The 55,443-nt window shown below is 69.9% G+C and carries 55 protein-coding genes (2 of these 55 running past the window's edge); 13 read left to right on the forward strand and 42 right to left on the reverse strand.

Features of this window, described 5'->3' with window-relative positions:
• From BYZ73_RS11680 to BYZ73_RS11710, 7 genes are all read right to left on the reverse strand, one after another.
• A protein-coding gene (locus BYZ73_RS11680; RefSeq protein ID WP_181498033.1) for a hypothetical protein crosses the window boundary here: on the reverse strand, nt 1-632 show its beginning. It extends 5,263 nt beyond the left edge of the window; only the first 632 of its 5,895 coding nucleotides appear in the window; its start codon is at nt 630-632; its stop codon lies beyond the left edge, outside the window.
• A gap of 272 nt (nt 633-904) precedes the next feature.
• Nucleotides 905-2,092: a serine/threonine protein kinase gene (locus BYZ73_RS11685; RefSeq protein WP_112316089.1), complete on the reverse strand. Its 1,188-nt coding sequence runs from the start codon at nt 2,090-2,092 to the stop codon at nt 905-907.
• Complete coding sequence (locus BYZ73_RS11690; protein ID WP_112316090.1) at nt 2,089-2,514, reverse strand: ExbD/TolR family protein; 426 nt, start codon at nt 2,512-2,514, stop codon at nt 2,089-2,091. The genes BYZ73_RS11685 and BYZ73_RS11690 overlap by 4 nt, the downstream gene beginning before the upstream one ends.
• 4 nt (nt 2,515-2,518) lie before the next feature.
• Entirely contained in the window at nt 2,519-2,980 is a 462-nt protein-coding gene (locus BYZ73_RS11695; RefSeq protein ID WP_108027867.1) for an ExbD/TolR family protein, read from the reverse strand.
• A gap of 6 nt (nt 2,981-2,986) precedes the next feature.
• Entirely contained in the window at nt 2,987-3,631 is a 645-nt protein-coding gene (locus BYZ73_RS11700; RefSeq protein WP_181498034.1) for a MotA/TolQ/ExbB proton channel family protein, read from the reverse strand.
• Between the two features lie 44 nt (nt 3,632-3,675).
• Nucleotides 3,676-4,137 carry a hypothetical protein gene (locus BYZ73_RS11705; RefSeq protein ID WP_245943127.1) on the reverse strand — a complete coding sequence of 154 codons (462 nt, stop codon included), beginning with the start codon at nt 4,135-4,137 and terminating at the stop codon, nt 3,676-3,678.
• A 91-nt stretch (nt 4,138-4,228) separates the two neighbouring features.
• Entirely contained in the window at nt 4,229-4,717 is a 489-nt protein-coding gene (locus tag BYZ73_RS11710) for a hypothetical protein (protein ID WP_112316091.1), read from the reverse strand.
• A 158-nt stretch (nt 4,718-4,875) separates the two neighbouring features.
• Here BYZ73_RS11710 and BYZ73_RS11715 point away from each other — a divergent pair, with 158 nt between their 5' ends.
• From BYZ73_RS11715 to BYZ73_RS11725, 3 genes are all read left to right on the forward strand, one after another.
• Complete coding sequence (locus tag BYZ73_RS11715) at nt 4,876-5,301, forward strand: DUF1036 domain-containing protein (protein ID WP_108027869.1); 426 nt, start codon at nt 4,876-4,878, stop codon at nt 5,299-5,301.
• 92 nt (nt 5,302-5,393) lie between these two features.
• Nucleotides 5,394-6,125 carry a peptidoglycan-binding domain-containing protein gene (locus tag BYZ73_RS11720; RefSeq protein WP_112316092.1) on the forward strand — a complete coding sequence of 244 codons (732 nt, stop codon included), beginning with the start codon at nt 5,394-5,396 and terminating at the stop codon, nt 6,123-6,125.
• The gene (locus tag BYZ73_RS11725; protein WP_112316093.1) at nt 6,122-7,852 is read left to right on the forward strand and encodes a lysozyme family protein; all 1,731 of its coding nucleotides are present in this window, start codon (nt 6,122-6,124) and stop codon (nt 7,850-7,852) included. Before BYZ73_RS11720 ends, BYZ73_RS11725 begins: the two co-directional genes overlap by 4 nt.
• A gap of 12 nt (nt 7,853-7,864) precedes the next feature.
• On the opposite strand, the gene BYZ73_RS11730 is transcribed toward BYZ73_RS11725, so the two are convergent.
• From BYZ73_RS11730 to BYZ73_RS11815, 18 genes are all read right to left on the reverse strand, one after another.
• On the reverse strand, nt 7,865-8,905 hold the full coding sequence (locus tag BYZ73_RS11730) for a hypothetical protein (protein ID WP_112316094.1): 1,041 nt from the start codon (nt 8,903-8,905) through the stop codon (nt 7,865-7,867).
• A complete protein-coding gene (tssH, locus tag BYZ73_RS11735) occupies nt 8,902-11,625 on the reverse strand; it encodes a type VI secretion system ATPase TssH (protein ID WP_112316095.1) in 2,724 nt (907 codons plus the stop codon). Before tssH ends, BYZ73_RS11730 begins: the two co-directional genes overlap by 4 nt.
• Nucleotides 11,626-11,654: 29 nt before the next feature.
• Entirely contained in the window at nt 11,655-12,710 is a 1,056-nt protein-coding gene (gene tssG / locus BYZ73_RS11740) for a type VI secretion system baseplate subunit TssG (RefSeq protein WP_181498035.1), read from the reverse strand.
• Nucleotides 12,707-14,635, reverse strand: coding sequence for a type VI secretion system baseplate subunit TssF (gene tssF, locus BYZ73_RS11745; RefSeq protein ID WP_112316097.1), 1,929 nt, complete (start codon nt 14,633-14,635; stop codon nt 12,707-12,709). Before tssF ends, tssG begins: the two co-directional genes overlap by 4 nt.
• On the reverse strand, nt 14,632-15,225 hold the full coding sequence (gene tssE, locus BYZ73_RS11750; RefSeq protein ID WP_108027876.1) for a type VI secretion system baseplate subunit TssE: 594 nt from the start codon (nt 15,223-15,225) through the stop codon (nt 14,632-14,634). Before tssE ends, tssF begins: the two co-directional genes overlap by 4 nt.
• A gap of 104 nt (nt 15,226-15,329) precedes the next feature.
• Complete coding sequence (locus BYZ73_RS11755) at nt 15,330-15,827, reverse strand: Hcp family type VI secretion system effector (RefSeq protein ID WP_108027877.1); 498 nt, start codon at nt 15,825-15,827, stop codon at nt 15,330-15,332.
• Between the two features lie 72 nt (nt 15,828-15,899).
• Nucleotides 15,900-17,393, reverse strand: coding sequence for a type VI secretion system contractile sheath large subunit (tssC, locus tag BYZ73_RS11760; RefSeq protein ID WP_112316098.1), 1,494 nt, complete (start codon nt 17,391-17,393; stop codon nt 15,900-15,902).
• A gap of 22 nt (nt 17,394-17,415) precedes the next feature.
• Nucleotides 17,416-17,940 (reverse strand): type VI secretion system contractile sheath small subunit, encoded by a 525-nt coding sequence (tssB, locus tag BYZ73_RS11765; RefSeq protein WP_108027879.1) that lies wholly within the window; start codon nt 17,938-17,940, stop codon nt 17,416-17,418.
• Between the two features lie 143 nt (nt 17,941-18,083).
• A complete protein-coding gene (locus tag BYZ73_RS11770) occupies nt 18,084-19,430 on the reverse strand; it encodes a type VI secretion system protein TssA (protein WP_112316099.1) in 1,347 nt (448 codons plus the stop codon).
• Nucleotides 19,431-19,534: 104 nt separating this feature from the next.
• The gene (gene tagH / locus BYZ73_RS11775; RefSeq protein WP_112316100.1) at nt 19,535-20,812 is read right to left on the reverse strand and encodes a type VI secretion system-associated FHA domain protein TagH; all 1,278 of its coding nucleotides are present in this window, start codon (nt 20,810-20,812) and stop codon (nt 19,535-19,537) included.
• Nucleotides 20,813-20,888: 76 nt separating this feature from the next.
• Complete coding sequence (locus BYZ73_RS11780) at nt 20,889-21,143, reverse strand: PAAR domain-containing protein (RefSeq protein ID WP_108027882.1); 255 nt, start codon at nt 21,141-21,143, stop codon at nt 20,889-20,891.
• Nucleotides 21,144-21,156: 13 nt separating this feature from the next.
• A complete protein-coding gene (locus BYZ73_RS11785; RefSeq protein ID WP_112316101.1) occupies nt 21,157-23,100 on the reverse strand; it encodes a type VI secretion system Vgr family protein in 1,944 nt (647 codons plus the stop codon).
• Nucleotides 23,101-23,374: 274 nt separating this feature from the next.
• Nucleotides 23,375-23,776 carry a type II toxin-antitoxin system VapC family toxin gene (locus tag BYZ73_RS11790; RefSeq protein ID WP_112316102.1) on the reverse strand — a complete coding sequence of 134 codons (402 nt, stop codon included), beginning with the start codon at nt 23,774-23,776 and terminating at the stop codon, nt 23,375-23,377.
• Nucleotides 23,776-24,033 (reverse strand): type II toxin-antitoxin system Phd/YefM family antitoxin, encoded by a 258-nt coding sequence (locus BYZ73_RS11795; RefSeq protein WP_112316103.1) that lies wholly within the window; start codon nt 24,031-24,033, stop codon nt 23,776-23,778. Before BYZ73_RS11795 ends, BYZ73_RS11790 begins: the two co-directional genes overlap by 1 nt.
• A gap of 657 nt (nt 24,034-24,690) precedes the next feature.
• Nucleotides 24,691-25,764 (reverse strand): AbrB family transcriptional regulator, encoded by a 1,074-nt coding sequence (locus tag BYZ73_RS11800; protein WP_108027886.1) that lies wholly within the window; start codon nt 25,762-25,764, stop codon nt 24,691-24,693.
• Nucleotides 25,761-27,269: a tripartite tricarboxylate transporter permease gene (locus BYZ73_RS11805; protein ID WP_108027887.1), complete on the reverse strand. Its 1,509-nt coding sequence runs from the start codon at nt 27,267-27,269 to the stop codon at nt 25,761-25,763. The genes BYZ73_RS11800 and BYZ73_RS11805 overlap by 4 nt, the downstream gene beginning before the upstream one ends.
• Before the next feature lies 1 nt (nt 27,270).
• Nucleotides 27,271-27,711 (reverse strand): tripartite tricarboxylate transporter TctB family protein, encoded by a 441-nt coding sequence (locus BYZ73_RS11810; protein ID WP_075787741.1) that lies wholly within the window; start codon nt 27,709-27,711, stop codon nt 27,271-27,273.
• A gap of 90 nt (nt 27,712-27,801) precedes the next feature.
• Nucleotides 27,802-28,797 carry a tripartite tricarboxylate transporter substrate binding protein gene (locus BYZ73_RS11815; protein WP_108027888.1) on the reverse strand — a complete coding sequence of 332 codons (996 nt, stop codon included), beginning with the start codon at nt 28,795-28,797 and terminating at the stop codon, nt 27,802-27,804.
• A gap of 211 nt (nt 28,798-29,008) precedes the next feature.
• Between BYZ73_RS11815 and BYZ73_RS11820 the strand changes: the two genes are divergently transcribed.
• From BYZ73_RS11820 to BYZ73_RS11830, 3 genes are read left to right on the forward strand one after another with little or no spacing between them, the layout of a single operon-like run.
• The gene (locus tag BYZ73_RS11820) at nt 29,009-29,701 is read left to right on the forward strand and encodes a GntR family transcriptional regulator (RefSeq protein WP_112316104.1); all 693 of its coding nucleotides are present in this window, start codon (nt 29,009-29,011) and stop codon (nt 29,699-29,701) included.
• Nucleotides 29,698-30,852 (forward strand): 2-methylaconitate cis-trans isomerase PrpF family protein, encoded by a 1,155-nt coding sequence (locus BYZ73_RS11825; RefSeq protein WP_112316105.1) that lies wholly within the window; start codon nt 29,698-29,700, stop codon nt 30,850-30,852. The genes BYZ73_RS11820 and BYZ73_RS11825 overlap by 4 nt, the downstream gene beginning before the upstream one ends.
• Before the next feature lie 55 nt (nt 30,853-30,907).
• Nucleotides 30,908-31,780 carry an isocitrate lyase/PEP mutase family protein gene (locus BYZ73_RS11830; RefSeq protein ID WP_108027891.1) on the forward strand — a complete coding sequence of 291 codons (873 nt, stop codon included), beginning with the start codon at nt 30,908-30,910 and terminating at the stop codon, nt 31,778-31,780.
• Between the two features lie 61 nt (nt 31,781-31,841).
• On the opposite strand, the gene BYZ73_RS11835 is transcribed toward BYZ73_RS11830, so the two are convergent.
• The 3 genes from BYZ73_RS11835 to BYZ73_RS11845 form a co-directional block, all read right to left on the reverse strand.
• Nucleotides 31,842-32,042: a hypothetical protein gene (locus BYZ73_RS11835; protein ID WP_112316106.1), complete on the reverse strand. Its 201-nt coding sequence runs from the start codon at nt 32,040-32,042 to the stop codon at nt 31,842-31,844.
• A 29-nt stretch (nt 32,043-32,071) separates the two neighbouring features.
• Complete coding sequence (locus BYZ73_RS11840; protein WP_112316107.1) at nt 32,072-32,890, reverse strand: hypothetical protein; 819 nt, start codon at nt 32,888-32,890, stop codon at nt 32,072-32,074.
• A gap of 137 nt (nt 32,891-33,027) precedes the next feature.
• Complete coding sequence (locus BYZ73_RS11845) at nt 33,028-33,711, reverse strand: hypothetical protein (protein ID WP_112316108.1); 684 nt, start codon at nt 33,709-33,711, stop codon at nt 33,028-33,030.
• A gap of 474 nt (nt 33,712-34,185) precedes the next feature.
• Between BYZ73_RS11845 and BYZ73_RS11850 the strand changes: the two genes are divergently transcribed.
• From BYZ73_RS11850 to BYZ73_RS11865, 4 genes are all read left to right on the forward strand, one after another.
• Nucleotides 34,186-35,481 (forward strand): AAA family ATPase, encoded by a 1,296-nt coding sequence (locus BYZ73_RS11850; protein WP_075787733.1) that lies wholly within the window; start codon nt 34,186-34,188, stop codon nt 35,479-35,481.
• A gap of 10 nt (nt 35,482-35,491) precedes the next feature.
• Nucleotides 35,492-36,673 (forward strand): ParB/RepB/Spo0J family partition protein, encoded by a 1,182-nt coding sequence (locus tag BYZ73_RS11855; RefSeq protein ID WP_112316109.1) that lies wholly within the window; start codon nt 35,492-35,494, stop codon nt 36,671-36,673.
• Nucleotides 36,674-36,814: 141 nt separating this feature from the next.
• Nucleotides 36,815-37,036, forward strand: coding sequence for a type II toxin-antitoxin system CcdA family antitoxin (locus tag BYZ73_RS11860; protein ID WP_112316110.1), 222 nt, complete (start codon nt 36,815-36,817; stop codon nt 37,034-37,036).
• Between the two features lie 12 nt (nt 37,037-37,048).
• On the forward strand, nt 37,049-37,342 hold the full coding sequence (locus tag BYZ73_RS11865; protein WP_112316111.1) for a CcdB family protein: 294 nt from the start codon (nt 37,049-37,051) through the stop codon (nt 37,340-37,342).
• Nucleotides 37,343-37,370: 28 nt separating this feature from the next.
• Here BYZ73_RS11865 and BYZ73_RS11870 read toward each other — a convergent pair whose 3' ends face one another.
• The 4 genes from BYZ73_RS11870 to BYZ73_RS11885 are packed head-to-tail and all read right to left on the reverse strand — an operon-like array spanning nt 37,371 to nt 42,392.
• Entirely contained in the window at nt 37,371-38,603 is a 1,233-nt protein-coding gene (locus tag BYZ73_RS11870) for a dihydrolipoamide acetyltransferase family protein (protein ID WP_112316112.1), read from the reverse strand.
• 45 nt (nt 38,604-38,648) lie between these two features.
• Nucleotides 38,649-40,841 (reverse strand): alpha-ketoacid dehydrogenase subunit alpha/beta, encoded by a 2,193-nt coding sequence (locus BYZ73_RS11875; protein WP_112316113.1) that lies wholly within the window; start codon nt 40,839-40,841, stop codon nt 38,649-38,651.
• A 23-nt stretch (nt 40,842-40,864) separates the two neighbouring features.
• Entirely contained in the window at nt 40,865-41,605 is a 741-nt protein-coding gene (locus BYZ73_RS11880; RefSeq protein ID WP_112316114.1) for an SDR family NAD(P)-dependent oxidoreductase, read from the reverse strand.
• Between the two features lie 10 nt (nt 41,606-41,615).
• Nucleotides 41,616-42,392 carry an SDR family NAD(P)-dependent oxidoreductase gene (locus BYZ73_RS11885; protein WP_112316115.1) on the reverse strand — a complete coding sequence of 259 codons (777 nt, stop codon included), beginning with the start codon at nt 42,390-42,392 and terminating at the stop codon, nt 41,616-41,618.
• Between the two features lie 193 nt (nt 42,393-42,585).
• On the opposite strand from BYZ73_RS11885, the gene BYZ73_RS11890 reads away from it, so the two are divergent.
• Together BYZ73_RS11890 and BYZ73_RS11895 are read left to right on the forward strand one after the other, a co-directional pair.
• Nucleotides 42,586-43,290, forward strand: coding sequence for a FadR/GntR family transcriptional regulator (locus BYZ73_RS11890; protein WP_112316116.1), 705 nt, complete (start codon nt 42,586-42,588; stop codon nt 43,288-43,290).
• Complete coding sequence (locus tag BYZ73_RS11895; protein WP_112316117.1) at nt 43,287-43,697, forward strand: GFA family protein; 411 nt, start codon at nt 43,287-43,289, stop codon at nt 43,695-43,697. Before BYZ73_RS11890 ends, BYZ73_RS11895 begins: the two co-directional genes overlap by 4 nt.
• Nucleotides 43,698-43,836: 139 nt before the next feature.
• Here BYZ73_RS11895 and BYZ73_RS11900 read toward each other — a convergent pair whose 3' ends face one another.
• The 9 genes from BYZ73_RS11900 to BYZ73_RS11940 all read right to left on the reverse strand — a co-directional run bounded on the left by BYZ73_RS11900 (nt 43,837) and on the right by BYZ73_RS11940 (nt 54,453).
• Nucleotides 43,837-45,279, reverse strand: coding sequence for an NAD-dependent succinate-semialdehyde dehydrogenase (locus BYZ73_RS11900; protein WP_245943128.1), 1,443 nt, complete (start codon nt 45,277-45,279; stop codon nt 43,837-43,839).
• A 25-nt stretch (nt 45,280-45,304) separates the two neighbouring features.
• On the reverse strand, nt 45,305-46,918 hold the full coding sequence (locus BYZ73_RS11905) for a GMC family oxidoreductase (protein WP_112316119.1): 1,614 nt from the start codon (nt 46,916-46,918) through the stop codon (nt 45,305-45,307).
• Complete coding sequence (locus BYZ73_RS11910; RefSeq protein ID WP_220086830.1) at nt 46,911-47,732, reverse strand: shikimate dehydrogenase family protein; 822 nt, start codon at nt 47,730-47,732, stop codon at nt 46,911-46,913. The genes BYZ73_RS11905 and BYZ73_RS11910 overlap by 8 nt, the downstream gene beginning before the upstream one ends.
• Nucleotides 47,729-48,529 (reverse strand): 3-oxoacyl-ACP reductase FabG, encoded by an 801-nt coding sequence (gene fabG, locus BYZ73_RS11915; protein WP_112316147.1) that lies wholly within the window; start codon nt 48,527-48,529, stop codon nt 47,729-47,731. Before fabG ends, BYZ73_RS11910 begins: the two co-directional genes overlap by 4 nt.
• 2 nt (nt 48,530-48,531) lie before the next feature.
• The gene (locus BYZ73_RS11920; RefSeq protein WP_108027907.1) at nt 48,532-49,236 is read right to left on the reverse strand and encodes an ABC transporter ATP-binding protein; all 705 of its coding nucleotides are present in this window, start codon (nt 49,234-49,236) and stop codon (nt 48,532-48,534) included.
• On the reverse strand, nt 49,223-51,052 hold the full coding sequence (locus BYZ73_RS11925; protein ID WP_112316121.1) for a branched-chain amino acid ABC transporter ATP-binding protein/permease: 1,830 nt from the start codon (nt 51,050-51,052) through the stop codon (nt 49,223-49,225). The genes BYZ73_RS11920 and BYZ73_RS11925 overlap by 14 nt, the downstream gene beginning before the upstream one ends.
• A 10-nt stretch (nt 51,053-51,062) precedes the next feature.
• Entirely contained in the window at nt 51,063-51,947 is an 885-nt protein-coding gene (locus BYZ73_RS11930) for a branched-chain amino acid ABC transporter permease (RefSeq protein ID WP_112316122.1), read from the reverse strand.
• 206 nt (nt 51,948-52,153) lie between these two features.
• A complete protein-coding gene (locus tag BYZ73_RS11935) occupies nt 52,154-53,353 on the reverse strand; it encodes an ABC transporter substrate-binding protein (protein ID WP_108027910.1) in 1,200 nt (399 codons plus the stop codon).
• A 104-nt stretch (nt 53,354-53,457) separates the two neighbouring features.
• Entirely contained in the window at nt 53,458-54,453 is a 996-nt protein-coding gene (locus tag BYZ73_RS11940) for an NAD(P)H-quinone oxidoreductase (RefSeq protein WP_112316123.1), read from the reverse strand.
• A 179-nt stretch (nt 54,454-54,632) separates the two neighbouring features.
• Between BYZ73_RS11940 and BYZ73_RS11945 the strand changes: the two genes are divergently transcribed.
• Entirely contained in the window at nt 54,633-55,322 is a 690-nt protein-coding gene (locus tag BYZ73_RS11945; RefSeq protein WP_112316124.1) for a GntR family transcriptional regulator, read from the forward strand.
• 16 nt (nt 55,323-55,338) lie between these two features.
• Here the strand turns inward: BYZ73_RS11945 and BYZ73_RS11950 are convergent, their stop codons facing one another.
• On the reverse strand, nt 55,339-55,443 hold the end of the coding sequence (locus tag BYZ73_RS11950) for an FAD-binding and (Fe-S)-binding domain-containing protein (protein ID WP_112316125.1). Its footprint extends 2,706 nt past the window's final position; only the last 105 of its 2,811 coding nucleotides appear in the window; its start codon lies beyond the right edge, outside the window — the gene reads right to left on this strand; it ends in the stop codon at nt 55,339-55,341.

Here is a 55,443-nt window from a genome sequence, read left to right on the forward strand (position 1 = left end):
ACCGACGCCGCCCGCCCGTCGATGCCGCCCGACAGCGTAAGCGTGGCATCGTCGGCCAGCGCCGCCCCGCCCGAAACCACCGCCTTGCCCTCTTCCAGCACGGTCCCGCCGGTCTGGCTGTTCGTTCCCGAAAGCGCGATCTCGGCGCCCGGCGCGGCGCGCAGCCGCAGCGTCCCGGTCCCCGAGATGTCGCCCGCAAGCCCGGTATCGACAGCCGCCTCGACCAGCAGATCGTCCTCCAGCACAAAGGCCAGCGTCTCGTCCATGAAGCCGCCGCTGCCCGCGACGGTCAAACGCGCCGCACTCCCGGAGGCGCCGCCGGGCAGGGCGAAGGCCAGCGTGCCCTCGGTCAGCACCGCGTCGGAGCCCCCGGTCAGCTCGAGCGCGCTCAGCGTGGCGCGGCCGGCCTCGAGATCGATCGCCCCCGCCGCGGCATCCCCCAGAACGACATCGGCCGGCACGCCGTCGAGACCCGGCGCACCGCCGCCGATCGGGATGCCCGCCGAGTCTTCCCAATTTCCGGGATCGGCCCAGACACCGTCTGCGCCCGTGCCGTTCCAATGGACCGTATCGGCCCCGGCCATTGCGGCACCCAGAGTGAGCCCGGCCGCCAATGCGGTGGTGCTTCGCAATGCCTGTCGCAGGAGTTTTCCGATTTGCGGCGAAAACGGCCGCCCGATACTCTCGCTCCGGACCAAGCCGGCCTCCGTGACCAATACCATAACAACCCCTTGGTGAATCGACTCAATTACAAATCCATGGACCCAGCCAGACCGCCGCGGCATATTGCTCCGCTTTGGTCTTAATAGTTGAGGCGGCGGGGACAACCCATAGCCGTCATTTCGCCTTCTTTATGAACTTATTCGCCCACAATACCCTTTTAGGCGATCCGACTGTGTCGAATTCACCGCAAATCGAATCCCGCCAGCGCCAGCGCCGCCGCCCCCAGCGCAGCCCCTCGCCCCCGGGCGAAGACCTGCTCGGCACGCCGCCCGATCTCGGCGCGCAGTCCCGAGACCGGCCCGTCGGTCGCCACCGCAAGCAGCAGTTGCGATGTGTCGCGCGCCGGTCCGGCCAGGGTCACCGGCACGTCGAACCGCGCCCGGTTTCCGGCGAAGGACAGGAACCGCTGCAGGTCCTGGACGACGCCGTTATTGTCGATCAGAAGCAACAATACATAGCGCCCGCCGACCCCGCGCAGGCCGCCGGTCAGCCGCCCGCCCGACGCGACCTCGGTCCGGTCGAGCCCCAGCCCCAGCCGCGTCGCGGGATAATCGGGACTGTCGCGCAGCAGCTCCAGCACCGGGCATTGCCGCGGATCGATCAGGCGGCGCCGCTGGGCGGTTCCGGCCAGATCGCCGGTCAGAAGCCGCCCGGCATAGTCGGCCATCGCCGCCTCTGACGCCGCCAGCAGGTCGACCCCGGCACCGCCTTCCGTATCGCGCCGGGGCAAGGCCAGCAGGCAGTCGGGCGCCGGGGTTTCGCGGATGCGGCGAATCAGTGCCGCCGCCGCCAGATCGCGGGCGCGGGGCTCGGACGGCCCGGCGGCGGGACGCCGCGCGATGCCCGTGCCCGTGCCCGTGCCCGTGCCGGGCCCTGAGCCGGACCCAATGCCGACCGGGGCGATTCGGTCCGGCGCGACCGCGACCGCCACTGCCCCCGACCGCGCCATCACCGGCGAGACCCGATGCGGCGCCACCGGTTGCGGCACGGCGGCCGCCAGCGGGGCGGCCGAGGGGGCGGGCGGCGATGGCGCGCGCCCGACCGTCCCGTCCCCCATCGCGGCGCGGCGCCCGGGCGGGCTGTCCGGTCCGCTCGCAGGCTCCGGGCCGTCCGCGGTGTCCTCGCCCGGCCCCAGCGCCGGATCGGCGGCATTGGCCCGGCCTTCGCTCAGCCGCAGCCCGGCCAGCGTGTCGCTGTCCAGCCGCTCCAGCGTCACCTGGAACCGCGACGCGGGTCGGTCCGGCGACACCGGGTCGCGCGCGATCCAGAGCGCGACCGCTCCCCCCAGCACGGCATGCGCGGCCAGCGCCGCGAGCCCGGAGAGGGCCCAGCCGCGCCGGGGCCCGGGTCCATAGGGCAGATAGCTCATCGCCCGGCCCCGCGCCCTGGCCCGCCGCCGCCCGCGCGCACCGTCACCAGAACCACCTCGCGCCCGTCGAACCCGGCCGAGCCCAGCAGATGCAGCAGTTGCCGGGCCGGGGCGCTGCGATCGATCAGCAGATGCACCCGTGAGGCCCCCGCCAGCGCTTCGGGCAACCCGGCCAGCGTCACCGCCTGCCCGTCCAGCGCCAGCCGGCCGTCGGGCGTCAGCTCCAGCAGCGGCCGGGGCAGCCGCGCCGGGTCGAAGGCGCGGGTCTCGGCCAGCCGCAGCCCGGTCGGCGCGTCGCGGTTCCAGAGCCCGCCGCTGACCAGAAAGAACAGGATCAGCAGCAGCACCAGATTGACGATGGCAATCGCCGTGTCGGGCCCGTCCCGGCGCCGCCGCACCGGCAGGATCGTCCCCCGCCGCATCGTCTCAGCCCTCCCCGCCGAGGCCAAGCCGGACCTCGGTCAGCCCCGCCGCCCGCAGCCGGTCGAGCGCGGTCGTCAGGTCCTGCACCCGCGCACCCGGCCCCGCCAGCAGAACCACCGGCGGCACCGGATCGCGCGCCGCCAGCGCCCGTGCCAGCGCGCCGATCTCGTCGAAACCGAAGCGCTGGCCGCCCGCGATCAGGCTGCCCGGCCCGATCTGCCAGAGCCGGGTGCCCGCGGGCAGCACCGCCCCCGCCGTCTCGGCGCCCGCATCCCCGCCGGGCGCCCGGGTCTCGGCCAGCCGGTCGCCCGCGGCCGGCGTCAGCGGCAAGAGCGCATAGGGCGTCAGCCCCGAAGATAGCATGAAGAAGATCAGAAGCTGGAACATGGTGTCGGCCAGCGCGGTCAGCGCAAAGTGCGGGCGGCGCACCCTGCGGGGCGCCCCAAGCAGCGGCGGCCGCGCCATCGCGGGTCAGACCCCGCCGTCGGAATCGACCCGGCCATAGATCGCGGCCGAGATCGCCGCCTCCAGCAGCGTGCGCTCGGCCTCGATCCGGCCCTCGAACCAGGTCGCCAGCGCATTGGCGACCAGCGCCAGCGCCAGCCCGGCCGCGGTCGTGGTCAGCGCCGTCCAGATCCCGCCCGCGAGGCTGGCCGGATCGGCGGCCTCGGCCGCCAGCGACAGCGCCGAGAAGGCGTCGATCATGCCGACCACGGTGCCCAGCAGCCCCAGCATCGGCGCCGAGCTCACGATCAGTTCCAGCGCGCGCATCCGCTCGCCCATCCGCGCCAGCTCGATCAGCGCGGTCTGGCGACCCAGCTCCTCGGCATAGCCGGTCTCGCCCGGCCGCGCCTGCGCCGCCGACATCACCGCGCGCAGCACCCGTCCCAGCACCGCGCGCCCGGCCACGGCCCGTTCCATCGCCTCCTCGACCCGGCCCGACAGCCAGCAATCCAGCACGGTTTCCGCCAGCGCCCGGCGGCCGACGCCCATGCGGCGGAACTGCCAGGCCTTCCAGATCGAGATGGTCAGCGCCATCACCGACAGCACCCCGAGCGCGGCGAAGACCGCAAGCGTGGCCGGCATCAGCAGACCGGAGTCGGACAGGTTGGACATGCGCGATTCTCCTCGGCGCTCGGTGGGGGACGCGGGGGGGGGTATCAGAGACCGAACTGGATCGCGCCGCGGGCCCGGGTCTCGAGCCCGTCGAGGCAAAGCGGGCTTTCGGCGCCGTCCTCGGCCCGGACGCAGCCGGGCGCGGCATTGACCACGATCCGCGAGATCGCGTCGCAGGGCTGGTCCGGCATGTCGAACTGCACCACCCGGGTCTTGCCGGGGGCCATCGCCCCGAAATCGAGCACCAGAAGCTGGCTGACGATCCCCTCGGCATCGAACACCGCGACCTCATAGGCGATCTCGGACAGGCCGGTCTCGCTGCGGTTGGTGGCGACATAGGTCAGGCGGCAGGCGCCCGCAGGCGTCTCGGCGGCGGCGTTCAGCTCGACCAGCATGCCGGAGGCGGCCTCGGAGCTTCCCTGGGCACGGGCGGGTCCGGCCGAGGCCAGTATCGGGGCCAGGGCCAGCGCGGTCAGCACCGGAACGAAACGCGGGATACGGATCATGGAAGCCTCTCGGATCGGGCGGGTCTCGCAACCTTTGCAAAAGAAACCGGCGCCCGAGTCAACCGCAACAGTGCCGCCGAGCGGGACGCGATCAGCGATAGACCCCGATCAGGTAATGCGCGCCGTCGACCTGCTCGGGCAAGCCAACCTCGGCCGCGGCCTCCTGCCGGAACGGCGGGCGCGGCGGAGGCGCCATATCGGCCGCCGCACCGCGGCGAGGCCCCAGCCCGGGACCGAACCCGGAACCGAGCCGGGGCGTCTCGATCGACACAAGCCGAGGGCCCTGGGGCACCGGCACGGATTCGGGAAGCGCGGCTGCGACGGGCAGGGCCGGTTCCGGCCGCGCGGCCTCTCCCGTCCCTGCGGGAACCGCCGGGACCGTCCGCCGCCGGAACACCGGCAAGGCCGGATCTGCCGCAGGCGTGACGGCCGCAGGAACGACAGCCGCAGGAACCACGGCGGCGGGCGCCGAAACGGCCACGCGACGCTCCGAAACCAGACCATGGCCGAAGGCCAGAGCGATGCCGCCCGCGACCGTCAGGCCGACCAGCAGCGAACCAAGTGCAGTGGCGCGTATCATGCAGCAATATCTAGCAGATCCCGTCGCCGCGCACAGCGGGCAAGCACCGGACCCGCCGCCCGTCGGCCGGTCTTTGCCAACCGCGGCCCGCGCGGGGGCTTGCCTTGGCCCCGGCCCCCGTGCTTTGCCGGAAGCCGCCCGCGCCCCGAGGATCATCGATGCCCCGCGCCCCGCTCGCCCGTCCTGCCCTGCTCTGCGCCCCGCTTTGCGCGCTGCTGGCGGCCGCCCCCGCGCTGGCGGGGTTCTCGGTCTGCAACCGCAGCCTCGACGAGGTCAACCTCGCGCTCGGCCAGCCCGGCGAGGACGGCTTCGAGACCTCGGGCTGGTGGCTGATCGGGCCCGGCGAATGCGCCAGCCCGCTCGACCGGCCGCTCGATGCGCGCTTTCTCTATGTCTTCGCGCTGGACGCCTTCGGCCGGGTGCTGCTGGAGGGCGCCACCCCGATGTGCGTCGGTCCCGGCCGGTTCGAGATCCGCGGCGCGACCGATTGCCTGACCCGCGGCTATCTCGAGGCCCGGTTCCGCGAGGTGGATACCGGCAATGCCGCCGATTTCACGCTGACGCTGCACCCCGCCGCCCAGTGACCGGCCGAATGATCGCGGCACCCGACCCGGCTGCATCCCGCGCGGATTTGCGCTATGACCTCTGAGGCAACGAGGGCAGGACGACAGCCGGGATGAGGATCGGAGGACAAGCCAGAACGCGCTGGCCGGCCGCGGCCGGGCTGGCCCTGTGGCTGTTGCCCGCCATCGCGCTTGCCAGCGAAACGCCGGATCCGGCAGAGACCGCGCCCGCCCCGCGCCGCGTCGCCCCCGTCCGGGTCGTGCCCGCCGCGCCCGTCGCCCCGGTCCTGACCGCACGCCCCGAGGTCCCGGCGGTCGAGATCTTCACCCCGCCCCCGCGCGAAAGCCTCGCCGCCCTGCCCCGGGCCGAGGGCCTGCCCGAGCCCTCGGTCATCGTCGGGCTGCTCAACCCCGGTACAGAGGACCTTCCGGTCTGGTCGGACCTCGCCACCCGCACGCGCCTGAGGCAGGACGACCCCGAGGGCTTTGCCCGTCTCGTCGCCGCGGGCGCACTCGATCCGCCCGAGGATGCCCTGCCCCGCGCGATCCAGACCGAACTGGCGCGGATGAACTGCTATCGCGGTGGCATCGACGGGCTCTGGGGCGAGGGCTCGCGCGCCGCCGTCGCGCGCTATTTCGCCGAACGCGGGCTGGGTCCGGCCCCGGACGCGCCCTCGCCCGGGCTGTTCCGCCAGATTGTCGCGGCCGAAGACGTGGCCTGCCCCGCCCCGCCCGCGCCAACGACCGCGCGCGCGCAGGCGCCCCGCCGCCAGACCGCGCCCGAGCCCTCGGGCGGGTCCGCGCCGCCGATCCGGCTCTCGCCCGCGCTGGGGGTGTTCCGGTGAACCCGCCCGGGTTCGGCGTCGATCCCGCCTTCCGCGCCGCCGCCGCCCGCGCCCGGGCCCGGCGGCGGCGGCGGCTGGTCCGGCCGATCCTGCTGGGCCTGCTTGCGCTGGGGCTGGCGACGGCCGGATGGCGACTGGCCCGCGACCGCCCCGAAACGCCGCCGCCCGCCATCGCGACGGGCGACGATCTTGCCATGGTGCCCGAGGCCGAGCCCGACCCGGACATGCCCGCCGCGCCCGACCCGTCGCTGGCGCTGCGCGGTCTGCCGCGCGATCCGATGGTGCTGCGGCTCTCGGCCGGGCCTTCCGCCCCCGCCCGCACCCTGCCCGGCCCGCCGGGTTTCGAACCCGGACGCGCGGGCCCGCCCGCCCCCGACCGGCTGACCCTGATTAAGGTCGGGCTCGGCCCGGGCAGCGGGCCGCGCGCGCTCGACCCGCCCTCGAGCCGCGAGGATCTGGCGCTTTACCAGGCCCGCCGCAGCCGCGCCCTTGCCCGGCGCAGCAGCACCGCGCCCGGCGATCTTGCCTTGAGCCTTCAGCCCGAGGCCGCCCGGCGCCCCTTCTTCGCCGACAGCCTGCTGAGGCTCGGTCCCGGTGCCGATCTGGCGACGGCGCTGACGGGCGCCGGGCTCGGGGCCGAGGCCGCCCGCGCCGCGGCCGGTGCGCTGCCGACGCTGGCCGATCCGCCCCGGCTGGCCGCGCTGCGACTCCGGCCCGGCAGCGGCACCGAGGCTGAACCCGAACTGCTGCAACTCTCGCTTTACGGCGCTGACGGCTATCTGACGACGCTGGCCCGGCTCGGCGCCGGGCGCTATGCCCGTGCCGCCGACCCCTGGGCCGACCGCGACCTTGCCAGCGAGGGCCGGACCGCGCCCGAGGCCCCGCCCCGTCTGCTCGATGCGGTCTACAGCGCGGCGCTCGGCGCCGGGCTCGGCCCCGACCTGACCGGCGAGATGATCGTGCTGCTGGCGCAGCGCATGGATCTGGGCCGCCCGGCCGCGCCCGACGACCGGCTGCGGGTGCTTTACGCCACCCGGCCGGGGCCCGGCGGCGCGGCACGGCTGTTCTATGTCGGGCTGGGCGGGCACAGCGGCTGCTATGTGCTGCCGATTCCCGCGGGCGGCCATGCCTGCGCCGGAGCCGGATCGCTGGCCGGATCGATGGCGGGCGCCACCGCCGGGATCGACGACGCCGCCGCGGTCGAGACCCTCGTCGCCCGCATCGTCCATGTCGAAAGCGGCGGCCGGGCGGATGCCAGGAACCCGCTGTCAAGCGCGCTCGGGCTCGGGCAGTTCATCTCCTCGACCTGGCTGCGGATGATGCGCGAGCACCATCCCGAGCTGACCGCGCGGATGGATCGTGCCGCACTTCTGGCGCTCCGGACCGATCCGGTCCTGAGTGTCGAGATGGTCTATGCGCTGGCCCGCGAGAATGCCGCCTATCTGGCCGCCCGGGGCCATGGCCTGACCCCGGGACGGCTGTATCTGGCGCATTTCCTCGGCGCCGAGGGCGCCAACCGCGCGCTTTCCGCCGATCCCGCGGCCGGGGTGGCCGAAATCATGGGCCCGGCCGTGGTCAGCGCGAACCCGTTCCTCACCGGCAAGACCATCGGCGAGCTGCTGGCCTGGGCCGACCGCAAGATGACCGGCACCGCCGCGCCCGCCGTGATCTCGCCCGAGATCCGCCGCTACCGCGAAACCGTCGACGCGATCCTCGCGACCGGCTGAAATGCGCGGGCCTCAGAGCCGCCGCATCACCTCGCGCATCACCCAGAGGCTGGCGGTATCGCGCGCCTGCGCCTGCGCGGCCCTTGCGGCGGGGCTCGGGTTCGGGCTCGTGCCGGCGGGCGTCTCGCCCGGGCTCACCTTGATCGCCTCCTGGGTCAGCTTGCCGCCCATCTCCGACAGGAAGGGATAGGCGCGGTTCGACATCTGCCCGCCATGATTGTCCAGAAGCCGGACCGCGCCGCGCAGGCGCTGCCCCATCCAGCGGCTGTTCTCCTTCGCCAGCGCGCCGACATAGCGACCGCTGACCTGGTTGAGCAGGGCCGCGCTCAGCGCCCGTTCCAGCGTGGCATCGTTGACATAGATCCCCTCGAAGGTCTCGGCGCCGGTATCGATCGCAAGGCTCATCGCCGCGGTCATGGTCGGCGAGGCCCCCGCCGCCGTGGCCGCCCCGGTGATCTGCCGGGTGCCCAGCGGCAGCAGGAACAGCCCGCCCTTGATCGCCGCCTTCGAGGCCGAGCCGGTATCCTGATAGGTCGCCGTCGCCGACAGCCCCGCGCCCGCGCCCGAAGCGACGGCGATGGTGGTGCCGCCGGTCGCCACGGTGGCGATCACGCCCAGCGTCAGCACCGAGCTGTCGCGCACCCCCTTGGCCACCTTGATCGCGGTTTCGGCATGGTCGATGGCGGCCTGGTTGATGTCCTGGGCCGAGCGGTAGATCGACTGGTTGGCGCTCATCAGCCGGTCGGTCTCGCGCCTCAGCCCGATCAGATAGGCCTGGGCGTCATCGGCCGCACCCAGCATCAGCGTGGCGAAGCGGCGGCCCTCGACCTCCTCGATCTCGGTCTTGCGCGCCAGCATCCGGTTGACGTCGGTTTCGACATTGGCCAGCTCGCGCGCAAGATAGAGCTTCTGGATCAGGCTGTCGCGCGAGGTCACGACCCGGGTCGTCTCGTTCATCGCCCTCAGCCGGGCATAATGGGCGATCAGGCGCAGCGCGGCCTGCTGGTCATAGCTCCAGCTGACGCCCGCATCGTCGACAAAACATTGGGTCACGCGTTTCCTCCTTCGAAACTGTAGGCCAGCGCGCCGTCTTGCAGCAGGATCTCGACCCGCGCGATGCCCTCGCCTGACACCATCCGCCCCAGCACCTCGCGCGAGAGGTCGGGCAGGATGGTATTGGTGATGATGTTGTCGATCATCCGCCCGCCGCTGTCGGGGTCGCGGCACTGATCGACGATATGGTCCATGACCGCGTCGCCATAGACAAGCTCGGCGCCATGGGCGCCCCGCATCCGGGCCTCGACCGCCGCAAGCTTCAGCCGGACGATGGCCGCCAGCCCCTCGGCCGAGAGCGGCAGATAGGGGATCGAGACCACCCGGCCCAGCAGTGCAGGCGGGAAGATCTCGAGCTGGCGCGGCTTCAGCGCCGCCGTGACCTCGTCCAGATCGGGCCGCGTCCGGCCCTCTTCGGCCATCGCCATGATGGTGTCGGTGCCGACATTCGAGGTCAGCAGGATCAGGGTGTTGCGGAAATCGATGCGGCGGCCGTTGCCATCCTCCATCCAGCCCTTGTCGAAGACCTGGAAGAAAAGCTCGTGCACATCGGGATGCGCCTTCTCGACCTCGTCGAGCAGTACCACCGAATAGGGCTTGCGCCGCACCGCCTCGGTCAGCCGCCCGCCCTCGCCATAGCCGACATAGCCGGGCGGCGCGCCCTTCAGAAGGCTGACGGTATGGGCCTCCTGGAACTCGGACATGTTGATGGTGATCATGTTCTGCGCGCCGCCATACAGCGCCTCGGCCAGCGCGATGGCGGTCTCGGTCTTGCCGACGCCCGAAGGCCCGCACAGCATGAACACCCCGATCGGCTTCTCGGGATTGGCCAGCCCCGCGCGCGAGGTCTCGATCCGCCGGGCGATGGCGGCCAGGGCGTGATCCTGCCCCACCACCCGCTCGCGCAGATGATCCTTCAGGGTCAGGACCGCCTGCAGCTCGTCCCGCACCATCCGCCCGGTCGGGATGCCGGTCCAGTCCGAGATCACCTGCGCCACGGTCTGGGCGCCGACATGGGGCTCGACCATCCGGGTCTCGGGATCGCCGGCCTGAAGCGTGGCCAGCCGCTCATGCATCTCGGCCCGCAAGGCGTCGAGATCGAGCGGCGCGTCGTCCTCGCCCACGTCGTCCTCGCCAGCCTCGCTTTCACCGCTCTCGCCCTCACCGGCCGCGCCCTCACCCGCGCCCGCGATCCGGGCCCGCAACCCCAGGATCTGCTCGACCAGCACCTTCTGCTCGTCATGAAGCTCTTCCAGCCGGACCAGATCCGCGGCGGCTTCGGCGCGTTCGGCCTCCAGCTCGGCGATCCGCTCGCCCGCCTCCTCGCCCAGATCCAGCGCCGCGCGCTTGGCGGCGATCTCGCTGTCGAGCGCGTCGATCCGGGCCTTCAGATCCTCGATCCGCGCCGGGACCGAGGCCTGGCTGACCGCGACCCGCGCCGCCGCCGTGTCCAGCAGCGAGACCGCCTTGTCGGGCAGTTGCCGGGCCGGGATATAGCGCTGCGACAACTGCACCGCGGCCACCACCGCCTCGTCCGAGATCCGCACACCGTGATGGGCCTCCATCGGGCCGAGAATGCCGCGCAGCATCGCACAGCAGGTCCCGACATCGGGCTCGTCGACCGTGACCGGCTGGAAGCGCCGGGTCAGGGCCGGGTCCTTTTCGATATGCTGGCGGTATTCCGACCAGGTGGTCGCGGCGATGGTGCGCAGCGTGCCCCGCGCCAGCGCCGGTTTCAGCAGGTTCGCGGCATCGCCCGTACCCGCCTGCCCGCCCGCGCCGATCAGGGTATGGGCCTCGTCGATGAACAGGATGATCGGCACATCCGAGGCCTGCACCTCGTCGATCACCGATTTCAGCCGCTGCTCGAACTCGCCCCGCATCGAGGCCCCGGCCTGCATCGACTGGATGTCGAGCATGTAAAGCCGCGTGCCCTTCAGCCTGGGCGGCACCTCGCCCGCGGCAAGCTTCTGGGCAAAGCCCTCGACCACGGCCGTCTTGCCGACCCCGGCCTCGCCGGTCAGGATCGGGTTGTTCTGGCGGCGCCGCAGAAGCGCGTCGATCACCTGCCGGATCTCGTCATCGCGCCCGACGACGCGGTCGAGCCGCCCGGCCTCGGCCTCGGCGGTCATGTCCTGGGCAAACCGGCCCAGGGCCGACTGCCCGCCGCCACGCCCGGCCGCCCCCTCGGCGCCCTCGCCGCGTGCGGTCAGCCCCGAGCCGTCCATCGGGCGCATGCCCTCTTCCTCGGAGGCGGCCCAGAGGCTGCGCGACTCCTGCCCCAGCCGCTCGACCGGGATCTCGGCAAAGACCTTCGACAGCTGCAGCAGGTGCCGCTTGAGCCCCGGATCGTTCAGAAGAGCGGTCAGCACATGGCCGGTCCGGATCTGGGCCTCTCCGAAGAACAGCGTGGCATAGGTCCAGGCATGGTTCAGCGCATCCGACAGCACCTCGGAAATGCCGGGCGTCTCGGTCACGTTCTTCTGCAAGGCGGCCATCGCCCCGTCGAGATCGCGCAGCACCCGGCCGCGGTCGAGCCCCAGCTCGTTCAGCGTGACCGAAATGTCGGCATTCTGGTTCGAGACCGAATGGAACAGCCAGTGGCAAAGATCGACATGGCGGTTCTTCTCGCCCCGGGCATGGCGCATGCCCTGCAGGAAGGCGTCGTATCCGGCACGGTTCATCTTGCCGGCATAGGTCTCGATGGTGATCTCGGTCATGTCTCGTCAGGCTCTTTCGGATCTTCGTGTCAGGCCGCGACGGCGGCCGGGGCCGCCGCTGCGGGCCGGGGGGCATCGTGCTCGCGATTCAGGTCGAACCGCGCGATATGGACCATCTGGTCGGGGTTGTCGGGATCGGGCGCGAGGCAGGCCATCCAGCCCAGCCGGGCCGAGCGGCCCAGCACGGCCGGCACAACCTTGGGCTGCGGCAGCCAGAGCGCGGCCTCGATCTCAAGCGTCTCGCCCAGATACCAGCGGCACAGCTCGGCCAGCTCGCGATTGTCGGGACCGCCGGGCAGGAAGCGGTCGAAGGCGGCCATGTCGGGCACATGCAGATGCACCCGGATCCGGTCGCTGATCGTGCGCGCCCGCGCCCCCAGATGGGCGTCGCGCCCCAGACTGGCCGCCCCCAGCCCCAGCCGGGTTTCGGTCCCGGGCTCGAAATCGAGCCAGCCCGGCACCATCTCCTCGATCTCGACCCGCGCCCGGCCCTCGAAATGCAGCCCCAGCATCTGGCGCAGCCGGACCGGGCTTTTCACCCGCCCCGCGGCCAGCGGCACCAGCCGGGCCAGCGCGGTATCGGGCAGCCTGCCCCGGTCGCGGAAGGCCGGCGTCGCGGTCCCGGCAAAGGCCAGCAGATAGCCCTGGAAACGGTCGTCGGGATGGTCGAACTGGGTGATCGGGCGGGCATCGGACCAGGCCCGGAAGAACAGCTCCTGAAACCGTTCAGTGAAGATGTCGGTGAAGGCGGTGAAGCTCTCGTCGCCCGCATCGAACCAGCGCCGGACCTCTTCGGTCCAGGCCAGGGGCAGCGCGCCGAAGGCACCGTAAAAGCCGAGGAACTGGGCCCTGAGGACCGGCCTTCCGCGCCCGTCCCGCCCGGCCCGCGACAGATCCGAGACCGGGAAGGCCAGGAACGGGTCCTGCCCCAGCCGCACCACCGCCTCGGCGGCGCGGGCATTGCGCCCGATCCGGGGCGCGTCGGGCGCCGCGCGTTCCAGCGCCCGAAGCGCCGCGAACAGCCCCACCCCCTCGGCCGCAGTCGCCTCGGCCGCGCGGCGGTCGGAAAAGCTCTCGCCCGTCACAGGATCGGCCCGCTGCCCGAGCGCGGCGGCCAGGTCCGGATCGCGCCGCGCTGCACCGAGGCCACCCGGACCTGGGTAAAGCTGTTCACCGCGGCATATTCCGACAGGAAGCGGTCGAGCACCGCGCCGATCAGCATCACGCCCGTGCTTTCGTAATCGCTTTCATCGAAGCTCAGCGAAATCTCGGTGCCGCGCGCCAGGTGATAGCCGTCGGCCATGGCGACCGAGCGCGTCACCGGCCGGGTCTCGACCGAACGCACCCCGCGCACCCCGGCCTCGGCCGCGCTGTCCGAGAAATCGGCAAACAGCGCCAGCATCTCGCGCAGCGCCGCCGCGCTGTCGCCCTCCTGCCGCCCGCCCAGCCCGAACTGGTTCAGCGACAGATACGAGATCAGCCGCCAGTAGACATCGCCCGCGCCCGCACGCGGCCCCGCCCCCGGATCGGCCCGGCCCAGCGGGTTGCGCGGCGGCGTCGGCCCGGCCCGGCAGGCCAGCGACACGGTGACATCGTCGGTCATGTGGAAATCGCCCTCGCTGCCCGCGATCGGCAGCTCGGCCGGCAGATGCCGGTTGGAACAGAGCGCGCGGACCTGCAGCCGCTGGATATCGTCGCCGCCATCGGGCTCGTAGACCGAGATGAAGGTCTCGGTGCCGCGATAGCGGTTGCGCGCCGGGCCGAAGCGAAGCTCGCGCGCGGTCAGGCGGCGGGGCTTGCGCCGCGCGGTGTAATACAGCGTCCGGCGCGGGTCCTGTCCGCCCTCGGGCAGCGCGTAAAGCGGCTGCACCCGCTCCTTGCTGCCATGAGTGGCGTAATGGGCATGGACGTCGAGAATATCGAGCAGCTCGTAATGGGTGACCGGCGTCGCATTGGGCGTGACCACATATTCATGCTGCTTGCCGTCGATCCGCACGGTCGAGGACATCTCCTCGAACAGGTTCACCGCAGGCGCGCAGTTCAGCGCGATATCGCCCTCGGACAACCGCTCGGCCAGGCGCGGATCGGCGCGGTCGAACTCGACGATCACCTGAACCTCGGACCCGCGTATCCGGGGCAGATGGTCGGCCAACCCCCGGATGCGGAAGCCCAGGAACTTGCGCGGGAAGACGAAATATTCGCGCAGCAGGGCGAAGCCGTCGAACAGCCGCGTGTGATGCGGGAAAAGCCGCTCGTCGGGATCGAAGCCCACCTGTTCCAGGCAATCGGGCGGCAGCCGCGCGAAGACCGGATCGCCCTGCGCATCGAGCCAGCGCAACGAGACCCTGAGGCTGCGCGCGAAGATCTGTTCATACAGCGCCACCGCCTCGGCCATCGGCCCGGTCAGGTGCAGATCCAGCCGGTCGAGCTCCAGCTCGGCAAGCGGCGCCGACCCGTCGGCCAGCCCGGACGGCGCGATCCGCGCCAGATCGAGCACCAGCCCGGCCTTGGTGCCCTCGGCGATCTCCTGCCCCAGCGCGCCGACCGGCCCCGCCCCCGACAGATAGCGCAGCCCCGACAGCTTCAGCGGCCAGATCGTCAGCGGCGCGGCCAGCGAGAACCGGCAGGCGATGCGCTTGTCGGCATCGCGAAAGCGCGCATCCATATAGGCGCCGGGGTCGAAGCGCAGCCCCTTGACGATGTCGGAATTCCCGGCCGGAACCGAGGCCTCGACCAGCATCGCCGAGGGCGTGGGCGCCAGCGCATCGGGAAAGACCTGATCCAGCAGCGCCTCGGTAAAGCCGCGGAACTCGTCCTGCAGCTTGAGTTGCACCCGGGCGGCGAGGAAGGCCGACCCCTCCAGCAGCCCCGCGACCGTGGGGTCGAGATTGTCGGCCATCAGCCCGCCCAGCCGGTCGGCCAGGCCCGGATAGTCGCGGGCGAATTCGGCGGTGCGTTCCTTCAGCAGCGCCAGTTCGCGGTTATAGGTGTCGCGCAGCGCCGGGTTCACGACCGCATCCTCAGATCCGACATGTCCATCTTGCCCGCGCCCAGATCGACCTCGGCATCGAAGCCCACCGACAGGTCGACCGGGTCGCCGGTCAGCTCGCCCTCGACCGTGACCGACAGGCGCTGGCCGCTGTCGCCATCGGCATCGACCACCCGGACCTCGAGCGTGCCGGGCAGAAAGCGCGGCTCGTGGCGCAACAGCGACTCGCGGATCGACTCGACGATGGCGGGACTGTGAAACTCGGCCGGCGAGACCGAGGACAGGTCGCGGAAGCCGTAATTCAGGATCGAGTTCGCCACATGCGGCGCATCGCTCAGATCGATCGCGGCATCGAGCCGGATGGTGTTCAGCAGCGCATCCAGATCGGCCTGCAGATGGGCGCGCAGGATGCTGGCCGATATGCCCTCGCGGCGCGGCTTGGCCCGGGCCGAAACCTCGGTCTCGCCATCCTCGGCGGGCCGGTTCGCGCGGCGGGCGTCATGGTCCTCATGGGCCGAACGGAAGATCTGGAAAATCGAGATCTTGGCGCGGTCCCGGTCGCGCCAGGCCTCACGGGCCCCGGGCCCGGTCTCCTGCGGAGGTCCGGCCATTGCCTCTCCCGATGCTGGTTGCAAGACCCGGCCCGCGGCCGGTCAGGGCGAAAGGCGAAGGCCGGAACTCCGGCCTCCGCGGCTGTCGCTGGGGCGTTTCCGCCTCAGGCCGCCCATTCCTTGTTCTCGGCGATCTCCCAGCCGGCGGTGCTTTCGGGACCGGCGCCGCCGGTTTCCTCCTGCATGGTGTAGGTCACCTGGAAGGCACGGAAGTTCAGCGTCAGGGTTTCCTGCACGCGGTCCAGACCGTCCTTCGAGCCGCCGGTGACATAGGACGTGATCATCACGTCCTTGAGGTCGATCTTGAGATAGTCGACCGGAGCAGAGCCGCCCGACTTGCGCACCACCAGCTGACCGCCGGTGATATGCTCGCCCGAGCAGCAGCGCTTGATCAGGTCATGGGTGGCGGCATCGACGTATTTGGTCAGGGTGATGTCCTGGACATCGACCTTGCCGCCGCCGCCGCCGTGACCCATGTGGGTCGTGCCCGACTGGCTCAGGCCCCAGTTCCAGGACAGCACGTCGATCCAGTCCTTGTGTTTGTCATCGAGGGATTCGCCCTTGATGTTGTTCTCGAGCTTCAGGAAGCAATCGATGGCCATTGCGCGGTACCTCACTCTAATTGCGCGTTCAGGGATGGCGGTCGGGGTCGAGGCCTTTTATTTGCCGGCCGGTTATTTGCCGACTGGCAGCCTCGACACGAGGCTCATGCCGATATCCATGCCTTCCAGCTGGAAATGCGGCCTGAGATAGAACTTGCCCTGGTAATATCCGGGGTTCAGTTCATCCTCGATCACTTCGACCTTGGCCCCCGCCAGCGGTTTGCGAGCCTTCTCCATCTCGCTGGCGCTCTCGGGATTGCCCGAGACATATTTGTTGATCCAGGCTTGCAGGTCCTTTTCAAGCTGCAGCCGGTCGGGGCTCTGGCCGATCTTGTCGCGCACCATGACCTTCAGGTAATGGGCAAAGCGCGACACTGCGAAAATATAGGGGATCCGCGAGGACATGTTGTCCGAGGCGGTCGCCCGGTCATCGACATATTTCTTTGGACGGTAAAGGGACTGGGCGCCAATGAATGCGGCCTTGTCGGTATGCTGGCGGTGGATCAGCCCGATCAGCCCGGCCTTGGACAGTTCGCCCTCGCGCCGGTCGGTGATCGACACCTCAGTCGGGCATTTCATGTCCTTGGCGCCGTCGCCGGTATCGAACAGATGGGTCGGCAGGTTCGCCACCTCGCCGCCCGAGGTCACGCCCCGGATCCGCACCGTCCAGCCATATTCCTTGAACGCCCGGTTGATGTTCGCCGCCATCGCATGGGCCGCGTTCATCCAGGCGTACCGCTTGCCGTCATGGCCGTCGGTTTCCTCGACGAAGTTGAACTCCTCGACCACCGAGTTGGAATTCGGCCCGTAGGGCTCGCGCGCCAGCACGCGCGGCGCGACCAGCGCCACGAAGCGCGAATTCTCGCTGTCGCGCAGGCTGTTCCACTGTGCGTATTCCGGCGTCTCGAAGATCTCGGACAGATCCGGGGGCACCGAGATCTCGTTCCAGCTGTCCAGCCCCAGCAGATCGGGCGCCGCGCCCGAGATGAAGGGCGCCAGCGACGCCTCGGCGATCTTGGCCACCGATTGCAGCAGGTTCACGTCGGGCGAGGAATGGTCGAAATAGTAATCGCCCACCAGCGCGCCGAACGGCTTGCCGCCCAGCGTGCCCAGGTTCTGCTCGTAGATCATCGTGTGCAGGGGCGACTTGTCCCATTTGGCGCCGGGATAGCGCCGCATCATCGCCTGCAGCTCGGGTTTCGAGATGTTCAGCACCTTGACCCGCAGCGAGGCATCGGTCTCGGCATTGTTCAGCGTGTAGGCCAGCCCGCGCCACGAGGCCTCGATCTGCTGGAACTCGCCCGCATGCAGGATCTCGTTGACCTGATCGCTCAGCTTCTCGTCGAGCCGCGCGATCATCGCGTCCAGCGTGTCGATCACGTCCTCGGCGATCAGCTCGCTCGACCCCAGCGCCTCGCGCGCCAGCGCCGTCACCGCATTGTCGACCTCGCGCGCGGCAATGTCGCTGCGCGGCTTGATGGTCTGCTTCAGGATGTCCTGGAATTCCGAAAGCTCGTCGAGCACGCCTTCGGCCGCACCCGCCTGCCGTTCTGCGTTCTGAGTCATTTACCCCATTCCCCCCGGAAGCTCACGTGTCTTCCGACGACGCGTCGTCGCGCGCCGCCCGGTCCGCCAGCGCCGCCATCAGTTCGGGATCGGCCAGCAGACGTTTGATATGTTCCTGGGCGCGGGGCTTGGTGCCCATGTAGCGCTGCAGGTTGGCAAGCTGTTCGCGCGCTTCCAGAAGCTGGCGCAGCGCGGGCACCTGACGGGCCACCGCGGCCGGTTCCAGATCCTCCATCTTCTCGAACTGGAGGTTCACCGCCAGCTTCTCGCCCGACCCCGGCTGCAGCCGGTTCTCGACGGTGAAGGTGACGCCCGGCGCGACCGAGGCCATGTAATCGTCCAGCGTGTCCTTGGTCACATCGGTAAAGCTGCGATCCTCGACCGCCGGTTTCTCGACCCCCGGATTGTTGCCAGACAGGTCCGACATCACCCCCATGACAAAGGGCAGCTCGACCATCTTCTCGCTATCGTAGGGGTCCTGATACTGGATCTGGACCCGCGGCGGACGATTGCGCTTGATGAAACCGGAACCGGAGTTCGATGACATTATTTTCCTTCCTTTATCAGTCTCTTGTCGTCATTCCACCGGAACGCGCCGCCAGTTGCTTGGAACCGTTCCTGATCGAAATTGTCAACGCAGAGATGCACTGCGTCAGAAGATCGGCGGAACTTCGACCATTTCAACATACCTTAACGTCCTCCCTCCGCCGATGGCAGCAATTCCCGCAGGATGGACGGGAAATCCTTACCTAGATAGGCTTGCGCCCGCTCCAGCAGCATCGGGACCGGGCTTGAACGTTCGGTGCGGCGGAAATGATCCTCGACCGCGCGCATCGTTCCCGCGGCCTGTTCGGCGCTGTCGATGGCCGGCGGCGGCGGGCGCAGGGTGGATTCGGCCCGCGCCGGGGCCGGGTCGGCGGGTCCGGCCTCCTCGGTCAGGCTGCGCAGCCGCGCGCTGTCCAGCACGAAGCCGGTCTCGGGGCCGAAGCCGATCTGCGCCTCGGCCGCGCGGCCGGGCATCAGCACCTCCAGCGCCTCGATCAGCGGCCGCCCGATCAGCAGCCGCGCCTGCGTCACCAGCAAAAGCGCGGGCGAGGACGGCTCGGCGCGGCGGTAATAGGCCTCGCAAGCCTCCAGCAGCCGCCTCGCATGGTCCTGGTCGCGCACCTCGGGCGCCCCGGCCGGAAGCGCGCGATCACGCGGCGGCACCTGCACCGGGGCGCTGTGCGGCACCGGCTCGGGCGCGGCGGTCTCGGGGATCGGCACCGGGGCGGCCAGATCGGGGCGGACCGCGACGATCGCCCCCCGCATCTCGGCCAGAACGCCCGTCAGCGGGTCCAGATGCGGGGTGAAGGGCGCCTCGGGATCGGCCGCGCAGGCGGCAACGATCCGCGTCACCGCCTCCATCGCCCGGTCGAGCGCGGCCAGCGTCCGCGTCAGCCGCGCGCCATTGCCCGGATCGGCCAGCACCGCGGTCAGCGACTCGGTCGACAGCCCGCTTTCGCCCTGCAGCGGCGTCGCCTGCCCGGCCGCCACGCGCAGCTTGCGCAGCGTCACCTCGGCGCTTCCGGCCAGCCCGGCCCAGATCAGCGGCTGGATCACCGTCGCCGGAGCGGCCAGCTCGGCCAGCGCCTCGCGCCGTTCGGCCGGATCGCCCTCGGCCCCGGGATGCACCTCGCGCGGATAGCGTTCCAGCAGCAACGCCACCGTCTCGAGCGTCTCGGCCACGTCGGGAACCCGCCCCGCCAGCGCCAGCCATTGCACCCGCAGCGCCAACAGCCGCAGATCGCGGCTGCGCCCGAGCAGCGCATCGATCTGGCGCAGCTCCGCGGCCAGATCCAGCGTGCCGGGATCGAAGACCCTGTCGGGCGAGACCGAGCCATCGGGCCGGGTCACCCCCGGACGGGCATAGGCATCGGGAAGACGGCCGAGCGCCGCGAAATAATAGGCGTCGAAATCCGGATCCATCCGCGCGTTGAGATCGGGCCCGCAGGGGCCGTCGTCGACCATCGGTTCCGCGAGGGAATCAAGACCCATGAGGCACCTCTTAAAATTTCCGTCGACCGCACTTTGCGACCCAAATCCATTTGCAAGACCGTCAGCACAGATATGTAGGCGAGCTTGCGCCAGATCAACCTACGCTAATCCGGCATTGCCCCCTGCGCCCGGGCATAGGCTTCGGCAAAGGCATCGAGGAAGGCGTCGAGCATGCCATTTTCGCCTTTCCCGGCAAGGGCATCCCACCGCGCGACATAGCTGTCCCAGGCTCGCGCCTTGCGCGAGCCGGCCAGCAGATTTCCGCCGGTCGTCCCGGCTTCGACCGCCTCGGGCGCCAGACCCTCCAGAACCGCGGCCAGCGCCGGCTGAATCGCCGCGAAAATGCCCTGCTGATGGCGGGCGAGATCCGCCAGAGCGGTCTCGAATCCTTCGGGCCCGGCCAGAAAGCCGTCGCGCGGGACCAGAAACAGCACCTCCAGCGCCGCGTCGGTATCGGGCAGGAACTTCATCGGATTGTTGCCGCTGGCGCTGCGCATGGTGCGTTCGCCCGACCGGGTGAACTGCTTGACGCTGGCGCGGTCGCGCAGCATCCGCATCACGCCCCCGGTCGCGACCCGCGCGACCCGGCCCAGATCGCGCGCCAGCGCCTCGGCATCCGCGCCCTGCGCCAGATCCGGGTCAAGCCCCGCCCCCTCGCAGAACGCCCGCAGGAAGGCCTCGTCCCGCCCGGAACCCGCCGCAGACGAAGACGGCGACGCGGCGGCGGCCGGATCGCGGCCCGGCGGGTGGAAGGGCTGCGGCTCGGGCGCGACCGGCGGGGTGCCCGAGGGCGGGCGCCGGGGTGCGTGCCCACCAGCCCCAGCCCCGGCGCCTGCGCCTGCGCCAGTCCCGGCGGGCGCGAACGGACCCGGCACCGCAGGAGCGGCAGGCGCCAGCGGCACGAAGCCGTGCAGACCGTCATCGCGCCCGGCCACCGGCCCGAACGGGGCACGCGCGGGCCCCGGCACCGGAGACGCGACCGGGGCGGCGGCCAGCGCGCCGAAATCCCAGGGGTCGTCCTCGGCCGGCAGGGCGCCACCGCCCCCCGCGCCGGTCGCCGGGCCCTCGGCCCCCTCCGCCACCGCGATCACATAGGGGCCGACCCGGAACCGGTCGCCCGGCACCAGCGGATGCGGCCCCTGCAGCCGGTGGGGATGCCCGTCGAGAAAGGTGCCGTTGGTCGACAGATCGACCAGCCAATAGCGCCCCTCGCTGAATTTCAGGTCGAAATGATGACCCGAGACATGCCGCGCCGGATCGGGCAGCACCCAGTCCATGCCGCGCCGCCGTCCGACGCACAGATCGCGCCCGTCCAGCCCGATCCAGGTCGGGCTGCCATCGGCCAGCCGCTCGGCATTCTCTATCCGCAAGATCAACATCATCGGATCTCCAGATAACCCGGCCCCGCCGCTCGTTCCAGAGCGTCCTGCGCGCAGCCCTGCCCCCGCGCCCGGCCCGTCAGCAGGTCTTCAGCTCGGACCCGGTGGTGATCTGGCCGCCATGATCGGTGCGCGACCCGATCCGCGCCACCGGACGCCCGTCGCAGAACGCCACATCCGAACCGTCGACGATGACCGCGCCGCAGCTGATCTTGTCGCCGACCAGCGCCACCGGGCGACCGTCGCAGAAGGTCTTGCCCGAGGCGGTCACGATCTCGCCCTTGCCATGCTTGGGGCAGACATGCAGATCGCCCAGCCGCGCCACAGGTTTCATCGCCTGATCCTTCTCATGCATCCGCCAGCGGACAATGGCTGACGAAGGGGGTGCCCTCGCCCGCCGCCGCCTTCAAGACCTCGGGGATCGCCGGAACCGCCGCCGCCCCGGGCGAGGCCGAGCCCACATTCAGGACCGGCACCGCATTGACCGCGCCGCCTTCCAGCGTCAGCGCCGCGCCGCCCGCGACCAGCGTGATCTTGGCCGCGTCGATCACGATCTCGCCGCCCGCCTTCAGCGTCAGATCGCCCCCGGCCCGGACCGCCAGATCGGCCGCCACATCCATGCCGCGCCCGGCCTCGGTCTTCTCGCTGACCGCGCCGGTCACGGTGACATCCATCCGGCCCTCGACGGTCTCGGTCCGGTTTGCCGCGACCGCCAGCATCGAATCGTTGCCGACCGAGACGGTATCGTCGAACTCGACCCGCCGCTGCGCCGAATTCTCGACATGCACGTCCAGATTCTTCTGCGCATGCATGTAGATGAACTCTTCGCCCGCCTGATCCTCGAAGGTCAGCTCGTTGAAGCCCTCTCCCTCATGGCTCTTGGTCTTGAAGACCGACCGCGACTTGTGTTCGGGCAGCGCGGCGGGCGGGGCGTTGCGGCCGTTATAGACGCAGCCCGTGACCAGAGGCTTGTCCGGATCGCCATCGAGGAACTCGACCACCACCTCCATGCCCACGCGCGGGATCACCATGCCGCCCCAGCCCGGCCCGGCCCAGCTCTGGCTGACCCGGCAACGCATCGACAGATCCTCGTCGAGATCCCAGTGGAACCGCACCAGGATCCGTCCGTATTCGTCGCAATCGACCTCGCCCTCGCCCGCCACCGTCGCGGTCTGGGGGCCGCGCACATCGGCGCGCGGGGTCTTCAGTTCGGGCAGAAGCGGCGCGTCGGCGGGCATCAGCACATACCGCCCGGTATAGGCATAGCCGTCGCTGCCCTCGCCGCCCGAGCCGTAATTGTCCGAGGTGTAGCTGTGGGTCGCCACGAGACAGAGATAGTCCTCGCCGGTGCCGGGCACGTCATCGCCCTCCAGCGTGACCCGCATCCCCGCCGCCAGCGCCGGAATGTCACCCACCGCCTCGAAGCGGCGGTCCTGGCCGCGTTCGGCCCCCAGCCGCAGCTCGGCCACCTGCTGGCCGCGGCCCTGATCGAGATAATCGCCCGGCCAGTCGAAGCTTTCGATCTGGCCATGCTCGAAACCCGCATCGCCCGTGCGGTCGGTTTCCATCGCCGCGACCGGGGTCTTGAAGTTGTAATCGGTCAGCCGGATCGCGCCGGTCGTGATCCGCCGCGCCGGGCGCCACTCCCAGAAATGCTCGACATCCTCCTGATGATGCCCGTCGACCGGCCGGAACGGCCGCGCGCCGATCGAGCCATGGGCCTCGGCCATGTCGGTCAGAACCATCTCGTGGCTGCCGCGCGCATGGCGGAAATGATAGGAAATCCCGTGCCGCTCCATCATCCGGCAGGCGAAGGCCAGATCGGTTTCGCCATATTGCACGGTATATTCCAGCTCGGGATACTCGCCCGACAGCTCGACCGACAACCGGCCCGCCGAGGCATAGGACCCGAACAGCTCCTCGAGGATCTCGACGACGGTCCGGTTGTGAAAGATCCGCTGGTTGCGCCTGAGCCCGGCCAGCCACAGCCAGGGGCGCAGCCGCAGCCGGTAGCGATGCCCGTTCTCGCCCGCCCCGAGCCAGCGCGCCTCGGTGACGATGCCGTCGAAATCGCGCTCGGCCCCGTCATGCGCGACCAGCGTCACCGTGGCATGGGTGCCCAGCAAGGCGTCGAAATCCAGATCGGCGCGGGCGCCAAGGCACCCCACTTCGAAATCGAACAGCCCGTTGACCCGCTCGCTGCCCTCGACGCGCTGAAGCACCAGCTCGTTCTCGCCAAGGGCGGTCTCGAGCCGCCCCATCCGCGCCTTCTGATCGAAAAATGCTGCCATGACCGTCCCCACTCGTCTCGTCCCAGTCCGCGATACGCAAGCTATCGCCGCAACGCCCGGGTGCAAGGGTTTGCCGCCGGATGCCGCCGCAATGGGCGGGATCGCGCAGACCGGGCCACCGCCCCTGCCCCGGTTTGTCGGCGACACGCCTCCTCGATCCGGTTCAGCTCCCGGGCCGGCGGCGCTTGCTGCGTGCGGCGTCCGGCCATGTCACGCCGCCTTCCGGAAAGCGCCGCACCCGGGCCTCTGTGACGGGCCCGACTTGTGCCGGGGCTCAGAACGGGTTCTCGATCCGCACCCCGGTCGGTTCGAAATCCGCGACATTGCCGGTGACCACGGTCGCGCCGTGCTGAAGCGCGGTCGCCGCGATCATCAGGTCGGCCCCCGGATGGCCGATCTCGGCCGAAAGCCGGCCCCAGATCCGCGCCTCGGCGGCGCCGAAGGGCAGCAGGCGGTCGGCGAAGACCAGCATCGTCCGGTCGAGCCAGACCCGCAGGTCGCGGGCGAAACCGGGGTCGCGCACCTCCTGCTGGCGGATGCCGCGCTCGATCTCGCCCAGGGTGATGACGCTGAGAAACAGCTCGGGCTCGGGCCGTGCGGCCAGCCAGGCGCGAACCTGCGGCGCGCGGTCGGGACGGCGCACCGCGGAAATGACATTGGTGTCGATCAGATACATCAGAAGCGGACATCGCGCGGGCGGGCCTCGGCGCGCCCGATCCCGGTGGCCTCGCTCTCCGGGGCGGGGAAGGCCAGCAGGTGTTCGGCAAAGCTCTCGCGGGCGGCGGCGGCGCCTTTCAGCAGGCGCCGGTAGTCATCGGCCGACAGCACCACAACCGCGGGCTTGCCGCGGCGGGTGACTTCCTGGGGCACCCCGGCCAGAGCCGCCTCGACGACCGCGCTGAACCGGTTCTTGGCATCCTGCAATGTCCACATGGGACGGACCTCCGCATCATCTGGCTAGACAGATGGCTAGACGAACGCGATCTGTCAAGGGACCGTCCGCCGGTTTGGGCCATCCCGGCCCCGCGCGGCGCCAACCCTGCGCGGGGGCGACCGGGGCGGAAGATGTCGATGACCTTCCCTGCGGCCGCGACGCTTCGGCACGGCGCCGGATCCGTCCCCCTTCGAGCCGGACGGAGATTGCCGATGCCACGCGGCTCTCCAGGCCGAAAGCCAATGCCGGAGATGGCTACGTCTTCGAACGGCGCGGCCTTCGCCTCGTGGCGCGATCCGACCCCGGCAGGGGGAACCAGCGCGGTCCCGGGCGAGCCGAGGACGCTCGACATGGCGCATTGCCCGGACAATTTTCCTTTGCGCACATCGAGGCGACGGGCTTCCGGACATCGGGACGCTGCCTGCAGTCCCCGGCCACACTCTGGACTGCGCGGCGCAGCTCACGGATCACCCGCGCCACCGGTCGTCCGCGGCACGCGGCGGTCCCGCGCCAGCGGGACGATCCGGCCGTCTTTCATGGGCTTGGCCCGCCTCTTCTTCCCAACCCGGATTGCCCGAGCGCGAGGTCCGGCGGCGCCATTGCCGCGTCACCGGCACCTGCGCTTGGCGGCAAGACCCGCGCCCCCTGCCCCGCGGCTATCGTCCGGGACCTCCGCGCCCCCGTCGGGTCAGGTTCGCGGCGGCAGGCAACAGCGCGACGATCAGGAAGACCCGCAGCACATGATGCGCGATGACCATCGCCGGGTCGATCATCAGCGCCAGCGCCACCACGCCCAGCTCGGGCGCCCCGCCCGGCAGATAGGCCAGAAACAACGCCGACACGTCCGCTCCGGCCACCGGGGCGAAGGCGACCGCTGCGACCAGAGCCCCCAGCGCCATGAAGCCCCCCACCAGCGCCGCCAGCCAGCCGTCGCGGGCGATCTCGCGCATCGTATAGGCGGCGAAGCGGCCGCCGACGCCCGCCCCGATCACGATCTGGGCGGCGCAGGACAGCACCGCGGGCACATGCACGTCGAGCAGCCCGGTCGCATGCAACGCCGCCGAGGCGAACAGCGGGATCAGCAGCAGCGCCGAGGGAAAGTTGATCCGCCGCGCCACCGCCCAGCTTGCCAGCGCCGCCAGCGCCAGCGCGCCATGGCGCAGCGGGTCCAGCGCCTCGGCATGGGCGAAGGCCGCGCGGTTCGCATCGGCAAGATCGGTGCCGGACAGAAGCTGGATGATCACGGGCGTCAGCACCAGCAGCACCAGCAGCCGGGCGGTATGGCACAGCGCCACGCGGTTGATCTCGGCCGGATAGTCCTCGACCAGGATCGACACCACCGACAGCCCCCCGGGCATCGAGGCGAACAGCGCGGTGGTCCGGTCCATCCGGCCCCAGCGCAGGAACACGCCGAAGGCGACCAGGCAGACGGCCAAAGACAGCGCCGACATGACCAGCAGGCTCGACCACCAGGTTCCGGCGCGCGCGACCACCTCGGGAGTGAAACCGGTGCCCAGCATGGTGCCGATGCCGACCATGGCATAGCCGCGCCAGGGCCGGGGCAGGACCGGCTGGAACCGGGTCGCCTGCGCGGCCAGCGCCGTCGCCGCGAGACTGCCCAGCACCCAGGGGAGCGGCAGGTCGAGCGCGAAGAACAGCCCCCCGCCAAGCGCCCCGATGCCCAGCGTGACGGCCCCGCGCGCGGGCGCGGACAGACCCGCGAGGCTCATGCGGCGGCCGCGCGGCGCCTGCGCCAGGCTTTCAGCACCGGCACGCCCACCAGCACCAGCACCATGATCACGAACAGCACCAGCGCGATCGGGCGCTCCAGCAGGTAGGCCATCGGATGACGGCCCGAGATCTGCAACGTGCGCACCACCTCGCCCTCCATCATCCGCCCCAGCAGCAGCCCGATCACCGTGGCCGCCACCGGATAGCCGTTCCGCCGCATCAGCCAGCCGATCCCGGCAAAGACCGCGACGGTCAGCGGCCCGGCGATCGTGCCGGTGATACCGTAGCCGCCCCAGGCGCAGAGCGCCAGCACCGAGGGCACCAGATAGGGCAGCGGCACCCGCACGACGAGCCCCAGCACCCGCAGCATCAGCAGCCCGACAATGGCCAGCAACACCACCTGCCCCAGATTGCCGATGATGATCGAATAGACCACGTCTGTCTGGTTGCGGATGAAGGACGGCCCGCCCACGATGTTGTGAAACGAGAAGGCCGCCAGCAGCACGGCGGTCGCCGCCCCGCCGGGGATCCCCAGCGCCAGCAGCGCGGTCATCGACCCGCCCTCGGAACTGGAATTGGCCGACTCGGCCGCGATCACGCCCTCGGGCGCGCCCTTGCCGAACTGCTCGGGATGGCGCGAACTGCGCCGCGCCTCGCCATAGGACACGAGGTTCGCGACCGAGGACCCGACGCCCGGGATCGCCCCGATCAGCGCGCCGATCAGGCTGCCCCGGATCAGCACGCCGGGATGGCGGAAGATCTGCGCGCCGCCCAGCAGGATCCGGCGCATCGAGATGTCCCGCTGGGCCTTGTCCTCGACCAGGAAATTGCTGCCGCGCAGGCGCAACAGTTCCGAGGCCGCGAAGATCCCGATCATCGCGGGCACGACCGGAATGCCGTCGATCAGATAGGGATTGCCGATGGTCGTGCGCATGACGCCGGTCGTCGACATGCCGATCTGGCTCAGCATCAGCCCGAACATCCCCGCCAGCAGCCCCTTGGGCATGCTGGTGGTGTTCAGCGTCGCGATCAGGGTCAGCCCCCAAAGCACGACGACGACCATTTCCATCGGGCCGATCTTCAGCACGAAGGCGGCCAGCGGGTCGATCAGGAACAGAAGCAGGATATAGCCCACGAAGGCGCCCACGACCGAGGCCGCAAGCCCCAGCCCCAGCGCCTCGTTATGCTTGCCCTGCCGCGCCATCGGATAGCCGTCGAAGGCGGTGGCGATGGACGAGGACGACCCGGGAATGTTCATCAGGATCGCCGTCACCCCTCCGCCATAGGCGCCGCCGGTGAAGATCGAGGTCAGGAACAGCATCGCCTGCAGGAAATCCATGCCGAAGGTCACCGGCAGGAAGATCGCCATCGCCATCGAGATCTGAAGCCCCGGGATCGACCCGAAGATCAGCCCGATCAGCAGGCCCGGGATCACCCAGAGCCAGGGCGAGAAGCTGGAAAACAGCAGATCGAAAGCCTGGGACAGCGCGAAATGGTCGATCATGTCACAGCACCAGCGTCGTCATCGGATAGGGAAAGAGCGCGCCGAAGCCCTCGACCATCAGCACCGTGAAGAGGGCGGCGTAAAGCGGCGGCTGCCACTTGCCCTGCCCGCCCGACACCACCACGCCCGCCCAGACGAACAGGAAGGTCGCGACATCGAAACCGACCGTCGTCAGCCCGAAGCAGAACACCGCGAACCCCGCCAGCAAGGCCAGATCGCCCCAGGCCGAATAATGCGCCTCCTGCGGGTCGGGCTCGGGCCTCAGCAGCGCGGTCGCCACGATGATCAGGCACAGCACCACCAGCAGCACCGCGACCGGCGCCACGACGACAAGGTTGTTCAGCGTGCTGGAGGCCGAGACCGCGCTCCAGGTGATATAGCCCGTGACGCAAAGCACGAGGCCAAGCGTGATGGCATGGGTCGGGGCGAAGCGCCGGATCATGGACGGTCTCCGAATTCGGGGCGGTAACGCCGCGAGGGCGCAGGGCCCCCGCGGCTGTCCGGGTCGGACAAGCGGGTCAGGCGGGCCGGATCACTCGGTCGGCTGGAACCGCTTGAGGATCTCGAAGTTCGACTCGATGATCTCGGTGGTCCGCTCGGGGCCAAGCCACTCCGTCCCGATGTCCTGGGCCTCGAGGCTCGCGACGAAGTCCGGGTCCTGCAGCACGGTGTGATAGGCCTCGACCATCTTCTCGAAGGCCTCGGGGTTCTTGTCGCGGAAGCTCGCATGGGCTGCGAGGCCGCGCATCGACCCGGCCAGCACCGGCGCCTTGTCGAGCCCGTTTTCGGTCAGCACCGCGTTCAGCGTGGGCGCGTCCCAGTCCTTCAGCGGCGCATCGGCCGCCACCGCCAGCGGGCGCACATATTCCGCGATCGACAGCGTCCCGTCCGCGGCCAGCACCGTCAGGTCGACCTGCCCGCCCGCGACCGCGGTGCGCGCCGACCCGCCCGACTGGTAGGTCACGACGTTGATATCGCCCTCGGACAGGCCGAAGGCCTCCATCGCCAGCGCCAGGTTGATCGCGCCGGTCGAGTTCGGCACCACCGAGGCTTTCAGCGTGCCCGGATTGTCCTTCGCCGCCTGCATGAACGCCCCGAGGCTCTCGTAGGGCGTCTTGGCGTTGACCGCGAACAGGTCGTAATCGTTCCACTGGGCGTTGATGAAGGCGAAATCCTTCAGCGAATAATCCGCATCGAAGCGCAGGATCGCGTTCGAGATATAGGGATGGATCGACGAGGCCAGGAAATAGCTGCCGTCATCGGGCATGTTCATGAAATAGGTATGCCCGACATGGCCGCCGCCGCCTTCCTGGTTCACGACCGAGATCGGCACCCCCAGTTCCTGCTGCATCCGCTGCGCCAGCGCCCGGGCCGTCCGGTCCGCCGACCCGCCGGGGCCAAGCGCCACGACAAAGGTGATCTTGCGGGGCGGCCAGGCGGTGTCCGCGCTCGCGCCCAGCGGGGCAAGGGCGGTGGCCAGCGACAGCCCGAGCGCCGCGGCGGCAAACTGCCGGCGTTTCATGTTCATGGATGATCCTCCTCCGATTGCGCCAGATTTTGTAGCACAATTTTCTGACTATAAGCCGATTTCGTCACTCGAGCGTATTACAATCCGCTTGTCAAGCAACCCGTTCATGTTGACATGCGCCTTGCAATGGACAAGTTTGTAGTACAATTTTTGCGCGCATGCAGCGCGGCCCCATGCAAGAGCCCACCCAGGACAAGGACGGCAAACCCTCATGCAGACCCCCATGCAGACGGCGGAAAGCAAGGTCATGGCGACAGAGCGCGTGGCGGCCTCCCTGCGGGCCGAGATCCTGTCCGGCACGCTGCAACCGGGCGCCCGTCTGGGCGAGGTGGCGCTTGCGGGCCGGTTTCAGGTCAGCCGCGGCCCGGTGCGTGCCGCCTTGCAGGACCTCAGCGAAAGCGGGCTCGTCGCCATCGTGCCGAACAGCGGCGCGCGGGTGCGCGAGGTCGGGCGCGAGGATGCCCGCGCGCTTTATCAGGTGCGCGCCGCCCTCGAGGCCGAGGCCGCCCGGCTGGCCGCCGCCCGCGCCGATGCGGTCAGCGCCGGATCGTTCCGCGCCCTGCTCGACCAGCACGCCCGCGACGTGGCCGCCCATCCCGAGGGCGCCTATCTGCAGGGCAGCGGCGACCGGGACTTTCACATCGTCATCGCCCGCGTCGCCGGCAACCCGATCATCCTGCGCTACCTGACCCGCGAGCTCTATCCGCAGCTTCTGCTGCTGCGGCTCAAGCATCGCAACGTGACCGGCCGCGGCGCCACCGCGCTGCGCGAACACGAACGCATCTCGGAGGCCATCGCCGCGGGCGATGCCGAGGTCGCGGGCATCCTGATGCACCGCCATATCCAGAACAGCTGGGCCGCGCTCGAGGCGCAACTGTCCGGCCCCGAGGAGGAAGATCGTTGACCCAGACCGCCATTCCCGCCGCCTTCCTCCGCGGCGGCACCTCGAAAGCCGTGGTGCTGAAACGCGCCGACCTGCCCGCCGACGAAGCCGCCTGGCCCGCGCTTTTCGCCGCGATCATGGGCTCGCCCGATCCGAACAAGCGGCAACTGGACGGCATGGGCGGCGGGATCTCGTCGCTCAGCAAGGTCTGCGTGATCGGCCCGCCGACCCGCGAGGATGCCGATATCGACTATACCTTCGCCCAGATCGGCGTGACCACCGACGCCGTCGATTTCTCGGGCAATTGCGGCAACATGAGTTCCGCCATGGGCCCCTTCGCCTATGACGAGGGGCTGGTCGCGGGTCCCCGCGACGGCGAGGCCGTGGTGCGCATCCACAACACCAATTCCGGCAAGATCATCCGCGCCCGGTTCGCCGTGGCGGGCGGCCGCGCGACGGTCTCGGGCGATCTGGAAATCCCCGGCGTCACCGGCACCGGCGCCCCGGTCGCGCTCGATTTCCTCGACCCCGCGAACACGTGCGGCCATGGCGCCCTGCCGACCGGACGCATCTGCGACCGGATGGTCCTGTCGGACGGGCGCGCGGTGACGGTGACGATGATCGACGCCGCCGTGCCCTCGGTCTTCGTGGCCGCCGCCGATCCGGGCGGCGACACCTGCGCCCATCCCGAGGCCATCGATGCCGATACCGCGCTGATGGACCGGCTGGAAGAGATCCGCCAGCGCGCCTCGGTCGCGATGCGGCTTGCCCCCGACATGGCGGCCGCCGCGGCGCGCATCGCGACGCCCAAGGTCGCGATGGTGGGACCCCCGGCCGCCTATCGCGACCTGTCGGGGCAAATCCATCCCGCCGAGGGCCATGACCTCCAGATCCGGATGATTTCGGCCGGACAGGCGCATCGCGCGGTGCCGGTCACCGGCGCGCTGGCGCTGGCCTCGGCGGCGGTGCTGCCGGGGTCGGTGGTGGCCGGGCAATGCGGCCCCGGGGCCGACCCCGAGAAGCTGCGGATCGGCACCCCCAGCGGCATCGTCACCGTCGGCGCGACCCGCGACCCCGCCAGCGGCCAGATCCTTGCCGCGCGCATCCTGCGCACCCAGCGGCGGTTGATGGATGGCAGGGTCTACGCCCCCTGCCCCGCCGCCAGGACCTGACACCCCCCAAGACCCACCGCTCCCAGGCACAGAGACCACAGAAAGACGAGGCACCATGCTCAATCACGACGTCAACCGCGGCTTCCGGAACCGGATCGCACAGGGCGGCGCCCTGCTCCTGCCGGGCGCGGCCAATGCGCTGGCCGCGCGGATCATCGAGGATCTCGGCTTCGAGGCGGTCTATCTGTCCGGCGCGGGCCTGACCAATACCTATCTGGGCATGCCCGATCTCGCCTTCGTCAGCCTGCCCGAGATCGCCCAGCATACCGCCACCATCCGCGATGCGACCGACCTGCCGATCGTCGTCGATGCCGATAACGGCTTCGGCAACGCGCTGAACGTGCGCCACACGATCCGCACCCTCGAACGCGCGGGCGCCAGCGCGATCCAGCTCGAGGACCAGAAGACGCCCAAGCGCTGCGGCCATTTCTCGGGCAAGGAGGTCGTGCCGCTGGCCGAGGCCCGCTCGCGGATCAAGGCCGCGGTCGATGCCCGGCAGGATGCGAACACGCTGATCGTCGCCCGCACCGATGCCCGTGCCACCGACGGCTATACCGAGGCGCTGGACCGCGCCGCGGCCTTCGTCGAGGACGGCGCCGACATCACCTTCGTCGAGGCCCCCCAAAGCGTCGAGGAACTGGCCGGTATCCCCAAGGCCCTGCCCGGCACGCCGCAGATCGTCAATCTGGTGGTCGGCGGCAAGACCCCGATCCTCGATCTGGCCGAGCTGGACGGGATGGGCTTCAAGCTGGTGCTGTACGCCAATGTGGCGCTGCAATCGGCGGTCTACGGCATGCAAAAGGCGCTGGGTCAGCTGCGCGAACAGGGGCGGATGGACGAATCGGGCCCGCTGGCGGGCTTCCTCGAACGCCAGCGCGTGGTCCGGAAGGACTTCTTCGACGATCTGGAAAAGCATTACGCCTTCTGATCGGCCCCGGGGGGCGGGTCCCTGTGGCCCCCCTCCCCTCGCCTGCCCCGGCGGGGCCGGGCTAGGGGCCGTTCCGGCGGCCGCACCGGCCTGCGGCCAGCGTGCGGCAGATATCAAGCACCAGCGCGCCAAAGCCGCCCGCGAGTCCGAAGCTCACCGAGGCGGCCGGGTCCGCGCCCCCGGACAGAAGGGCATGCCCCGCCGCGACGACGGCGGCGGACAGGAAGACCGCCCTGACGGTCGATGCCCGGCCGGTTTTCATCTCGCTGTCATCCCGGGGTCCTCCGGCGCTCAGGCGAAGGAGAAGCGGTGATAGTTCTTCTTCACCGACACGATGAAGGCCGCCCCGCAATAGAGCCATCCGACCACCGGAACGGCCTTCAGCGCCAGCCGCCACGAAAGTTTCCGGATCGCCCGGCGCTTGATCTCGGCCCAGGCCGCGCTGGCGACGAACAGCTTGAAGACCCCCTCGCCCAGTTCGACGACCTCCTGCCAGTCCTTGCTGGAAATACGCGCGACCAGGTCTTCCAGCGCCGTGCGCAACCCCGGGTCGCTGTCGATCAGCGCCACGATCAGGCTGGCATCGCCGATGGAAATGCCCATGGTTTCCAGAAGGATATCGGCCGCGACGATCAGATCGGTATCGGGCCGTCCGGCCACGGGCCCGGCATAGGCCGGGATGGCGGGAATGCTTGCCGGGGTCACGAGATCGGGCGACGGCGCCAGCGGCACGCCCTCGGCGGCCAGCATCGCGACCACGGTCCGCTGCGCGGCCAGCCCGCCTTGGTCGAAGCCAAGCGGAACGAGGTCGGGCAAGGCTTCGGGAAGGCCCGCCAGATAGGCCGTGGCCGTGTCGGCGGTGGCGAACCGGCCGGTCTCGCGGGCCAGAGCCAATGTCTGCCGTCGCGCGTCGAAATCGGTCTTCAGGAAGTCGATGAGGGCGAAGTCGATTTCCTCAAGCGCGATCCCGACCGCGAAATCCCGGACCCTGCGCGCCTCTTCGATGGCCAGCGCCAGGGCGCGATAGTCGTCGGCCCCCTGCCCGAAGACCGGTGCGGCGCGGGCCGCGATCAGGCCTGCACCGGCCCCCAGCACCAGCCGCCGGGTCATGCGACGCCCCGCTTCCGGGGCGGGCGGTTCCCTCTCCATCCTGTCCCTCCCTGTTTCCCGGGGGCAGGATAGCGCGATTCCCGCGGTTTCTGCCCGGCTTTCTGCCCCGACCTTCCCCGCGGGGAAGGTCCGGCCGGTCAGTGGATGACCTCGACCCGGGCGATACTCGGGTCGGCCCGGCGCACAGCGGCGGTCAGCGCCTGGATCAGATGGGTCGCGATATAGCTCTGGCAGAAGGCCGAGGGCGCCGACAGCACCAGGGTCCCCTGCCCTCTTTCGACCTCGGTCAGCCGCGCGAGCCAGGCCCGGAAGATCGCGGGCTGTTCCTCGGACAGGATCGCCCGGGCGCGGCCCCAGACCCCCTCTGCCTCTTCGGGAAGACTGACCGCGGGCCGCAGCCGCACGACCTTGCCGGCGGGGTCCGGTTCGGGCGGACGGGCGCCCAGACGGGCAACGAAATCCTCGCCGATCAGCGGCCAGCACGGCCGGGTGTCCTCGGCGATCTGCAGCGTGTCGAGCCGGTAGGTGCTGATCCGGCCCCGGCTGCCGCGGGTCTTCTGCACCAGCCAGCCTGCGGCGCGCAGGCGGGCCATCTCGCGTTTGACGGTGCGTTCGTCGCAGGACCAGAGCCGCGCGATCTCGCGCTGGCCGACGCACAGCTCGTCGCGCTGCCAGTTGTAGCGCGTGGTGATCAGGGCCATGAGGCGCAGCGTGCGGGTCTGCGTGGCCCTGTCGCCCGCCAGGCCATGGGCGGCCAGCGCCGACAACAGATCGTATTTCCGCGATGCGGCCTGCACTCCGACGGGCTTGACACTCTGCATGGCCTTACCTGTTCGCCCCCGGTTCTTCGACGGGGGGTCCGACTGCTCCGGGCGTGGTGCCTCTGGTTTTCGACGGCGTATTCAACGCTCTTTCGTTGATGTCGCCCATTTACGTCCGGGGTTTCGATTCTGTCAAGCGGCGGGCGCAACGGCGGCCGGCGATCCCGATTTCGAAAGACTGACTCAGGGTATCTCTGGTATTGGGGGTCACCCTGACTGTCCCCTTGAATCGCGGTTTTGTCCCCCAATCCGTAGAGGTCGCCACGCGGCTGTCCCCTAGATCGGCCGCGCCTTGGCGGGGCCCTGCCCCGGTCGGCCGGGACGCCGATTCGCCCGGAGCCGCGGTGGCCGTGCCCAACCGACAGGCGAAACCTTCCCCGCGGGGAAGATTGCGGCAGAGGTAACTTGGATTTTGCATTTTTGCAAGATTGGGCGTATTTCAGGATAAGAACCCAATTTGCGTTGAGGCAGAGCATGTACACCCATACGGATCTGGCCCGGCTCCAGTCCCAGTCCCTGAAGATGCAGGGATGGATCCGGCAGCACACCTTCAGCCCGGAGAACTCCAAGCAGCTGCGCCGCTTCTCGTCCTGGGAGGTGGCCGAGCTGATCCTGAAGATCAACCAGTCGACCTTTCGCGGCAAACTGGCCGCCGATCCCAGCCTTCCCGGCGGCGAGGTTGAGGAGGACGGGCGCCAGCGCTGGTTCTCGCTCGAAGAGATCAACGAGTTGCGCCGCCGGATGAAGGCCAACCGGAAAAGCCTGATGCCGCCGCGCCCGCCGGGCAAGCGCGCCTTCCGCGCCGCGGTCGCGAACTTCAAGGGCGGCGCGGGCAAGTCGACCGTGGCGCTGCATCTGGCGCATGCCGCCGCACTCGACGGCTACCGGGTGCTGGTCGTCGATTTCGACCCGCAGGCGACGCTGAGCCATTCCATGGGGCTGACCGATGTCAGCGAGGATTACACCGTCTGGGGGATCATGGCGCGCGACCTGATCCGCGAGACCGACCGGATGAACTCGGCGGTCACGGGGGCGGCCAGCGGCACCGCCCTGCCCGAGCGCAAGCTGCCCGCCTCGCTGCGCGACATGGGGCTCGACGAGCTGCGCCATGCCGATTTCATCCAGAAGACCTGCTGGTCGACGATCGACATCGTGCCCTCCTGCGCCAACGCGGCCTTCGTCGAGTTCGCCAGCGCCCAGTACCGCCACCTGAACCCGGAATGGACCTTCTTCGCCGCCGTCTCGCGCTATCTCGACGGGATCGCGGACGACGATTACGACCTGATCCTTTTCGACTGCCCGCCCGCCATCGGCTATCAGTCGATGAACGCGGTCTTCGCGGCCGACATGCTGTATATCCCCTCGGGGCCGGGCTACTGGGAATATGACAGCACCACGTCCTTCATCGGGCAGCTGTCCGAGGCGCTGGAGGATCTGGCCGCCGGATTCGGAAGCACCTTCCCCGCGGGGAAGGTTTCGCTGCCGAAATCCTTCGTCGACATCCGCTTTCTGATGACTCGCTACGAGCCCGGCAACGACCTGCACCGCGCGATGCTGGAAGCCTTCCGCAAGGTTTTCGGCGATCATGTGACCACGCATCCGGTCGAGATGACCCGCGCGGTCGAGCAGTCGGGGCGGTTCCTGAGTTCGGTCTACGAGATCGACTACCGCAACATGACCCGCGAAACCTGGCGCCGCGCCAGGGCCAGTTTCGACCGCGCCTATGAAGAGTTCCGCGGCACCGTGCTGGCCGGCTGGGACAAGATCTGAGGAGACGCCGATGGTCAGGAAGAAACGCCGCATGTTCGATATCGACATGCCCGAGGACTTGCCCGCCGAACGGTCGGCCGAGGTCCCGAACCCGCCGGGCGCCGAAACGCCCGCGGCCGTGCCAGAGACGAAAACCTTCCCCGCGGGGAAGGTCGGTGACCCGTCCGGGGCCGCGCGCCGCCGCGGCCCGATGGCCACGGCGATCGGCGAAACCGCCCATTCGGCCCGCGAACGGCAAGAGATCGAGGCCCGGATCCGGGCCGAGAACGACGCGCTGGCCCATGAGCATGTGCGGCTGAAACGGCTTGGTCTGGTGCTGGAGAGCATTCCGCTGGAGGCGGTCGATACCGCCAAGCTGGTGCGCGACCGCAAGCCCGGCGCGGACCCCGAGCTGGAGGATCTGAAGGCCTCGATCGTCTCGATCGGGCTGTCGAACCCGATCCGGGTCGAGGCGGCGGGGCAGGGGCGGTATGAACTGATCCAGGGCTACCGGCGTCTCGCGGCCTACAAGGCGCTGCTGGCCGAGACCGGCGATGCCGAGGCCTGGGGCACGATCCCGGCCGCGGTCATGCCGGAGGGCGAGGGGATCGAGACGCTTTATCGCCGGATGGTCGACGAGAACCTGGTGCGCAAGGACATCTCGTTCTACGAGATGGCCCAGCTTGCGGTCGATTACGCCGCCGATCCCGCGACCCCCGAGACCGATCCCGACCGCGCGGTGGCCTTGCTGTTCAAGTCGGCCCGCTACCAGAAGCGCAGCTATATCCGCGGCTTCATCAAGGTGGTCGAGCGGATGAAGGGCATCCTGGCCTATCCCGAGGAGCTGCCGCGCGCGCTGGGGCTGGCGCTGGCGCAGCGGCTGGAGGAGGACCCGGAGTGCCGCGCCGCCATCGCCGAGACGCTGAAGGGTTGGGAGGGGCGCACCGTGGCCGACGAGCTGGCCGCGATCCGGCAGCAGCTTGGTGTCGAGGCCGGGGCCGAGGAGGACCCGCGCGCCGCCCCGAAGCCCGCGCCGAAACGGGCGGGCGGCAGCAAGGCCAAGACCAGCTTTCAGCTGAACCGCAAGGAGGGGCGGGCGCGCTGTACCGCCGCCGACGGGCGGCTGGAGATCCGCCTGCCCCGGGACTTCTCGACCATCGACCGGCGGCGGCTGGAAGAGGCCGTGCGGCAGATGCTGGACCGGCTGGAGTGACCCCGGCGGCGGGGCAGGGACCTTCCCCGCGGGGAAGGTTTGCGGCGGCGGGGGCGCGGCCCCGATCTTGCCCGGATCTTGCCTGACGCGGCGGGCGCCTGTAGGATGCGTGCGGGCCATGCGCATGAAGCGAGAGGATAGATGGGGCGTGTCAAGGTGAACCTGACCATCGATTCGGCGGTGTCCGAAGAGGCGCGGGCGCTGGGGCTGAACATGTCGCGGCTGGCCGAAGAGGCCATCGCCGCCGCCGCGCGGGCCGAGCGCAACCGGCTTTGGCGCGAGGAAAACCGCGCTGCCATCGAGGCCTATGCGGACGAGGTCGGCACGGCCGGGCTGCCGCTGGCGCGCTACCGCAGCTTCTGAGCGGGGCAGGGGATGGCGCAGTTCGATGTCTACCGCCTGGCGGGCGACCTGCTTGTGGTCGATCTGCAGACCGATCTGATCGGGATCGAGGCCTCGCGCCTCGTGGCGCCCCTGCGCGAGGCGGGGCGCTATGCCGCCTTTCCGGGCCTGACGCCGCGCGTCGAGATCGCGGGCGCGGCCTATATCGTCCGCGTGCAGGAACTGGCCGCGGTCCCGGGGGCCGAGCTGCGCGACCGCGTCGGGTCGCTGGCCGAGGCGCGCGACGCGCTGAAGCGCGCGCTCGACATCCTGATCGACGGGGTCTGACCGGCTCGGTCTGATCGGCCGGGGCCGGTCAGAGCAAAAGCGACATCGGGTCTTCGAGCCCCTTCCGGATTTCGGCCAGAAGCTGCGCCCCGAGCGCGCCGTCGACCGAGCGGTGATCGACCGAGAGCGTCAGGCTCATCACCGGGGCCAGCACGATCTGATCGCCCCGCCCTATGGGGCGACGTTCGGCTGCGCCCGCCGCGAGGATGCAGCTTTGCGGCGGATTGACGATGGCCGAGAAGCTGCGCACCCCGTACATGCCGAGGTTCGAGACCGAGAAGCCGCCGCCCTGATAGTCCTCGGGTCTCAGCGTGCCGGCGCGGGCGCGGGCGGCCAGATCCTTCATCTCGGCCGAGAGCGTGCCGAGGCTCATCCGGTCGGCGCCGCGCAGGATCGGCGTCATCAGCCCGCCATCGGTGGCGACCGCGACCGCGATATCGATGGTCGAAAGCTGCCAGATCTCGTCGCCGCGCCAGATCACATTGGCCTCGGGCAGCCGGGCGAGCGCACGGGCCGCGGCCTTGACGATGAAGTCGTTGACCGAGATCCGCGCGGCGCCCTCGCGGCCGTCGTTGACCTGCGTGCGCAGGGTCAGCAGCGCCTCGAGATCGGCCTCGGCTTCGAGGTAGAAATGCGGGATGGTCTGCTTGGCCTCGACGAGGCGGCGGGCGATGGTGCGGCGCATCTGCGAGACGGGCCGCGCCTCATAGGGGCCGAGGCCGGGCGGAATCGGGGCCGTTTCGGGCGCGGATACCGCCATGGTTTCGGCCGTGGTTTGGGGTGGCGCGCTGTCGATCAGTCGCTCGATATCGACCCGGACGATGCGGCCCTTCGGCCCCGAGCCCGACAGCCCGTCGAGCGTCAGCCCGGCCTGCGTCGCCAGCCGACGGGCCAGCGGCGAGGCGCGGGGGCGGTCGGGGTCGGCCGCAGGGGTCATGCCGGGGGCCAGCGCGGCGGGGGCTGGTTCCGGGGCTGGCGCAGCCGGGGCGGGCTCGGGGGCCGAGTCCTCCGGAAGGGACTCGCCCTCGGCCAGCAGGACCGCGATCACCTGGCCGACATCGGCCCGGGCGCCCGCCTTGACGGCGAGGCGGCCGACGCGGCCCTCGGCCTCGGCCTCAAGCTCCATCGTGGCCTTGTCGGTCTCGACCTCGGCCAGCGGCTGGCCCTTCTCGACCCGGTCGCCGGGGGCGACCAGCCAGGCGGCGATGACGGCATCTTCCATCCCGGCCGAAAGCGCGGGCAACGTAAGCTCGGTGGCCATGTCGATCTCCTTGTCCGTGGGTTCAGGCTCTGTGGGCGCGGGCGGTCATTCGGCGGCGAGGGGCAGGCCCTGATCGGCCATCGCCGCGCGGATCGCCCGGGCGATATCGGCGGGACGGGCACAGGCCGCGGCTTCGAGCACCTTCGAGATCGAGGGCGAGGCCTCGCCGCCCGTCACCCGCTGCACCGGCTGGTCGAGCCAGTCGAAGACCCGGCGCTGCAGCTCGTCGGCCAGCATCCCGCCATAGGAGGTGCCGCGCGCGCCCTGCTCGACGATCAGCACATTGTTGGTCTTGCGGATCGAGGCCTCGATGGTTTCCCAGTCGAGGCTGGCGCGGTCGAGGCTGCGCAGATCGATGATCTCGGCATCGACGCCCAGATCCTCGACCACCTGGCGGGTCTTCTCGACCATGGCCAGATAGGTCAGGATCGTCAGCCGCGCGCCCGGGCGCACCACCTTGGCCTTGCCGAGCGGGATGCAGTAATCGAGATCGTCGACGGGGGCCGCGCCTTTCGAGGCGTAGAGATCGACATGTTCGATCACCAAGACCGGGTCGTCGCAGCGCAGCGCCGAATTCATCAGCCCGACATAGTCGAACGGCGTCGAGGGCGCGACGATGCGCCAGCCCGGGGCGGTGGCGAAGATGCCCGCCGGGTCCATCGAATGCTGCGAGCCGTAGCCCGTGCCCATCGCGACCTTGGTGCGCAGCACCAGCGGCATCGGGCTGTCGCCGCCGAACATGTGCCGCGCCTTGCCGATCTGGTTGAAGACCTGATCCGCCGCGACCCACATGAAATCGGGATACATGAACTCGATCACCGGGCGCACGCGGCCATCGGCGGCCATCCCGGCGGCCAGCCCGGTAAAGGCGTTCTCGGCGATGGGGGTGCCGAGGCAGCGGTCGGGGAAGTCCTGCGACAGCCCCCGCGTCGCGCCGTTGGTGCCGCCCTTCAGCCGGTGCACATCCTCACCCAGCACGACGATGCGCTCGTCGGTGTCCATTCGCCGGTGCATGACATTGGCCACCGCGTCGATGAATTTGGCATTGGCATCGAGCGCGCCCGAGAAGCTGTCTTCTTCCTCGTAGCGGGCGCCGTCCATCTCGCTCAGATCGCCGCGCAGCCCGGCATCGCGGAAGCTTTCCTCGGGCCAGAGCGACGGGATGACCCGGGTCTTGCCCTCGACGGTCTCGGTCAGCTCGCCCGCGATCTCTTCCATCATCGCCGCGCAGCGGGCCCGCAGCCCCGCCACCGCGTCCTCGCCGATGATCTGGCGGGTCTGCAACAGCCCGGCCAGCCCCTCGATCGGGTCGCGGGCGCGCCATTCGGCCTCTTCGGCCTTGTCGCGATAGCCGAAGGCCGAGCCGGGCAGGGGGCCGTTCTGGTGGAAATAGCGGTAGAGATCGGCCTCGATCACCACCGGACCCTCGCCCGCGCGCATGATCCGGTTGGCCTCATGCGAGGCGATCAGGACCGACAGCGCATCCATCCCGTCGACCTTGAAGGCGGGGATGCCGAAGCCGAGGCCCCGGGCCGAAAGCCGCGGCTCGGCGGTGGCCTCGCTGACATGGGTCGAGACGGCGTAGCGGTTGTTTTCTATGAAGAAACAGATCGGCAGTTTCCAGGCTGCGGCCAGGTTCATGGTTTCGAGAACCGACCCGATATTGACCGCGCCATCGCCGAAATAGGTGTAGACGACATCGCCGGTTCCGGCCTGCTGATGCGCCCAGGCCGCGCCCGCGGCCATCGGCACGCCGCCGCCCACGATGGCATTGGTGCCAAGGTTTCCGGCCTCGGCCCAGCGAAGATGCATCGACCCGCCCCGGCCCCGGCAGAAGCCCTGCGCAAGGCCCATGATCTCGGCGAGCGTCTTCTTCGACAGATCGCGGATCTCGCCGTCGAACTCGGCCTCGGGGTCGATCCCCGCCTCGGCGACATAGGCCAGCGCCTTGGCCAGGAACTGGTGATGCGCCCGGTGCGAGCCGTTGACCTGGTCGGTCGGCCGCATCGCCAGCGCCGAGCCGACAGCGCCGCCTTCCTGGCCGATGGCGGAATGGGCGGGGCCATGGACGAGGCCGCGTCCTGCGAGGTCCAGCACCTTTTCCTCGAAGGCGCGGATCAGGCAGAGCTGGGACAGCATGGTGCGCCCGGTCTCGGGGTCGAGCGCAGTGCGGTCGGCCTCGGTCGCGCGGATCTCGCGCCAGGGGGCCAGCGGGGTGAGGTCGGTGAAATCGGGCATGAGGGGGCTCCGGGGATAGGGGGTCAGGCGGCGAGGAAGCCGCCATCGACGGGCAGCACGGTGCCGGTGATGAAGCTTGCGCGGTCCGAGGCGAGGAAGAGGATGGGGGCGACGAGTTCTGCCTGGGTCCCGATCCGGCCCAGCATGGCGCGGGTCAGGAACCAGTCGGCACCGCCAGGGCGGGCGAGCTGGGCATTGGCCATCTCGCTGTCCATGATGCCGGGGGCGACGGCGTTGACGCGGACGCCGTGCGGGGCCAGATCGCGGGCCATGGCCTGGGTCAGCGAGCGGATCGCGCCCTTGGAGGTCACGTAACCGGCGGTCGAGCCGCCCGCGACGAAGCCCGCGACCGAAGACAGCTGCACCACATTGCCGCGCCGGGCGATCAGGGCCGGGGTCAGGGCGCGGGCCACGTTGAAGGCACCGCCCAGATTGACGGCGATCACCCGGTCCCAGACCTCGGCCTGGGCAGGCTCGTCGAAGGCGGCGCGGCCCGCGACGCCCGCATTGCTGACCAGCACGTCGAGCCCGTCAAGCGTTGCCGCCAGCGCCTCGACGGCCGCGCGGTCGGTGACATCGAGCGGGATCGCGCGGGCCGTCAGCCCACGCGCGCTCAGGGCATCCGCGGTTGCGGCAAGCGTTTCCGGGTCGATATCGGCCAGAAGCGTCTCGGCCCCGGCCTCGGCGAAGCCCTCGGCAATGGCGGCGCCAAGGCCCCGGCCCGCGCCGGTGACAAGCACCCGTTTTCCCTGGAAATCGGTCATGGGTCTCTCCTCAGGCCATGTGCAGGCCGCCATTGACCTGCAGCGTCTCGCCGGTGATGAACCCGGCCGCGTCGGAACAGAGAAAGGCGATGGCGGCGGCCACTTCCCCGGGCTGGCCCAGCCGTTTCAGGGGCGTGTTGGCCAGCGTCGCCTCGGCCCGGGTCTTCATGTAATCGCCGATCATCGGGGTCTCGATGATGCCGGGCGCGATGCCGTTGACGCGGGTCGCGGGCCCCAGCTCGTGGGCGAGGCTGCGGGTCAACGACACCATCGCGCCCTTCGAGGCGGCGTAATGCGCATTGGTCAGCGCGCCGCGATAGGCCGCCATCGACGAGAGCGTGACGATGGAAGAGCCATCACGCAGATGCGGCACCGCGCGGCGCAGCAGGTAGAACACCCCGTCGAGATTGATCGAGAGCGTCCGGCGCCAGGCGGCATCGGTCATGTCCGCGAAGGGTTCGGCCAGGTAGATGCCGGCCGATGGCACGATGTGGTCGATGCCGCCGAACGCGGCCACGGCCTCGTCGACCAGCGCCTGGGCGGCATCGGGATCGGCGGCGTCGATCTGCTGGCAGATCCGCGCGCCCGGTCCGGGCAGGGTGGCGGCGAAGGCCTCGAGCGGCGCGAGATCGCGATCGGCCAGAAGAAGATGCGCGCCGCCTGCGGCGAAGATCCGGGCGACCTCGCGGCCGATGCCGCCATTGGCGCCGGTCAGGATCAGCGACCGTCCGGTGAAATCGAATGAGGTGGTTGCGCGCGCCCGGGGCGTGCGGTGGCGGTCGGGCATCGCCGATCCTCCCTGATGGCTGCCGTTGGTCGGGACAGTTGCATAAATTGGTCGGACCAGTCAACATGACTCCTGCGTCCTTTTGCGGGAAGACCGGCGGGAGACTGTATCTTCATCCAATGCAACAAGGGTGTTAGGCTTGGCCGATCCGGTCTGACCGGTTGGCACGGCACAGCGAAGGAAGGACGGTGGCATGGGCAGGGACCTGCCGGACGATATCGCGGCACGGCTGGGCCAGAGGCTTGCGGGCGGCGAATTCGGGGCCGGGGAACGGCTGCCGAGCGAACGCGCGCTGGCGGCCGAATACGGGGTGTCGCGGGCGGTGGTGCGCGAGGCGCTGTCGCATCTGAAATCCGACGGGCTGGTCGAGGCCCGGGCCGGGTCGGGCGTCTTCGTCACCGGGAATCGCGAGGCGCGGGCCTTCCGGATGGCCGGGGTCGATCTCGATGGCACCGAGGCGCTGGCGCAGGTGATGGAGCTGCTCGAGGCGGTCGAGGTGGCGGCGACGCGCTCGGCCGCGCTGCACCGGGACGCGGCGGATCTGAAGGCGATCCGGCGGGCGCTGATCGGGATGGAATATGCCATCGCCAGCGACGAGCTGGGCGACGAGGAGGATTTCGCCTTTCATCAGGCCATCGTCGAGGCCACCCATAACCCGCATTTCGTGTCGCTCTGCAAGCATCTGGAATTCGGCGCGCGCGACGTGATCCGGAAGGCCCGCGCCAATACCCGCGCCAACCTGTCGGATCTGCTGGACGCGGTGCAGGCCGAACATCAGGCGATCTACCGCGCCATTGCCGAGGGCGATCCGGAGGCCGCCGCCGCCGCCGCCGCGCGCCATCTGCGCAATGCGGCCGAACGAACCCAGCTGTACCGGCGCCGGGAGCGCGGCGCATGAGCGGGGTGCATGAGGGCGGCTGCCTCTGCGGCGCGGTGCGGTTCCGCGTCACCGGCGACTTCGAGCATTTCTTCCTGTGCCATTGCGCGCGCTGCCGCCATGACAGCGGCTCGGCCTTCGCGGCGACGCTGTTCTCGGGGGCGGCGCGGCTCGACTGGCTAGCCGGGCGGGAAGAGGTGCGGACCTTCCGGCTGGAGGGTACCCGCCATGGGCGGGCCTTTTGCGGGCGCTGCGGCTCGGCTTTGCCGCTGGAGACCGAGGGCGCGGGGCTGGCGGTGCCGGCCGGATGCCTTGACGGCCATCCGGGGATCGCGCCCGGGGCGCATATCTGCTGGGCCGATCGCGCGGTCTGGGAGGATGCGCTGGAGCACGCCCCCCGGCTTGCGGGGCTGCCGGGCGCGGAGTGAACTCCGGAAGGGGGCGCCGCCCTCCCTGTCGGAAGGACGGCGCCGGGGGACGGGCCGGGGCGCGGAAAGCCCGGTCGGGCCGGGAGGGAGCGCCGCGCCGCTTTGGCCCGTTTTCCGTTGAGCCGTATCTCGGCCGCGCTCAGATCGCGGCGGTGACGGTCATGGTCGAGAGATAGGCCTCGATCCCCTCGATCCCGCCTTCCGAGCCGTAGCCCGAATCGAGCACGCCGCCGAACGGGGTTTCGGGCAGGGCGAGGGCGAAATGGTTGATGCCCAGCATCCCCGATTTCAGCCGGTCCTGAACCTCCTGCGAAACCTCCATCGAGCGGGTGAAGAGATAGGCGCCCAGCCCCACCGGCAGCCGGTTGGCCTCGGCCAGCGATGCCTCAAGGCCCTCGCTGCGGATCACCAGCGCGATCGGGCCGAAGGGTTCCTCGGTCATCGCCAGCATCTCGGGGGTCATGCCCGAAACCACGGTGGGGGCGAAGAAATTGCCGATATTGCCGACGCGCGCGCCGCCGGTTTCGACCTTGGCGCCCTTGGCTTCGGCATCGGCGACCATCTCGGCCACCTGGGTCAGCTGGGCCTTCTGGGTCAGCGGCCCCATCTGGGTGCCCTCTTCCAGCCCGTCGCCCAGTTTGAGCGCGGCCGCGCCCTCGGCCAGACGGGCAACGAAGGCGTCATGCACCGCATCGTCGACGATGAAGCGGGTGGGCGAGACGCAGACCTGGCCCGCGTTGCGGTATTTCCACTGCACCGCCATCGGCACCAGCCGGTCGAGATCGGCATCGGCCGCGACGATGACGGGACCATGGCCGCCCAGTTCCATCGTCACCTTCTTGAGGTGCTGGCCCGCCTGGGCCGCGACGATGCGGCCGACCCGGGTCGAGCCGGTCAGCGAGACCTTGCGGATCTCGGGGGCCGCGATCAGCGCGTCGGAAATCTCGGAGGTCTTGCCCCAGACGACCGAGATCGCGGCCGGGGGCAGGCCCGCATCGAGCAGCGCCTGGCCGATCATCCAGGCGGTGCCGGGGGTTTCCGAGGCCGGCTTGATCACCACCGAACAGCCCGCACCAAGCGCCGGGGCGACCTTCTGCATGGTGTTCCAGGCCGGGAAGTTCCAGGGCGTGAAGCAGGCCACCGGCCCGGCGGGCTTCTTCAGCACGCTGATATGGATCGAGGGCGCGCGCGAGGGCACGATCCGGCCATAGACGCGGCGGCCCTCTTCGGCGAACCAGTCCAGAAGATCGGCCGAGCCCAGCCATTCGCCCCGGGCCTCGGCCAGCGGCTTGCCCTGTTCGAGCGTCATCACACGGGCGGCCCGGTCGGCGCGCTCGCGCATCAGGTCGGCGGCGCGGCGCATCACCTTCGAGCGGTCGTAGGGCGACAGCGCCGACCAGTCGGCAAAGCCCTTCAGCGACAGCCGCGCGGCCTCTTCGGCCTCGGCCCGGCCCGCGCGCGGGATCGTCGCGAGGTCCTGCCCGTTGGCGGGGTTCGACACGGTCATCGTGCCTTCGCTGGCGGTGGCGCGGGCCTCGCCGCCGAGGATGAGGGTCAGGTCGGGATACATATGGGTCTCCATCCGGTTTCGGGGGCTGTTTCGGGGCTCAGCCCGCCGGGATCAGGTCTTGGGCGGCCTTCTGCGCGATCATCATCACCGCCGCCTGGGTGTTGCCCGACACCATCTCGGGCATGACCGAGGCATCGGCCACGCGCAGCCCGGCGATGCCCCGGACCGTCAGGTCGGGAGCGACCACCGCGCCAGGGTCGGTGCCCATGCGGCAGGTTCCGGCGGCGTGATAGATGGTCTGCCCGTTGGCGCGCGCGAATTCCAGCCAGTCGGCATCGCCCCGGCAATCGGGTCCCGGGCTGAGTTCGCGCACCCGGTAGGCATCCATGGGGGCCTGCCCGACGATGGCGCGGCCCAGCTTCATGCCGTCGACCATGGCGCGGCGATCCTCTTCGGCATCGAGGAAATTCGGCCGGATTTCGGGTTGCACCGCGATGTCGGGCGAGGTGGCATGGATCGAACCGCGCGATTGCGGGCGCAGCTGGGTCACGCCCAGCGTCATGCCGGGGAAGCGGTCGAGCTTGCGCTCGGCGGCATTGGCGTAGCTGGCATGCATGAAGAAATACTGCACATCGGGCCGGTCGAGACCTTCGCGCGAGCGCAGGAAGCCATGCGCGAGCCCGGTGCCGTAGGTCAGGACGCCCCGCCGGTTCAGCGCGTATTTCGCGACCTCGCCCAGCACCTTGGGAAAGCGCGTCAGCTCGTTCAGCGTGACGGGGTGCGAGACGCGCCAGTTCATGCGGGTGCAGAAATGGTCGAGATAGTTCTCGCCGATGCCGGGCAGGTCGTGGACGACCTCGATGCCAAGCGCGCGCAGCCGGTCGGCATCGCCGATGCCCGACAGTTCCAAGAGTTGCGGGGTCTGGACGGCGCCCGCGGTCAGGATCACCTCGCTTGCCAGGATGGTCAGCGGGCCGCCGGGACGGGCCAGGGTGACACCGGTCGCGCGGCGGCCCTCCAGCAGGATGCGGGTGGCGCGGGCATGGGTCAGGACGGTCAGGTTGGGGCGGCGGCGCGCCTGCGCCAGCCAGGCGCGGGCGGCCGAGTGACGCTCGCCGCGCTCCTGGTTGACCTGATACCAGCCGACGCCCTCTTGCCCCGCGCCGTTATAGTCGGGGTTGAAGCGCTGGCCCTGGGCCGCGGCGGCGTCGAGGAAGGCCTGTCCGACAGGGTTTTTCTCGACCACCTCGCAGACGGGCAGGGGGCCGTCCTTGCCGCGCATGCCGTCCGGGTCGGGCCCCGCCCAGCGTTCGAGTGCGCGGAAATGCGGCAGCACATCGGCCCAGCCCCAGCCGGTGCAGCCGCGCGCCGCCCAGAGGTCGTAATCCTGCGGCTGGCCGCGCACGTAGATCATGCCGTTGATCAGGGTCGAGCCGCCCAGCCCCTTGCCGCGCGGAATGGCGATCCGGCGGTTCCGGGTGGCGGGCTCGGCCTCGGACCAGAAGCCCCAGTTATAGGCGGGGTTGGTCAGAAGCTTGTAGAACCCGGCGGGGATGGTGATCCAGGGCGACCGGGCCTCGCCGCCCGCCTCGCACAGAAGCACAGAGGCGCGGCCCGAGCGGCTGAGCGCCTCGGCGAGGATGCACCCCGCCGTGCCGCCGCCGACGATGACGTAATCGAAGCGGCTGCGGTCGGGCAGGGGCTTATGCATCGCGGGCCGCGCCGGGAAGGGCGCCCAGATGCTCGGCCATCAGCCGGATCTGCTGGCGCAGCATCGGCAGGCCGGGATGGACCCGCGCGCCCGCCGCGCGGGCGGTGGCCAGAAGCCGGGTCTCGACCGGGTCCATGATCGCGTCGGCCACGACCTGACCGGCATGGAAGGCGGTATCGTCCAGCGGCAGCGGATCGTCCGGTTTCAGCCCCAGCGAGGTGGCGTTGACGATCAGATCGCGGCTTGCCGTCTCGGGCGCCCCGGCGGCGACGGGCACGTCCGGATAGGCCAGGGCCACCCGGGCGGCGAGATCCTCGGCCTTGTCCTGCGAGCGGTTGACGATGGTCAGGCGCGCGACCCCGGCCTCGGCCAGGGCAAAGGCGATGGCAGCCCCCGCGCCGCCCGCGCCCAGAAGGCAGGCATTCCTGCCGCGCGGCTCGATCCCTTCCGAGCGCAGCCCCTCGACGAAGCCGAGCCCGTCGAGAATGGCGCCGGTCAGCGTGCCGTCGGCCTCGCGCCGCACCACATTGACCGCGCCGATCCGGCCCGCGTCACCCAGCAGCCGGTCGCAGAGCGCGACGATCTTCGTCTTGTGCGGCACGGTGACGACGAAGCCGCCAAGGCTTTCGATGCCCTTCAGGCCCGCGACGACGGTGGCGAGGTTCTCGGGATGGACCTGCATCGGCACCATCACCCCGTCGATGCCCTCGGCGGCGCAGAGCGCGTTGATTTCCTGGGGCGTTTTCACATGGCCGATGGGATCGGCGAGAATGGACCAGACCCTGGTCTTGCCGGTGATCATCGTTTCCCTCATGTCATCAGAAGGCCGCCGGCGACGTCGATCGTCTGGCCGGTGACAAAGCTCGATTCCGCATCCGTGAGCCAGAGCGCGGCCTCGGCCACCTCTGCGGGCTCGCCCAGACGCCCCAGCGGCGTCATCTCGACCTGGGCCGCGTTTACCTCGGGGGCGACGCCAAGGACCATCGGCGTCTCGATCCGGCCCGGCGCCAGCGCGTTGACGCGGATGCCATGGGGGCCGAGCTCGCCCGCCAGATGCCGGGTGAAGCCGAGGATCGCGGATTTGGTCGCGGCATAATGGCAGGCGACCACGGGCATGAAGGTCTTGCCCGCGACCGAGGACATGTTGAGGATCCAGCCCCGCCTGGCCGCGACCATGCCCGGCGCCAGCGCGCGGACGGTGTTGAAGCTGCCGGTGAGGTTCACGTCGAGCACGCGGCGGAACTCGGCGGGGTCCATTTGCCAGACCTTGTGGGCGACGCCGTCATGCTTGGGCGAGATGCCCGCATTGTTGATGACGGTGTCGAAGTTGCCCCCGGCGGCCTCGAGCGCTGCGGCCAGCGCGGTGTAATCCGAGACATCGCAGGTCACGGGCAGGACCGATCCGGCGGTGCCGGAGGCGGCGATGGCGGCGGTCGCTTGGGCCACGGCTTCGGGGTCGAGATCGCAAAGCGCGACAGTCGCGCCGCGCGCGGCGAAGGCGTCGGCAATGGCCAGCCCGATGCCCCGGGCGCCGCCGGTGACCAGCACGCGGCGGCCCTGATGCGACAGGCGGGTGCGGAAGTCGGGGCGGACGGTTTCGCTGCGGGTCATGCTCATATCCCCAGATAGGCCTGCCGGACATAGTCGTCCTGCAGCAGGTCTTCGGCGCTTTCGGAAATGACGACGCGCCCGTTTTCAAGAACATAGCCCCGCTGCGCGACCTTGAGCGTCGAATAGACGTTCTGTTCTACGATCAGCACGGTGGTGCCCTTGGCGGCGATCTGCTGCACCACCTCGAAGACCTGCGAGACGATGATCGGCGCAAGCCCCAGCGAGGGTTCGTCGAACATCAGAAGCCGCGGATTGGCCATCATGCCCCGGGCGATGGCGACCATCTGCTGTTCGCCCCCCGACAGCGAGGAGGCGGTCTGGTGCAGCCGCTCGCGGACGCGGGGGAAGATGTCCAGCACCTCCTCCAGACGTTCGTCCTGAAAATCGCGCGCGGCGCGGCGATAGGCGCCCATCAGAAGGTTCTCGCGCACGGTCATGTCGGGGAAAAGCTGGCGCCCCTCGGGGATCAGGGTGATGCCCCGGTCGACGACCTGATCGCCCCTGAGGCGGGTGATGTCCTCGCCGCAGAAGGTGATCCTGCCCGAGGTCGGCGTGATCAGCCCGGCGATGGTGCGAAGCGTCGTCGTCTTGCCGGCGCCATTGGCGCCGACAATGGTGACGATCTCGCCTTCCTTCACGTCGAGGCTGACATCCTGCAGGATCGAGGTCGGGCCGTAGCCGGCATGGATGTTTTCAACGGTGAGCATTGGCGAACTCCTTGCCCAGATAGGCCTCGATCACATGCGGGTCGCGGACCACCTCATGGGGGTCGCCCTCGGCAATGACCTCGCCCGCGGCCAGGACCAGCACGCGGTCGGACAGCGACATCACCGCCTGCATCACATGCTCGATGGCGATGATCGACACGCCGCTGTCGCGGATCGACAGCATCAGGTCGATGGCGCGGCGCACATCGGTCTGGTTGATGCCCGCCATCACCTCGTCGAGCAGCAGGATGCGCGGCTCCATCGCCATGACCCGGGCAACTTCCAGCCGCTTGAGCCCGCCGATGGTCAGCCCGCGCGCCTCGTCCTGCAGAAGCGGGCCGAGCCCCATCCGCCAGGCGGTCTGGCGCGCGGCCTCGCGGGCGTCGTGTTCATCGTGGTGGCGGTAGAAGGCGCCGACCATGATGTTCTCCTCGACCGTCATCGCCGCGAAGGGCTGGACGATCTGGAAGGTCCGGCCGACGCCGAGGGCCGCGAAATCTGCCGGGTTGACCGGGGTGTGATAGCCGCCATCGGGGCCACGCACGGTGACCGAGCCCTCATTCGGGGTCAGGAAACCCGAGAGCATGTTGAACAGCGTGGTCTTGCCCGCGCCATTCGGCCCGATCAGCCCCAGCACCTCGCCCTCGCGCAGGGTGAAGTTGACGTTCTTGGTGACATGCAGCCCGCCGAAGCGCTTGTTGAGGTTCTGAACCCGCATCACGTCGCGGCCGATGCCCTCACGGTCGGGCGAGGGGGGCGTCGTGGCCTGTGCGGGGGCCTTGATGCTGTCGGTCTGGGTGGTGGGCTCGTCCTCGTCCAGCTCGTGATGCGGCGCGCGGCGGAACTTCTGCAACAGGCCGATGATGCCGTTCGGCATGAACAGCACCGCCAGCAGCAGCACGACGCCATAGACGAAGCCATGCAGCCCCAGCGCCGAGGCGCCGAACGAGGCCCGCGCCCATTCGGTCAGCGGCACCAGCAGGACGGCGCCCAGAAGCGGACCCGAGACGGTGCCGAGCCCGCCGATCAGCGCGAACATCGCGATCTGGATCGAGAAGGTCAGCGAGAACATCGCCGAGGGCTCGATGAAGGTCAGGTAGATCGCGTGGAAGGTGCCCAGCATCGCGCAGAGCGCCGAAGAGATGGCGACCGCAACCAGCCGCACCTGCACGGTCTTTACGCCCGCGGCCTTGGCGGCGGATTCGCGTTCGCGGGTGGCGATCAGGTAGAAGCCGAGCCGCGAGCGGCGCACCGCCCAGACCACGACCAGCACCGCGCAGAGCATGCCGAAGATGATCAGCAGGGACGGCCAGCGTTCGCGGAAGACCATCCAGGTCCAGCCCAGCTTCAGCGGGATCATCTTGCCGGTGGCGCCGCCGGTGAAGTCCGAGAAATGCAGCGTCAGGACCCGGAACACCTCGAGAAAGGCGATCGAGGCCAGCGAGAAGAAGGGCCCCTTGAGACGGAAGCAGGGATAGGAGATCGCCATGCCGACAAGGGCCGCGATGCCCGCGCCCGCGAACATGCCGATCCAGGGGGTGATGCCGAGATTGACGAGGATCACCGCGGTATAGGCCCCGATGCCGTAGAAGGTGGCGTGCCCCAGCGAGAGCTGCCCGGCAAAGCCGCCGACCAGGTTCCAGGCCGAGGACAGCGCCGCCATCAGGCAGATGGTGACGAAGATATGGGTGACGAAGGCGTTGCCGATCCCCAGCGGGATCAGCAGCAGCGAGGCCAGCACCAGGACCACGCCGATGGCGGGCCAGGGCAGCGACGGGGCGGGCACGGAGGGACCGGAGGTCGTTTCGTTGCTCATGGGACAGGCCTCAGGACAGGTGCGACAGGTTTTGCCGGGCGCCGAACAGGCCCGAGGGCCTCAGGATCAGGATCAGCAGGAACAGGCCGAAGACGACGGCCTCGCGCAGGTCCGAGCCGATGTAATAGCCCGACAGCGCATCGACCTCGCCGATGATCAGCGCGCCGAGGAAGGCGCCGGGGATCGAGCCGAGCCCGCCCAGCACCACCACCACGAAGGCGGTCAGCACGAAATAGGTGCCGATATTGGACGAGGTCGGGTAAAGCGGCGCGATCAGCACGGCGGCAAGGCCCACGCAGGCGGCGCCGAGCCCGAAGGTCAGCACGTAGATGTGGTTGACATTGATGCCCATCAGCTCGGCCGCGCCGCGGTTCTGGGCGACGGCGCGGATGGCGCGTCCGGTCTGGGTGTATTTCAGGAACAGCTCTAGCCCGATCACCAGCAGGATGGCGGCACCGAAGATCATCAGCTGTCCGCTCAGCAGCCGCAGCTCGCCGAATTCGAGCGGCGCGCGCAGGCCATGCGGCGGGGTGTTGGCGATGTCGGCGCCGAAGATCAGGAGCGCGAGGTTGATCAGCGCGGTCGACAGGCCGACGGTGGCGAAGATCTGGATATGGTCGTCGCGGGCCGACATCAGCGGCTGGATCAGCAGTCTTTGCGTCAGCGCGCCCATCACGAACAGCACCGGCACGACGACGATCACCGCCGCATAGGGGTGCAGCCCCATCTGGGTGGTGATCAGCCAGGTGATGAACATGCCGCCCATCAGGAATTCGCCATGGGCGAAGTTGACCACCTTGATGATGCCGAAGATCAGCGTCAGCCCGATGCTGACGATGGCGAAGAGGCCGCCCAGCATCAGGCCGTTCAGAAGGATTTGCAGGAATGTCGTCATGTCGGCTCCGCCACGTTCGGAGGGCGGGCGGCACCCGCCCCCGCCGGTTTCGGGGGGTGTTCGCTGCCAGCGCGGCCAGCGGGGCCGGGGCAGATCCTGGAAGACGTCCGGCGACAGGGCCGGAGCCGGGGGCCGGACCGGTCCGCCGGTCGGCCCCCGATGCGGTCAGCCGAACCCGTCCGCCGGGCCGGCCAACCGCGACACGGTCACTCGGACTGGCGGATCTCGGCGACGGCGGCATCCGGCGGATAGACCGTCAGGAGCTTGCCATCCTGCCATTGCATGCCCATCATCCGCGCGCGCTCGTTCTGGTTGGTGTCGTCGAACTTGACGCCATAGCCCGCCGCAGTGGAGCCATCGGGAATGTCCATCGCCTTGACCGAGGCGACGATCTGGTCGGGCTCGAAGCCTTCGCCCTCGCCGATGGCCTGAAGCACCGCGAGCGCGCCGACATAGTTGGTCAGCGAATGGCCCGAGCGCGGCTCTTCGCCATATTTGGCGCGATAGGCGTCGAGGAAGGTCTCGATGCCGGGGGTGAAGTCGGGGTTGATGGCGTATTGGGTGAAATCGACGTCATAGACGCCGTCGATCACATCGGTGCCGACCGCGTCGGCCGTGGGCTGCATCGAATAGCCGCCGCCGCCGCCGATGATCGCCATCGGCTTGTAACCCGCCTCGTTGGCCTGCTGGAGGAACAGCACCGTGTCGTTCTGATACGAGGTCTGCAGGACAACGTCGACGCCCTTGCCCTTGAGGTCGAGCACCAGCGAGGACATGTCGACGATATTGGCCGGGTAGCCCGATTTCAGCACCACGTTCAGCCCGCGCTCCTTGGCATGGGCGACCTCGTGACCGGCGACCGAGGTGCCGTAGGAGCTGTCTTCGTAGATGATGCCGATCTTGAGATCCTCGGGCGCCTTGCCGGCGGCGGGGGCGATCTGGTCGGCCAGCATGTCGATGACGGCGATACCCATGTTCTCGGCCGTGGGGTTGGTGCGGAACAGATAGGTCATGCCGCGCCCGGTGACCTCGTCGGCGACGGCGCCGAGCTCGAAATAGGGGATGCCGGCCAGTTCCGTCACCTGCGAGGCCGCGATCACCCGCGACGAGGAATAGGTGCCGAAGACCGCCTTGACGCCTTCCAGCGAGATCAGCCGGCGGGCCTCGCCGATGGCCTGGTTGTTGTCGACGGCATCGCCGCGCTCGAGCACGATCCGGTCGCCGTGAAGGCCGCCCGCGGCGTTGATCTGGTCGACCGCAAGGTCGAGCCCGCGCGCGCTTTCCTCGCCCAGCAGCGCCAGCGGGCCGCTGAAGGGGTAAAGCGAGCCGATCTTGACATCGGCGAATGCGCCGCTGGCAAGGCTCAGGCCGAGCGCTGTGCCCAGCAGGATGGATCTGGTGGTCATGGTGGTTCCTCCCGTTTCGATTGACGTCATGTGGGGGCCGGTGGCGCGCCCGGGCATGTCGGATCGCGCGGCCGGTCGGCCCGGGTTTCGGGGGCGTCCCCGGCTCAGGCGGCCGGGGTCAGCAGGACGATCTTGCCGGTATGGGCCGAGGCTTCGAGCCGGGCATGGGCGTCCTGCACCCGGTCCAGCGCAAAGGTTGAATCGATCACCGGCCGCGCGCCCTGCTCGAGGATCAGGGGCAGCACCTTCGCCTCGACCTCGCGGGCCAGTTCGGCCTTCATCGCCAGCGGCCGCGCCCGAAGCGTCGAGCCGCAGAGCGTCAGCCGCTTGAACAGCACCGGGCCCATGTCCAGATCGGCGCGCGAGCCCTGCTGGAAGGCGATCTGGGCGATCCGCCCGTCTTCGGCCACCAGGTCGAGATTGCGCTGCATGTAGGGGCCGCCGACCATGTCGAGGATCACCTCGGGGCCCTTGCCGCCGGTCAGATCGCGCACCGCGGCGACGAAATCGGTGTCGCGGTAATTGACCGAGGCCCTGGCGCCCAGCTGCGCCGAGGCGCGGCATTTCTCGTCGCTGCCGCAGGTGGTGATCACCTCGGCGCCGATCGCCCGGGCCAGCAGCGTCGCGGTGACGCCGATGCCCGAGGTCCCGCCATGGATCAGCGCGGTTTCCCCGGGCCTCAGCCCGGCGCGGATGAAGAGGTTCGACCAGACCGTGAAATAGGTCTCGGGGATGCCCGCGGCCTCGGTCATCGACAGGCCCTCGGGCACCGGCAGCGCGACATCGGCCTGGACGATGGCCTCTTCGGCATAGGCGCCGCCCGCAACCAGCGCCATCACCCGGTCGCCGGGGGCATAGCGGGTTACGCCGGGGCCGGTCTCGATCACCTCGCCGGACAGCTCCAGCCCCAGCACGTCGGAGGCGCCGGGCGGCGGCGGGTAATTGCCCTCGCGCTGCATCGCATCGGGGCGGTTCACGCCCGCGCCATGGACACGGACCCGCATCTCGCCCGGCCCGGGGGCAGGCAGGGTCCGGGTTTCAAGGGTCAGCGCCTCGGGGCCCCCCGGAACGGGGGCGGTCACGGACAGGACGCCGGTCATCGGGCGGGTCCGTCAGGGGCGTGGCGCTTTGCCTTCCCGGTTTCCAGCGACTGTGACAGTTTGAACATGCAACCTCCCGTTTGCCGTCGGCGGCTCCCCTTCCGCCCTGCGACGTTATGTGTAATTTGTTATAACAACATGTCAACACAGTTTCGGGGAGGAGCGGAGGTGAGGACGCGATGAGCGAGGCCGATACAGGGGCCTGGATCAGGCCGGTCGAGAAACAAAGCCTGAGCGAACAGGCCTATAGGGGATTGCGTCAGGCGCTGATGCGGGGCGAGTTGCAGCCCGGCACGGTGCTGACGCTGCGCCCGCTGTCCCAGCGATTCGGGATCAGCGCGACACCGATGCGCGAGGCGCTGATGCGGCTGGTGGCCGAGAATGCGCTGCGGCTCGATGCGCGGGGGCGGACCTGCGTGCCGCATCTGACCCGCGGCATCCTGATGGAGATCCGCAGCATCCGCGAGCATCTGGAGGGCAATGCCGCGGCCGAGGCGGCGCGGGTGGCCGCGCCCAAGGATATCGATGCGCTGGAGGACATGCACCGCCGGATGATCGCGGCGCAGGATGCGGGCGATTTCGCCGAGGCGATCGGCGAGAATACCCGCTTTCATTTGATGCTGTGCGAGATGGCCGGACAGCCGGTGGCGCTCGATCTGGTGTCCAATCTCTGGATGCGCTGCGGGCCGATCCTGTCGCACCTCTACGATGGCGGCATCCCGCCCAACTGGGAGCCGCATCCCCATCGCCGGATCGTCGCCGCGATCCGCGCGGGCGATGCCGCGGCCGCCCGCGACGCCCTGATCTACGACATTCGCGGCAATGGCGAGGGGCTTCTGGCCCATGTCGCCGACAGCCTGCCCGATTAGGGCAGGCTGCGGGGTCTCAGGCGGCCAGATCGGCGATCAGCCCCAGCGGGTGACGCGCCGGGACCCCGGCCAGCCGCTCGGTCTGGCAGCGGCAGGAAAAGCCGGTGGCAAGGACCGGCGC

The sequence above is a fragment of the Rhodovulum viride genome (assembly GCF_003265965.1).
Lineage (GTDB): Bacteria > Pseudomonadota > Alphaproteobacteria > Rhodobacterales > Rhodobacteraceae > Rhodovulum > Rhodovulum kholense.

Bases quoted from the DNA above. Each gene is read 5' to 3' on its own strand.
- BYZ73_RS11710 (WP_112316091.1), bottom strand. From the start codon at position 4,717: ATGATACGCGCCACTGCACTTGGTTCGCTGCTGGTCGGCCTGACGGTC.
- BYZ73_RS11840 (WP_112316107.1), bottom strand. From the start codon at position 32,890: ATGACCCGGCGGCTGGTGCTGGGGGCCGGTGCAGGCCTGATCGCGGCC.
- BYZ73_RS11690 (WP_112316090.1), bottom strand. From the start codon at position 2,514: ATGCGGCGGGGGACGATCCTGCCGGTGCGGCGGCGCCGGGACGGGCCC.
- BYZ73_RS11900 (WP_245943128.1), bottom strand. From the start codon at position 45,279: ATGGAGACCCATATGTATCCCGACCTGACCCTCATCCTCGGCGGCGAG.
- BYZ73_RS11860 (WP_112316110.1), top strand. From the start codon at position 36,815: ATGGGGCGTGTCAAGGTGAACCTGACCATCGATTCGGCGGTGTCCGAA.
- BYZ73_RS11920 (WP_108027907.1), bottom strand. From the start codon at position 49,236: ATGCTCACCGTTGAAAACATCCATGCCGGCTACGGCCCGACCTCGATC.
- BYZ73_RS11880 (WP_112316114.1), bottom strand. From the start codon at position 41,605: ATGACCGATTTCCAGGGAAAACGGGTGCTTGTCACCGGCGCGGGCCGG.
- BYZ73_RS11685 (WP_112316089.1), bottom strand. From the start codon at position 2,092: ATGAGCTATCTGCCCTATGGACCCGGGCCCCGGCGCGGCTGGGCCCTC.
- BYZ73_RS11700 (WP_181498034.1), bottom strand. From the start codon at position 3,631: ATGTCCAACCTGTCCGACTCCGGTCTGCTGATGCCGGCCACGCTTGCG.
- BYZ73_RS11870 (WP_112316112.1), bottom strand. From the start codon at position 38,603: ATGGCCACCGAGCTTACGTTGCCCGCGCTTTCGGCCGGGATGGAAGAT.
- tssB (WP_108027879.1), bottom strand. From the start codon at position 17,940: ATGTCATCGAACTCCGGTTCCGGTTTCATCAAGCGCAATCGTCCGCCG.
- BYZ73_RS11715 (WP_108027869.1), top strand. From the start codon at position 4,876: ATGCCCCGCGCCCCGCTCGCCCGTCCTGCCCTGCTCTGCGCCCCGCTT.
- BYZ73_RS11890 (WP_112316116.1), top strand. From the start codon at position 42,586: ATGGGCAGGGACCTGCCGGACGATATCGCGGCACGGCTGGGCCAGAGG.
- BYZ73_RS11850 (WP_075787733.1), top strand. From the start codon at position 34,186: ATGTACACCCATACGGATCTGGCCCGGCTCCAGTCCCAGTCCCTGAAG.
- BYZ73_RS11695 (WP_108027867.1), bottom strand. From the start codon at position 2,980: ATGGCGCGGCCGCCGCTGCTTGGGGCGCCCCGCAGGGTGCGCCGCCCG.
- BYZ73_RS11885 (WP_112316115.1), bottom strand. From the start codon at position 42,392: ATGCCCGACCGCCACCGCACGCCCCGGGCGCGCGCAACCACCTCATTC.
- BYZ73_RS11835 (WP_112316106.1), bottom strand. From the start codon at position 32,042: ATGAAAACCGGCCGGGCATCGACCGTCAGGGCGGTCTTCCTGTCCGCC.
- tagH (WP_112316100.1), bottom strand. From the start codon at position 20,812: ATGATGTTGATCTTGCGGATAGAGAATGCCGAGCGGCTGGCCGATGGC.
- BYZ73_RS11905 (WP_112316119.1), bottom strand. From the start codon at position 46,918: ATGCATAAGCCCCTGCCCGACCGCAGCCGCTTCGATTACGTCATCGTC.
- BYZ73_RS11945 (WP_112316124.1), top strand. From the start codon at position 54,633: ATGAGCGAGGCCGATACAGGGGCCTGGATCAGGCCGGTCGAGAAACAA.
- BYZ73_RS11820 (WP_112316104.1), top strand. From the start codon at position 29,009: ATGCAGACCCCCATGCAGACGGCGGAAAGCAAGGTCATGGCGACAGAG.
- BYZ73_RS11925 (WP_112316121.1), bottom strand. From the start codon at position 51,052: ATGAGCAACGAAACGACCTCCGGTCCCTCCGTGCCCGCCCCGTCGCTG.
- BYZ73_RS11805 (WP_108027887.1), bottom strand. From the start codon at position 27,269: ATGATCGACCATTTCGCGCTGTCCCAGGCTTTCGATCTGCTGTTTTCC.
- BYZ73_RS11865 (WP_112316111.1), top strand. From the start codon at position 37,049: ATGGCGCAGTTCGATGTCTACCGCCTGGCGGGCGACCTGCTTGTGGTC.
- BYZ73_RS11810 (WP_075787741.1), bottom strand. From the start codon at position 27,711: ATGATCCGGCGCTTCGCCCCGACCCATGCCATCACGCTTGGCCTCGTG.
- BYZ73_RS11930 (WP_112316122.1), bottom strand. From the start codon at position 51,947: ATGACGACATTCCTGCAAATCCTTCTGAACGGCCTGATGCTGGGCGGC.
- BYZ73_RS11875 (WP_112316113.1), bottom strand. From the start codon at position 40,841: ATGCCCGATTTCACCGACCTCACCCCGCTGGCCCCCTGGCGCGAGATC.
- BYZ73_RS11910 (WP_220086830.1), bottom strand. From the start codon at position 47,732: ATGAGGGAAACGATGATCACCGGCAAGACCAGGGTCTGGTCCATTCTC.
- BYZ73_RS11705 (WP_245943127.1), bottom strand. From the start codon at position 4,137: ATGATCCGTATCCCGCGTTTCGTTCCGGTGCTGACCGCGCTGGCCCTG.
- BYZ73_RS11830 (WP_108027891.1), top strand. From the start codon at position 30,908: ATGCTCAATCACGACGTCAACCGCGGCTTCCGGAACCGGATCGCACAG.
- BYZ73_RS11785 (WP_112316101.1), bottom strand. From the start codon at position 23,100: ATGGCAGCATTTTTCGATCAGAAGGCGCGGATGGGGCGGCTCGAGACC.
- BYZ73_RS11895 (WP_112316117.1), top strand. From the start codon at position 43,287: ATGAGCGGGGTGCATGAGGGCGGCTGCCTCTGCGGCGCGGTGCGGTTC.
- BYZ73_RS11935 (WP_108027910.1), bottom strand. From the start codon at position 53,353: ATGACCACCAGATCCATCCTGCTGGGCACAGCGCTCGGCCTGAGCCTT.
- BYZ73_RS11800 (WP_108027886.1), bottom strand. From the start codon at position 25,764: ATGAGCCTCGCGGGTCTGTCCGCGCCCGCGCGCGGGGCCGTCACGCTG.
- BYZ73_RS11755 (WP_108027877.1), bottom strand. From the start codon at position 15,827: ATGGCCATCGATTGCTTCCTGAAGCTCGAGAACAACATCAAGGGCGAA.
- BYZ73_RS11780 (WP_108027882.1), bottom strand. From the start codon at position 21,143: ATGAAACCTGTGGCGCGGCTGGGCGATCTGCATGTCTGCCCCAAGCAT.
- BYZ73_RS11795 (WP_112316103.1), bottom strand. From the start codon at position 24,033: ATGTGGACATTGCAGGATGCCAAGAACCGGTTCAGCGCGGTCGTCGAG.
- tssC (WP_112316098.1), bottom strand. From the start codon at position 17,393: ATGACTCAGAACGCAGAACGGCAGGCGGGTGCGGCCGAAGGCGTGCTC.
- BYZ73_RS11940 (WP_112316123.1), bottom strand. From the start codon at position 54,453: ATGACCGGCGTCCTGTCCGTGACCGCCCCCGTTCCGGGGGGCCCCGAG.
- BYZ73_RS11845 (WP_112316108.1), bottom strand. From the start codon at position 33,711: ATGCAGAGTGTCAAGCCCGTCGGAGTGCAGGCCGCATCGCGGAAATAC.
- BYZ73_RS11720 (WP_112316092.1), top strand. From the start codon at position 5,394: ATGAGGATCGGAGGACAAGCCAGAACGCGCTGGCCGGCCGCGGCCGGG.
- tssH (WP_112316095.1), bottom strand. From the start codon at position 11,625: ATGACCGAGATCACCATCGAGACCTATGCCGGCAAGATGAACCGTGCC.
- fabG (WP_112316147.1), bottom strand. From the start codon at position 48,529: ATGACCCGCAGCGAAACCGTCCGCCCCGACTTCCGCACCCGCCTGTCG.
- BYZ73_RS11855 (WP_112316109.1), top strand. From the start codon at position 35,492: ATGGTCAGGAAGAAACGCCGCATGTTCGATATCGACATGCCCGAGGAC.
- BYZ73_RS11790 (WP_112316102.1), bottom strand. From the start codon at position 23,776: ATGTATCTGATCGACACCAATGTCATTTCCGCGGTGCGCCGTCCCGAC.
- BYZ73_RS11815 (WP_108027888.1), bottom strand. From the start codon at position 28,797: ATGAACATGAAACGCCGGCAGTTTGCCGCCGCGGCGCTCGGGCTGTCG.
- BYZ73_RS11770 (WP_112316099.1), bottom strand. From the start codon at position 19,430: ATGGGTCTTGATTCCCTCGCGGAACCGATGGTCGACGACGGCCCCTGC.
- tssE (WP_108027876.1), bottom strand. From the start codon at position 15,225: ATGGCCGGACCTCCGCAGGAGACCGGGCCCGGGGCCCGTGAGGCCTGG.